44 protein-coding genes (2 of these 44 cut by a window edge) are annotated in these 57671 nt (G+C 66.1%); 35 read left to right on the top strand and 9 right to left on the bottom strand.

What is annotated here, in order from left to right:
* The 12 genes from speA to AB1A62_RS15735 all read left to right on the top strand — a co-directional run.
* Positions 1 to 1667: the 3' portion of a biosynthetic arginine decarboxylase gene (gene speA, locus AB1A62_RS15680; protein ID WP_366662395.1), read on the top strand. The gene continues 223 nt to the left of window position 1, outside the view; 1667 of the gene's 1890 nt are visible here — the last part of the coding sequence; the start codon falls outside the window, past its left edge; its stop codon occupies positions 1665 to 1667.
* Positions 1668 to 1743: 76 nt separating this feature from the next.
* A complete protein-coding gene (locus AB1A62_RS15685) occupies positions 1744 to 2955 on the top strand; it encodes a saccharopine dehydrogenase family protein (RefSeq protein ID WP_366662396.1) in 1212 nt (403 codons plus the stop codon).
* 108 nt (positions 2956 to 3063) lie between these two features.
* On the top strand, positions 3064 to 4236 hold the full coding sequence (locus AB1A62_RS15690) for a carboxynorspermidine decarboxylase (protein WP_366662397.1): 1173 nt from the start codon (positions 3064 to 3066) through the stop codon (positions 4234 to 4236).
* Complete coding sequence (gene speB, locus AB1A62_RS15695) at positions 4233 to 5093, top strand: agmatinase (protein WP_366662399.1); 861 nt, start codon at positions 4233 to 4235, stop codon at positions 5091 to 5093. Before AB1A62_RS15690 ends, speB begins: the two co-directional genes overlap by 4 nt.
* A gap of 190 nt (positions 5094 to 5283) precedes the next feature.
* Positions 5284 to 7266 (top strand): TonB-dependent receptor, encoded by a 1983-nt coding sequence (locus AB1A62_RS15700; protein ID WP_366662400.1) that lies wholly within the window; start codon positions 5284 to 5286, stop codon positions 7264 to 7266.
* A gap of 309 nt (positions 7267 to 7575) precedes the next feature.
* On the top strand, positions 7576 to 9345 hold the full coding sequence (locus tag AB1A62_RS15705; RefSeq protein ID WP_366662401.1) for an IucA/IucC family protein: 1770 nt from the start codon (positions 7576 to 7578) through the stop codon (positions 9343 to 9345).
* Entirely contained in the window at positions 9332 to 11044 is a 1713-nt protein-coding gene (locus AB1A62_RS15710) for an IucA/IucC family protein (RefSeq protein ID WP_366662402.1), read from the top strand. The genes AB1A62_RS15705 and AB1A62_RS15710 overlap by 14 nt, the downstream gene beginning before the upstream one ends.
* Positions 11045 to 11049: 5 nt before the next feature.
* Positions 11050 to 12282 carry an AMP-binding protein gene (locus tag AB1A62_RS15715; RefSeq protein WP_366662403.1) on the top strand — a complete coding sequence of 411 codons (1233 nt, stop codon included), beginning with the start codon at positions 11050 to 11052 and terminating at the stop codon, positions 12280 to 12282.
* A complete protein-coding gene (locus tag AB1A62_RS15720; RefSeq protein ID WP_366662404.1) occupies positions 12279 to 13580 on the top strand; it encodes a DUF6005 family protein in 1302 nt (433 codons plus the stop codon). Before AB1A62_RS15715 ends, AB1A62_RS15720 begins: the two co-directional genes overlap by 4 nt.
* Positions 13577 to 14416 carry a sugar phosphate isomerase/epimerase family protein gene (locus AB1A62_RS15725; protein ID WP_366662405.1) on the top strand — a complete coding sequence of 280 codons (840 nt, stop codon included), beginning with the start codon at positions 13577 to 13579 and terminating at the stop codon, positions 14414 to 14416. The genes AB1A62_RS15720 and AB1A62_RS15725 overlap by 4 nt, the downstream gene beginning before the upstream one ends.
* Positions 14417 to 14556: 140 nt before the next feature.
* The gene (locus AB1A62_RS15730) at positions 14557 to 14811 is read left to right on the top strand and encodes a type II toxin-antitoxin system CcdA family antitoxin (RefSeq protein ID WP_366662406.1); all 255 of its coding nucleotides are present in this window, start codon (positions 14557 to 14559) and stop codon (positions 14809 to 14811) included.
* On the top strand, positions 14799 to 15089 hold the full coding sequence (locus AB1A62_RS15735) for a CcdB family protein (protein ID WP_366662407.1): 291 nt from the start codon (positions 14799 to 14801) through the stop codon (positions 15087 to 15089). The genes AB1A62_RS15730 and AB1A62_RS15735 overlap by 13 nt, the downstream gene beginning before the upstream one ends.
* A gap of 17 nt (positions 15090 to 15106) precedes the next feature.
* Here the strand turns inward: AB1A62_RS15735 and AB1A62_RS15740 are convergent, their stop codons facing one another.
* A complete protein-coding gene (locus AB1A62_RS15740; RefSeq protein ID WP_366662408.1) occupies positions 15107 to 16945 on the bottom strand; it encodes an ABC transporter ATP-binding protein in 1839 nt (612 codons plus the stop codon).
* Positions 16946 to 17211: 266 nt separating this feature from the next.
* Between AB1A62_RS15740 and AB1A62_RS15745 the strand changes: the two genes are divergently transcribed.
* From AB1A62_RS15745 to AB1A62_RS15765, 5 genes are all read left to right on the top strand, one after another.
* Positions 17212 to 17505 (top strand): DUF2218 domain-containing protein, encoded by a 294-nt coding sequence (locus tag AB1A62_RS15745; RefSeq protein WP_174149756.1) that lies wholly within the window; start codon positions 17212 to 17214, stop codon positions 17503 to 17505.
* 162 nt (positions 17506 to 17667) lie between these two features.
* Complete coding sequence (locus AB1A62_RS15750; protein ID WP_366662409.1) at positions 17668 to 18579, top strand: MotA/TolQ/ExbB proton channel family protein; 912 nt, start codon at positions 17668 to 17670, stop codon at positions 18577 to 18579.
* A gap of 4 nt (positions 18580 to 18583) precedes the next feature.
* Positions 18584 to 18961, top strand: coding sequence for a biopolymer transporter ExbD (locus AB1A62_RS15755; RefSeq protein WP_366662410.1), 378 nt, complete (start codon positions 18584 to 18586; stop codon positions 18959 to 18961).
* Positions 18962 to 18970: 9 nt separating this feature from the next.
* Entirely contained in the window at positions 18971 to 19354 is a 384-nt protein-coding gene (locus AB1A62_RS15760; RefSeq protein ID WP_366662411.1) for a biopolymer transporter ExbD, read from the top strand.
* Positions 19351 to 20172 carry a TonB family protein gene (locus AB1A62_RS15765; protein ID WP_366662412.1) on the top strand — a complete coding sequence of 274 codons (822 nt, stop codon included), beginning with the start codon at positions 19351 to 19353 and terminating at the stop codon, positions 20170 to 20172. The genes AB1A62_RS15760 and AB1A62_RS15765 overlap by 4 nt, the downstream gene beginning before the upstream one ends.
* Positions 20173 to 20177: 5 nt before the next feature.
* Here AB1A62_RS15765 and AB1A62_RS15770 read toward each other — a convergent pair whose 3' ends face one another.
* Together AB1A62_RS15770 and AB1A62_RS15775 are read right to left on the bottom strand one after the other, a co-directional pair.
* On the bottom strand, positions 20178 to 20582 hold the full coding sequence (locus AB1A62_RS15770) for an OsmC family protein (protein ID WP_366662413.1): 405 nt from the start codon (positions 20580 to 20582) through the stop codon (positions 20178 to 20180).
* Between the two features lie 56 nt (positions 20583 to 20638).
* Positions 20639 to 21922 carry a replication initiation protein gene (locus AB1A62_RS15775; protein WP_366662414.1) on the bottom strand — a complete coding sequence of 428 codons (1284 nt, stop codon included), beginning with the start codon at positions 21920 to 21922 and terminating at the stop codon, positions 20639 to 20641.
* A gap of 591 nt (positions 21923 to 22513) precedes the next feature.
* On the opposite strand from AB1A62_RS15775, the gene AB1A62_RS15780 reads away from it, so the two are divergent.
* From AB1A62_RS15780 to AB1A62_RS15825, 10 genes are all read left to right on the top strand, one after another.
* The gene (locus AB1A62_RS15780) at positions 22514 to 23938 is read left to right on the top strand and encodes an AAA family ATPase (RefSeq protein WP_366662415.1); all 1425 of its coding nucleotides are present in this window, start codon (positions 22514 to 22516) and stop codon (positions 23936 to 23938) included.
* Entirely contained in the window at positions 23916 to 25010 is a 1095-nt protein-coding gene (locus AB1A62_RS15785) for a ParB/RepB/Spo0J family partition protein (protein WP_366662416.1), read from the top strand. Before AB1A62_RS15780 ends, AB1A62_RS15785 begins: the two co-directional genes overlap by 23 nt.
* Before the next feature lie 1153 nt (positions 25011 to 26163).
* Entirely contained in the window at positions 26164 to 26748 is a 585-nt protein-coding gene (locus AB1A62_RS15790) for an ANTAR domain-containing protein (RefSeq protein WP_366662417.1), read from the top strand.
* The gene (locus AB1A62_RS15795) at positions 26745 to 27923 is read left to right on the top strand and encodes a CmpA/NrtA family ABC transporter substrate-binding protein (RefSeq protein ID WP_366662418.1); all 1179 of its coding nucleotides are present in this window, start codon (positions 26745 to 26747) and stop codon (positions 27921 to 27923) included. The genes AB1A62_RS15790 and AB1A62_RS15795 overlap by 4 nt, the downstream gene beginning before the upstream one ends.
* Before the next feature lie 266 nt (positions 27924 to 28189).
* The gene (locus AB1A62_RS15800) at positions 28190 to 29557 is read left to right on the top strand and encodes a CmpA/NrtA family ABC transporter substrate-binding protein (RefSeq protein ID WP_366662419.1); all 1368 of its coding nucleotides are present in this window, start codon (positions 28190 to 28192) and stop codon (positions 29555 to 29557) included.
* Positions 29558 to 29635: 78 nt separating this feature from the next.
* The gene (locus AB1A62_RS15805) at positions 29636 to 30709 is read left to right on the top strand and encodes an ABC transporter permease (RefSeq protein WP_366662420.1); all 1074 of its coding nucleotides are present in this window, start codon (positions 29636 to 29638) and stop codon (positions 30707 to 30709) included.
* A 6-nt stretch (positions 30710 to 30715) separates the two neighbouring features.
* Positions 30716 to 32398 carry a nitrate ABC transporter ATP-binding protein gene (locus tag AB1A62_RS15810; RefSeq protein WP_366662421.1) on the top strand — a complete coding sequence of 561 codons (1683 nt, stop codon included), beginning with the start codon at positions 30716 to 30718 and terminating at the stop codon, positions 32396 to 32398.
* Positions 32399 to 32402: 4 nt separating this feature from the next.
* Entirely contained in the window at positions 32403 to 34844 is a 2442-nt protein-coding gene (gene nirB / locus AB1A62_RS15815; RefSeq protein WP_366662422.1) for a nitrite reductase large subunit NirB, read from the top strand.
* The gene (nirD, locus tag AB1A62_RS15820; protein WP_222509859.1) at positions 34841 to 35173 is read left to right on the top strand and encodes a nitrite reductase small subunit NirD; all 333 of its coding nucleotides are present in this window, start codon (positions 34841 to 34843) and stop codon (positions 35171 to 35173) included. The genes nirB and nirD overlap by 4 nt, the downstream gene beginning before the upstream one ends.
* Positions 35173 to 37803, top strand: coding sequence for a molybdopterin-dependent oxidoreductase (locus AB1A62_RS15825; RefSeq protein WP_366662447.1), 2631 nt, complete (start codon positions 35173 to 35175; stop codon positions 37801 to 37803). Before nirD ends, AB1A62_RS15825 begins: the two co-directional genes overlap by 1 nt.
* A gap of 48 nt (positions 37804 to 37851) precedes the next feature.
* Here AB1A62_RS15825 and AB1A62_RS15830 read toward each other — a convergent pair whose 3' ends face one another.
* The 3 genes from AB1A62_RS15830 to AB1A62_RS15840 form a co-directional block, all read right to left on the bottom strand.
* Positions 37852 to 39402, bottom strand: coding sequence for a TRAP transporter large permease subunit (locus tag AB1A62_RS15830; protein ID WP_366662423.1), 1551 nt, complete (start codon positions 39400 to 39402; stop codon positions 37852 to 37854).
* Positions 39399 to 39896 (bottom strand): TRAP transporter small permease subunit, encoded by a 498-nt coding sequence (locus AB1A62_RS15835; RefSeq protein ID WP_366662424.1) that lies wholly within the window; start codon positions 39894 to 39896, stop codon positions 39399 to 39401. Before AB1A62_RS15835 ends, AB1A62_RS15830 begins: the two co-directional genes overlap by 4 nt.
* A gap of 66 nt (positions 39897 to 39962) precedes the next feature.
* Entirely contained in the window at positions 39963 to 41048 is a 1086-nt protein-coding gene (locus AB1A62_RS15840; RefSeq protein ID WP_366662425.1) for a TRAP transporter substrate-binding protein, read from the bottom strand.
* A gap of 204 nt (positions 41049 to 41252) precedes the next feature.
* Between AB1A62_RS15840 and AB1A62_RS15845 the strand changes: the two genes are divergently transcribed.
* Complete coding sequence (locus AB1A62_RS15845) at positions 41253 to 41954, top strand: GntR family transcriptional regulator (protein ID WP_366662426.1); 702 nt, start codon at positions 41253 to 41255, stop codon at positions 41952 to 41954.
* A 227-nt stretch (positions 41955 to 42181) separates the two neighbouring features.
* On the opposite strand, the gene AB1A62_RS15850 is transcribed toward AB1A62_RS15845, so the two are convergent.
* Positions 42182 to 43072, bottom strand: a complete 891-nt coding sequence (locus AB1A62_RS15850; RefSeq protein ID WP_366662427.1) for a LysR substrate-binding domain-containing protein — start codon at positions 43070 to 43072, stop codon at positions 42182 to 42184.
* A gap of 105 nt (positions 43073 to 43177) precedes the next feature.
* On the opposite strand from AB1A62_RS15850, the gene AB1A62_RS15855 reads away from it, so the two are divergent.
* The 6 genes from AB1A62_RS15855 to tcuA are packed head-to-tail and all read left to right on the top strand — an operon-like array spanning position 43178 to position 53985.
* Positions 43178 to 44725: a trimethylamine methyltransferase family protein gene (locus AB1A62_RS15855; RefSeq protein WP_366662428.1), complete on the top strand. Its 1548-nt coding sequence runs from the start codon at positions 43178 to 43180 to the stop codon at positions 44723 to 44725.
* Positions 44722 to 46011, top strand: coding sequence for an aminotransferase class III-fold pyridoxal phosphate-dependent enzyme (locus AB1A62_RS15860; protein WP_366662429.1), 1290 nt, complete (start codon positions 44722 to 44724; stop codon positions 46009 to 46011). Before AB1A62_RS15855 ends, AB1A62_RS15860 begins: the two co-directional genes overlap by 4 nt.
* The gene (locus AB1A62_RS15865) at positions 46008 to 48413 is read left to right on the top strand and encodes an FAD-dependent oxidoreductase (RefSeq protein ID WP_366662430.1); all 2406 of its coding nucleotides are present in this window, start codon (positions 46008 to 46010) and stop codon (positions 48411 to 48413) included. The genes AB1A62_RS15860 and AB1A62_RS15865 overlap by 4 nt, the downstream gene beginning before the upstream one ends.
* On the top strand, positions 48406 to 50817 hold the full coding sequence (locus tag AB1A62_RS15870; protein ID WP_366662431.1) for an FAD-dependent oxidoreductase: 2412 nt from the start codon (positions 48406 to 48408) through the stop codon (positions 50815 to 50817). Before AB1A62_RS15865 ends, AB1A62_RS15870 begins: the two co-directional genes overlap by 8 nt.
* Before the next feature lie 4 nt (positions 50818 to 50821).
* Positions 50822 to 52504 carry a thiamine pyrophosphate-binding protein gene (locus AB1A62_RS15875; RefSeq protein ID WP_366662432.1) on the top strand — a complete coding sequence of 561 codons (1683 nt, stop codon included), beginning with the start codon at positions 50822 to 50824 and terminating at the stop codon, positions 52502 to 52504.
* 5 nt (positions 52505 to 52509) lie between these two features.
* Entirely contained in the window at positions 52510 to 53985 is a 1476-nt protein-coding gene (gene tcuA, locus AB1A62_RS15880; protein WP_366662433.1) for an FAD-dependent tricarballylate dehydrogenase TcuA, read from the top strand.
* A gap of 438 nt (positions 53986 to 54423) precedes the next feature.
* Here the strand turns inward: tcuA and AB1A62_RS15885 are convergent, their stop codons facing one another.
* Positions 54424 to 55515 carry an aminomethyltransferase family protein gene (locus tag AB1A62_RS15885; protein ID WP_366662434.1) on the bottom strand — a complete coding sequence of 364 codons (1092 nt, stop codon included), beginning with the start codon at positions 55513 to 55515 and terminating at the stop codon, positions 54424 to 54426.
* A gap of 16 nt (positions 55516 to 55531) precedes the next feature.
* Positions 55532 to 57073 carry a trimethylamine methyltransferase family protein gene (locus AB1A62_RS15890; RefSeq protein ID WP_366662435.1) on the bottom strand — a complete coding sequence of 514 codons (1542 nt, stop codon included), beginning with the start codon at positions 57071 to 57073 and terminating at the stop codon, positions 55532 to 55534.
* A gap of 116 nt (positions 57074 to 57189) precedes the next feature.
* Here AB1A62_RS15890 and AB1A62_RS15895 point away from each other — a divergent pair, with 116 nt between their 5' ends.
* A protein-coding gene (locus AB1A62_RS15895) for a LysR substrate-binding domain-containing protein (protein WP_366662436.1) crosses the window boundary here: on the top strand, positions 57190 to 57671 show its 5' portion. It continues 391 nt past the right edge of the window; only the first 482 of its 873 coding nucleotides appear in the window; its start codon is at positions 57190 to 57192; its stop codon lies off the right edge, out of view.

The following is a 57671-nucleotide window of genomic DNA, read 5'->3' on the forward strand; positions in this document are numbered from 1 at the left end:
AGCTGCACGACGCCTTCAACGGCGCGATTGAGGCTGCGGGCTACAAGGGCCAGTACCGCGGCGTGTTCCCGATCAAGGTGAATCAGCAGGCCGAGGTGATCGGCCACCTGATGGCTGCGGGCCAGAAATTCAACTACGGGCTGGAGGCCGGCTCCAAGCCGGAGCTGATGATTGCCCTGTCGCAGCCCCTGCCCGAGGACGCGCTGCTGATCTGCAACGGCTCCAAGGACGAGGCCTTCATCCGGCTGGCGATCCTGTCGCGCAAGCTGGGCCACAACACCGTCATCGTGATCGAAACGCTGGACGAGTTCGACATCGTCCGCCGGGTGGCAGAGGATCTGGACATCCGCCCGCTGCTGGGCGTGCGGGTCAAGCTGACCGAGCGCGTCACCGGCAAATGGCAGGAAAGCTCCGGCGACCGCTCCACCTTCGGCCTTGGCGCCCATGACCTGGTGACGCTGATGGACCGCCTGCGCGACAGCGGCTTCCTCGACTGCCTGGTGCTGCAGCACAGCCACCTCGGCAGCCAGGTGCCCAATATCTTCGACATCCGCCGCGCCGCGGATGAGGCCTGCCGCTTCTTTGTGGAACTGACCCGCATGGGCGCGCCGCTGACCCACATGGATCTCGGCGGCGGCCTGGGCGTCGACTACACCGGCGCGCGCCGCCCGGACGACAACTCGGTCAACTACACCGTCAACGAATACTGCACCAATATCGTCGAAACCATCCGCTACGCGCTGGATGAGGCGGGCCTGCCCCACCCCACCATCGTCACCGAAAGCGGCCGCTTCGTGGTGGCGCATTCCTCGATCTTCATCTTCGAGGTGCTGGGCGCCACGCTGTACGATGCACCGCAGAAGCCGGAGGTGCAGCCGGACGACCACCACCTGGTTTCGGACCTGATGGCGGTGGAGGCCTACATCGGCGCGCCGCGCTTCCAGGAGGCGCTGAACGACGCGATCTATTACCGGGACGAGCTGCGGGCGCTGTTCCGCCGCGGCCAGATCGGGCTGGAGCAGCTGTCGCGCGCCGAACAGGCATTTCTGTATCTGGCGGGCCTGTTCAAATCCGCCGCGCGCGGCGATGACAGCCTGACAGAGGCCGCCAGCGCCCTTGGTGCCTTCACCGATCACTATCAGGGCAACTTCTCGCTGTTCCAGTCGCTGCCGGATGTCTGGGCCATCGACCAGCTGCACCCGATGATGCCGCTGCAGCGCCTGAACGAGATGCCCGCCCGCAACGCGATGATCACCGACATCACCTGCGACAGCGACGGCAAGCTGGATCACTTCATCCTCGCCGACGGCACCTCCAATGCGCTGCCGGTCCACGACCTGCGCGAGGATGAGCACTACCTGATCGGCGTGTTCTTTGTCGGCGCCTATCAGGAAACCCTCGGCGACTTGCACAACCTGTTTGGCGATGCCAACGTGGTCACCATCTCTCTGGACGGCCAGGGCGGCTTTGATATCGAGCACGAGACCGAGGCCGATACCATCGCCGAGGTGCTGTCCTATGTCGAATACGACCCGCGCCAGTGCCTGGAAACCTTCCGCAAGCGGGTGGAACGCGCCGTGAAATCCGGCAAGGTCAACGCCGCGGAGCGCCGCCAGATGATTGCCGCCTACAAGGACAGCCTGGCCGGCAGCACCTATTTCGACTGAAGCCGCCCCCCGGAAGACGACCCAGGGGCACATCGGAACACCGGGGCCTTGGCCCCTTCTGCAAAGGAACAAACATATGGAAAAGGTTCTGGTTGTTGGCGCCGGCGGCGTCGGATCCGTCACTGTCACAAAAATGGCCATGCACCCGGAGATCTTTAAGGAGATCACCCTGGCCAGCCGCACGGTCTCCAAATGCGAAGACATCGCCGCCAACGTCAAGGAACGCACCGGCGTCACCATCCGCACCGCGCAGCTGGACGCGATGAAGGTCGCCGACACCGTGGCGCTGATCAAGGAAACCGGCGCCGAGCTGCTGGTCAACCTGGCCCTGCCCTATCAGGACCTGGTGCTGATGGACGCCTGCCTTGAGGCCGGCATTCACTACCTCGACACCGCCAACTACGAGCCCGAGGACGAGGCCAAGTTCGAATACAAATGGCAGTGGGCCTATCAGGAGCGCTTCAAGGAAGCGGGCCTCACCGCGATCCTGGGCGCCGGTTTCGATCCGGGCGTCACCTCGATCATGGCGACCTGGGTGCGCAAGCACAAACTGGAGGGCATCCGCCTGATCGACGTGCTGGACTGCAACGGCGGCGACAACAGCAAGCCGTTCGCCACCAACTTCAACCCGGAAATCAACATCCGCGAAGTGACCGCCCCGGCCCGCCACTGGGAAAACGGCGCCTGGATCGAATCCCCGGCGATGACCCACAAGTACGAGTTCGACTTCCCCGCCGTCGGCAAGAAGAACATGTACCTGATGTACCACGAGGAGCTGGAGTCTCTGTCGACCCACTTCCCGGAGATCGAGCGCGCCCGCTTCTGGATGACTTTCGGCGATGCCTACATCAACCACGTCACCGTGCTGCAGAACATCGGCATGACCAGCATCGAGCCGGTGATCCACAACGGCCAGGAAATCATCCCGCTGCAGTTCCTGAAAACCGTGCTGCCGGATCCCTCTGAACTGGGTGAACTGACCAAGGGCAAGACCTGCATCGGCGACATCATCACCGGCCCGGCCAAGGACGGCGGCGCAGAGAAGACCTATTACATCTACAACATCTGCGACCACGAGGAATGCTACGCCGAGGTCGGCAGCCAGGCGGTGGCCTATACCACCGGCGTGCCTGCCATGATCGGTGCCGCGATGGTGATGAACGGCACCTGGCGCGAGCCGGGCGTGTGGAACACCGAACAGCTGGACCCGGATGCCTTCATGGACATGCTGAACACCGACGGCCTGCCCTGGCAGGTGGTCGAACTGGACGGCCACCCGGAGTTCTAAGCACTCAAAGAAACCGGCTGCCGGCATCCTCTGCCCGCGGCTGACAAAACGGGCTGGTTTCATCAGAAGCCGGCCCTTTCCGTTCCCGCCGCAACGAAAGACCCCGCCATGGACATCAAAGCGCTCTCCACCGAAAGCTTTGCCCGCTTCGACCTGCACCGTGTGCCCTCCCCCTGTTTTGTCGTGGATGAGGTCGCGGTCGAGCGCAACCTGACGATCCTGAAACAGGTCGCGGATGCCTCCGGCGCCAACGTCCTCCTGGCACTCAAGGCGTTTTCGATGTTTGCCGTCGCCCCCCTGGTACGGCGCTACCTGTCCGGCACCTGCGCCTCCGGCCTTTACGAGGCGCGGCTGGCGCGCGAGGAATTCGGCGGCGAGGTCACCACCTATTCCGCGGGCTTCAAGGCCGAGGATCTGCCGGAGATCATCCGCCTGTCGGATCATCTGATTTTCAACTCCCCGGCCCAGCACCGCCGTTTTGCGCCGCTGATCGCCGAAGCCCGCTCAAGCGGCGAAACCATCTCCATCGGCCTGCGCGTGAACCCGGAGCATTCCGAAGGCTGGAACGAGAAATACGACCCCACCGCCCCCTGCTCGCGCCTCGGCACGCCGGTATCCCAGTTGACAGAACAGGACTGGGAGGGCGTCGAGGGCCTGCATATGCACACGCTCTGCGAACAGCTGTTCGAACCGCTGCAGCGCACCTTTGCCGCACTGGAAGAGAAGATGGGCGACCGCCTCAAGCAGCTCAAATGGATCAACCTCGGCGGCGGCCACCACATCACCATGCCGGACTACAACCGCGACGGGCTGATCGCCCTGATCCGCCACATCCGCGAAACCTACGATGTTGAGGTCTTCATCGAACCGGGCGAGGCCGTGGCGCTGCATTCCGGCATTCTGGTGGGCGAGATCCTGGACGTAGCCGAAAACGCCATGCCGCTGGCGATCACCGATATCTCCGCCACATGCCACATGCCCGACGTGATTGAGGCCCCCTACCGCCCGGACCTTCTGGGCGAAGTCTCAGACGTGCCGCCGCACCGCCTGGGCGGCCCGTCCTGCCTGGCGGGCGACGTGATCGGCGATTACGGCTTTGCCACCCCGCCGCAGCCCGGCGACCGCATCGCCTTCCTCGACCAGTCGCATTACTCGATGGTCAAGACCAACACCTTCAACGGCGTTCCCCTGCCCGCGATTGCGCTGTGGAATTCCGAAAGCGACGCGCTGAAACTCCTGCGCACCCCCTCCTATGACGATTTCAAGGACCGCCTGTCATGACCTACTTCCTCGAAGGCGAACTGAGCGACGCCGAACGCGATCCCGCCACCGCCCGCTTCCGGGTGATCCTGGTGCCGCTGGAGCGCACCGTCTCCTACGGCGGCGGCACAGAGGGCGGCCCGGAGGCCATTCTTGAGGCCAGCGTTGAGCTGGAACGCCTCTACCGCGACGCAGAACCCTGCGCTGCCGGCATCGTGACCGAAGAAGCCGTCGACTGCACCGGCCCCCTGCCCCAGGTGATGGAGCGCATCGCCGCCCGCACCGAGGCCGCTGTGGCCGCAGGCGCAGTGCCGGTGACACTAGGCGGCGAACACGCGCTCAGCTACGGCGCTGTGCGCGGTGTGGCGCGCGCATTGGGCCGCCCCGTCGGCATCGTCCAGATCGACGCCCACGCCGACCTGCGCAAGGCCTATCAGAATGAGCGCCACTCCCACGCCTCTGTCATGCAGCTGCTGGCCGAGGAGGATGGCATCCGCATCGCCCAATACGGCGTCCGCGCCATGAGCCAGGAGGAGGTCGACCGCCGCGCCGCCTGCAACGTGATCTCCATCGACGCAGAGGATCTGGTCACCGGCAACATCCAGTCCGTCACCCTGCCCGAGGATTTCCCGCAGGACGTTTACGTCAGCTTTGACGTCGACGGGCTGGACCCGGCGATCCTGCCCGCCACCGGCACCCCGGTGCCCGGCGGCCTCGGCTATTATCAGGCGCTCAACATCGTGCGCTCCGCGCTGGCAGGCCGTAACCTCGCGGGCTGCGACGTGGTGGAGCTGGCCCCCACCGAGGACAGCCGGGTGTCGGAGTTCACCACCGCCCAGATCACCTATGCGCTGATGTCCTTCGCAGCGGCCAAGTAACGCTCCCGCGGCCGGGGAAATCTGCACCCGGCCGCCCCAAGCGCGGCAAAACTGCAACAGCGCATAACAAACTAATTTACTCAACAATACCCCCTTGCGCCCGGCGTGAACCCTCCCTATCAGGCCCAAGCCTTTGAAAAGGCAAGCCAGGATGACCCCAAGCTAACAGCTCCAAGAACACGGGTTTATCATGGCACGAACTTCCAGCATCCGCCTGTCCGGGCTGCTTTGCAGCACCGCGCTTTCACTCGTCACCGCCTCCGCTGCCCTGGCAGAGGAAGACGAGGTCCTGTCGCTCGACCCGATCGTGGTCAAACAGCGCGACCCCATCGGCAACGCCGCCGACCGCGCAACCTCGATCTATGTGGCCGACGCCGAGATCGAACGCGCCGCAATGGGCGACCTCAAGGACCTGTTTGCGGGCATCGCCTCGGTCTCCGTCGGCGGCGGCATTCCGATCGCGCAGAAGATCTTCGTCAACGGCGTCGATATGCTGAACCTAGCGGTGCAGGTGGACGGCGTCAGCCAGAACAACCGCACCTTCCACCACGTCAGCGCCAACGCCTTCGACCCCGGCCTGATGAAGTCGGTGCGCGTCGACCCTGGCGTTGCCCCCGCCGATGCCGGCCCCCGCGCGCTGGCCGGCCGGGTGGTGATGGAAACCATCGACGCCGAGGACATCATCGAAGACGGCGAAACCTTCGGCGGCCAGTCGCGTCTGTCCTATTCCAGCAACGGCAACACCGCCCAGGGCTCGCTGACGCTTGCGGGTCGCAGCGGCGGCTTTGAAATCCTCGGCTATGCCAAGCGCTCCACCGGCGACAATTTCGAGGACGGCGACGGCGTCGAGGTTACCGGCTCCGGCGCGAACCTGACCGCGGGCCTGTTGAAATTCGCTTATGAAGGCGACGAGGGCGACCGGATCGAACTGTCGCTGCAGGAAGTACAGGACAATGAAATCCGCAACTTCCAGCCCAACTTCGGTGCCAGCAGCCGCGGCTTTGCACCCTATTACACCAAACGCCGCATCGCCTCGCTGCGCTATGAAAGCGGCAATGAGACCGGCCTGTGGGATCCGTCCGCGACCCTCGGCTTCTCGGAAATCAACGTCGACCGCCCCAGCGACCCGTTCGGCGATTCCACCGCGACCAGCTCCAACACCTACTCGCTGACTCTGCAGAACGACTTCCATCTGTCCGACAGCAACACCATCACCGCCGGTGTCGACTACCAGGTCCGCGAAAGCACGGTTAACGCAACCTGGACCAACGGCACAACCGGCGAGGAAAGTAAGAACCTCGGCATCTTCGCCCAGGCCCGGCTGGAACCCACCGACCGTCTCAGCCTCTCGGGCGGCCTGCGCTATGACTGGCAGGACTTTACCGGCCAGGATTTCGCCCAGTCCGGCACCGCCTTCACCGGCTCAACCTCCGGCGCAAGCGGCAACCTATCGGTGGTTTATGATCTGACCGCCTCCCTGTCGCTGCGGGCCGGCTACTCCAACGTCTTCGGCGGCTACGACCTGGAGGACAACTTCCTGTTCTACCAGACCTGGGATTATTCGAACCTGCAGTCCTCCCGCGCCAGGAACATCGTCGTCGGCGCCGACTGGCAGCGCGGCAACTGGACCCTGGGCGGCGAGCTGTTCAAGACCAGCATCGACAACGTCCGCGGCGTCTCAGGCAGCAGCGTCGTCACCAATGACTTCGAGAGCAAAGGCTTCAACATCGCCGCCACCTACGGCTGGGACAGCGGCTTCGCCCGCTTCACCATGAACAACAGCGATGTCTCCTTCAACGGCGGCCCGGCGGAAAGCTTCTTCCTGGTCGATTCCGGCACTCCGATCGGCAAGGTGCTGGCGTTCGAGGTGCAGCAGGAAATCCCCACCATGAACCTGCTGGTCGGCGGCAGCGTCGAGGCGGCGCTGTCAAACGACAACAATGTCTATGAGAGCTACACTCAGGAGCAGCCGGGCTACGGGGTGCTGAACCTCTTTGCCGAATACAGCCCGCCGTCGCTCGGCAACCTGACCATCCGGGCCGCAATCGACAACGTGTTCGACAAGACCTACGCCGACCGCGCCACCTATGGCACCGAATACACGTCCGACACGATCACCGCCTTCAACGAACCGGGCCGCAACATCTCGGTTGTTGCCACGCTCAAGTTCTGAACCCGTCTTTGGCGCCCGCGGTATCCGGCGGTTCTCCGCCGGGCACCGCAAATCAAAGTAAAACAGTAAGAAATCCCTTTCCCCGCCCCGCCGCACAGGCTAAGTACGGGGCGTGAAATCACTTTCACAGCCGGCGCCCAGCCTTTTGCCCGCGCCGCTCCGCAGCCAGCTATCCCGCTAGTTCTTGTCGAAAACTGACCCGGCCCGACGGCCCGGCACCGCCGGGGTCCGTGTGTGCCGCGGCACGGCTACGGGAAGACCAAAACCCATGCACCCCGCCCCTGCCCCCTCCCCGACGGGAGGCCCGCGATGAGCCTTCAGCAGACCCTTCATCCTGCCCCCTGCGCCGCCACTGCAGCGCAGGCCGCCTCCCTGCAGGCGCTCCTCAACACCTATCTGCGTGAAATGGCCCCCAACAGCGCCGTGCTGGCTGCCGCGCGCGATGCAGTGGAAATCCCGCTCAGCCACATCCCCGCCCGGCTGCGGGTACGGATCACCTATTTCTCCGACACCGGCCCGCACCGTTTCGGCCCGGCGCAGATCCAGTTTGACACGTCCAGCACCTGGCACTCCGCGCCCCCCGTTCAGGTCCTGACCCTGATCGCGCAGGAATGTTTTGCGCGGCTCAACAGCCGCGATGCGGGCCAGCTGCCGGAATTCCTGCGCGGCCTCTTCAACAGCAACGCCGGGGTTGAGCAGAACCTGCGGCACCATGCGGACGTTCCGGACCCGGACAGCTTCCTGGCTGCCGAACAGGCACTCGCCTTCGGCCACTGGCTGCACCCCACGCCAAAAAGCCGCGACGGCCTGACCGACTGGCAACAAATGGCCTATGCCCCTGAATACGCGGGGCAATTCCGCCTCATCTTCTTTGCCGCGGACAGCAGTATCGTCACCCAAGGCTCCGCCCATCAGCCCGCCGCAGAGATGCTCCGCCAGATCCCCGGCATTGAAGGCGCCTTCGGTCTGAACCCCGGCGAAGTGCTGATCCCCGCCCACCCGCTGCAGGCGCAGATGCTGCGGCTCGACCCGGAGGTGCAGGCCCTGCTGGCCACGGGCCGGTTGCGCGATCTCGGTGAAGCAGGGTGCCCTTTCGCCGCCACCTCCTCGCTGCGCACGCTTTATGCGCCGGATAGCCCCTGGATGCTGAAATTCTCGGTTCCGGTGCGGCTGACCAACTCCCTGCGCGTGACCAAGCACAATGAGCTGGAAACCGGCGTTTCCATGGCCCGGCTGCTGCACCATCTGGACGCCGGCAGCCCCCGTTTCCGCATCCTCAACGACCCGGCCTATCTGACCCTGACCCTGCCCGGCCAAAGCGAAAGCGGGTTTGAGGTGATCTTCCGCGACAACCCCTTCATGGGTGCGGCGGGCCAGGGCATCTACAACCTCGCCGCCCTCACCGCCGACCCGCTGCCGGGCCGCACCGCGCTGCTCGCCAGCCTGATCCAGCGGCTCGCCGCAGAGCGCGGCGGGACACCGGCGGATGCCGCCCTTCTCTGGTTCGAGGCTTATCTCACCTGCATGCTCGATCCGGTGCTGCACCTTTACGACCGCCACGGCATCGCGCTGGAGGCGCATCAGCAGAACAGCCTTCTGGACCTCAGCACCGGCCTGCCGTCACGCGGCTATTACCGCGACAACCAGGGCTATTTCATCGCCGAGGACGCCCTGCCCCGCCTCAGCGCGCTGGAACCGTCGCTGGCCGATCAGCCCGCGCTGGTCTACCCGCGCGCCCACATCAATGAGCGGATGGCCTATTACCTGGTGATCAATCAGATCTTCGCGGTGATCCGCCGCCTCGGCTGCGACGGGCTGGTGCCGGAGCCCGCGCTGCTGCTGCAGCTGCGCCGCCGCTTGACCTTGGCCGCCAGCCGTCTCAGCGGCGCCGGGGCAGGTTTCGCCCAGTATCTTTTGACCGCGCCCGCGCTCAGCGCCAAGGCCAACCTGCTGACCCGCGCCTGCAACGTAGATGAGCTGGAGACCGCAGGCCAGGAGGGGCTGTTCCTGCAAATGCCGAACCCAATTTCCGCGGTGCAGCCGCAGCCCGTGCCGGAGCGCGCCGATGTCCCTGCATGAGACCCTGAGCCGCGCCACATCCGCCCCCCGCGTGCTGCGCCAGCTGTGTGAGGCGCTTCTGTGCGAAGGCTGGGCCGCATCGCTGCAACTGGACCGCAGCCAGACTGTCAGCTGGATGCTGCGCCAGACCCAGTTCCGCGCCCGCGGCCGCCGCGGCGCCTTTGGCCGCTACCGGCTGCAGGAGGGCAGCATCGAGGTCCGGATGGGCCGCACATGGCGCTCCGCCACCACCGAAGACTTGCTGGCTGCGGTGGGAGAACCTTCGCCCGCGCTGGACATCCTGCGCGCCGACCTTCGGCACACTGAGCACCTCAGCGACCTGACCGCGCTGCACATCCCCGCCGCAACCCGGCGGCACCGCATGGGCATCTCCGCCCTGGAAACCGCCCTCCACGAGGGCCACCCCTACCACCCCTGCTACAAGGCCCGCAGCGGATTTTCCGACGCCGACCACCTCGCCTACGGGCCGGAGGGCGGCAAAACCTTCCGCCTGACCGGCGTGCTGTTCCACCAGTCTCTGGTGCAGCAGGAACTGCCGCGCGCAGACTTCTGGGCACAGGAGCTGGGCCAGGAAGAGTGGCAGCGCATCACCGGATTGGCAGAGGCGAATAGCGCCCCGCCCGGCGCCTTCCACCTGCTGCCCCTGCACCCGTGGCAGCACGCCAAACTGCAATCCGACTCGCTCTACAAACAATGGCGCGACACAGGCCAGCTGGCAGAGATCGGCCCCATCGGCGCCCCCTACCGCGCCACCCAGTCGGTCCGCACCCTGATGAACGCCTCGGACCCCACCCGCGCCCATGTGAAAACCGCGATGGCGATGCGCAACACCTCCTCGCTGCGCACCCTCGCGCCGGAATCGGTCGCCGTCGCCCCCGCCATCTCCAAATGGCTGGCCGAAGTGCTGGACAGCGACCCGCTGTTCACGAGCCGCTACCCGCTGACCATCCTGCCGGAATACGCCGCCATCACCGCCGGCCGCGGCACCGCGCTGGACGGGCATCTGGCCGCGATCTGGCGGCAAAGCCCGGAATCCCTCGGCCTGCCCGCCGACAGCATGATGCCGTTCAACGGCCTCGCCCTGACCGAGCCCGACGGCACCCCCCTGATCGCCCCTTGGATAGAAACCCACGGCTTGGAAGCCTGGCTCGCCCGGCTGATCGAGGTCGCGGTGCTGCCCGTCTGGCACCTGATGGTCGCGCACGGCATCGGGCTGGAGGCGCATGGCCAAAACCTGATCCTGCGCCATGAAAACGGCTGGCCAACCGGCCTGATTGCCCGCGATTTCCACGAAAGCCTGGAATACGTGCCGGAGCTGCTGTCGCATCCGGATCTCTGCCCGGACCTCTCGCGCATAGATCCGGCCTACAGGAACGCACCGCCGGACAAATTCCACCGCATGTCCGGGCCTGAGGAGCTGCGCTGGCTGGTGATGGACACGCTGTTTGTCTTCAACCTCGCCGACCTCTCGGACCTTTTGCAGCGCCATTACGGCTTGGCAGAGGCCACCTTCTGGCGCCGCGTCCGTACCCGTCTGGAGCGCTATGCCGCCGAACACGGGATGCAGGACCGGCAGGCGGCCTTTGCCCCCTTCACCCCGCAGATCCGCGCCGAAAGCCTGATCACCCGCAAGATCGACCCCGACAGGCCGCAGCACGGCCACCTGATCGCCAACGCCCTGGCCACCGGAAAAGGATGACAGACATGTTTGTTCTGAACGACACAACTATCGACCCCTCGGACCTCGCCGCGCGGCTTGACCGCGTGCTGACGGACCCCGCAACCCACCGCTACGGCCTGCACATGCAGAACGCAGGCACCGCGCTCTCGGCGTTGCTGTACCTGCGCGCGCAAGGCGCCGGCGTCTTCCCGATCCACCCGGGCATCCCGCCGGAAACCGCCCGCGAAATGGCGCAGGCCGCGGGCTGCGACGTGATGCTCACCGACGGGCTGAAACAGACCGCCCTGCCGCAAGCCGGCACCGCCCCGCGCGGCGACGTGCTGGTGCAGATGAGCTCCGGCACCACCGGCGCCGCCAAGGTGATCACCCGCACCTGGGCTGAAATCGCAGCCGAGGTCGAAAGCTACGCCGCCTTCTTCACCGCCAGCGCCGCGATGACGCCGGTGATCGCCTGCCCCGTCACCCATTCCTACGGGCTGATTGCCGGCGTTTTCGTGGCGCTGCACCGCGGCCATGTGCCAGTGGTGCTCGACAGCCTGAACCCCAAGTACATCCTGCGCCGCCTGCGCGAGACCGATCAGCCGCTGCTTTACACCTCGCCCGCGATGCTGCACACGCTGGCCCGCCTCCTGCCCGCGGACCAGCGGCTCTACGCCGCCAACACCTCCGGCACCGTCCTGCCGGATGCCTGGTTCCAAGCGATCCGCGCCCGCACCACCCATCTGTTCCAGCAATACGGCTGTTCGGAGGCCGGCTGCGTCGCGATCAATCAGGACCTGCAAAACCCCTATGACGTCGGCAAGCCGCTGCCGCATGTGACCCTGACCGCAGGCCGGACCGGCACCCCGCACGCAGTCCGCATCACCATCGCCGGGCAGACAATCGACACCGGCGACCTCGGCTGCCTGAGTGATACCGGCATGCTGGTCTTCACCGCCCGCGCCGATGACCTGATCAATGTCGCAGGCCTCAACGTCTATCCGCAGGACATCGAGAAAACCGTCATGGCCCTGCCCGGCGTGACGGATGCCGTCGCTTTCCGCCTGCCCGACCCGCATTCTGGCGCCCGCGCGGGCCTCTTGTATGCCGGCACCGCCAGTGAAGACACCATCCGCCAGGCCTGCCGCGCAGCGCTTGCGGACTACCAGCAGCCCGCCCTGATCCGGCAGCTGCCCGCCCTGCCCCGCCAGGCCAACGGCAAGATCAGCCGCCGCGAGATCTCGGCCCAGTACACACCGGAGACTGCAGACGCATGACCTACGACCATATCCTCGAGGCCATCCGCCAGACCCTCGCCGGACCGCTCGCCAACCCGCATATGCAGAATTTCAGCGCCCAGGCCGTGCTGAACGACGACCTGCACATCGACTCGGTGATCCTCATCAACCTGATGCTGCACCTGGAGACGGATCATGGCATCGAGATGCCCGAACGCGAGCTTTCCAAGAGCGATTTCGCTACCGTCGACGGGCTGATCCGGATGCTGCTGAGCGAAGACCCCGCGCCGCAGGCAGACACCGCTCCCGCCCCCAGCGAGATCACCGTGCATTGCTTTGTCAGCTGCCTCTGCGCCGCGATCCGCCGCCATGAGCACCTGAACTTCCGCCCGTTCTACTTCGGCACCTGGGACAGCAGCTTTGCGGTGACGCCGTCGATGCAGCTCGCCTACCACAGCGAGGAGATCACCCAGGACCACTTCGCGGCTTGGGTCGAGCGGCTCTACAGCATTCCGGTGCGCGAATGGTACGACCACGGCCAGAGCAAGGAGCAGAACCTGATCCGCTTCGAACAGCTGCTCTCAACCAAATCCGACGACGAGCAGCTGGTGGTCTTCCTCGATATGTTCCACCTGCCGGAGCGCGAGAACAAGTACAACCAGAACCCCTTCCCGCATTACGTCATCATTGAGCTGACGGAGGACCCGGACCTCTGGCATCTATACGATCCGGACTACCGCTGGCGCGGCGACCTGCCGCGCGAAACCATCCTCAATGCGATGGCGCAGCCCACCGTGGCGGGCGGATACATCCTGAACAGCGGCAATGCGCAGGCACCGCAAGCGCAGGATCTGGCCGACTACTTCACCGAAACCTTCCGCGCGGAGGACAACCTGCTGACCTCCGCCCTGCGGCGGATTTTTGAGTACCACTGCAACCCCGCCCGGCCGCTAGCGCTGGCCGACCTCGGCCGCGCGGTGCGGGAAATGCCGGTGCTTTCCTTGCGCAAATACGCCTATGAGCACGCCTTTGCCTTCTTCTGGCAGGAGCTCGGCACCGCGTTTGAACCCTTCGACGCCGAATGCGACCGTGTGGAGGCGCTCTGCGAGGGCTTCCGCAGCCTGCATTTCCTGGCCGCCCGCATCGCACACACCACTGACCGCAGCATGATCCCCGACCTGTTCGCGGCGCTGGATGCGCTGGACCAGCTCGAATTCACCATCAAATTGGCGCTCAAGGCCCAGTTTGACACTTGGTGCGCCACCAACCTGCCAGCGCAGGCCATTCTTCAGGCCAGTCCCCCAGCCAGCTCCCAGCCGCAGGAGGTTCCAGCATGAAGATATCCCTATGCACCATCTCGTTCCGCCACCAGTTGATCGGGCTCAAGGACATCGCCTTCTGGGCCCGCGACAATGGGTTTCAGGGGATTGAGCTGTGGGGCGTGCACGCCCGCAACCAGTCGCCGCTGGCCATTCACAACGCCCAGTGGATGGCCGCCCAAGGCCTGTCGGTGCCGATGATCAGCGACTACCTGCCGCTGCATGACCCGGATCTTCTGCGCGACCGCACACTAGCGCTCTGCGCACAGGCCCGGACCTGGGGCGCCGCGAAGATGCGCACCTTCGCAGGCCAGCAGTCCAGCGCCGAGGCCACCCCGGACGAGCGCCGCCAGACCACCCGCGCCCTGCGCGAGGCCTGCGTCATCGCCGCGGATCACGGGCTGCGCCTGCTGGTGGAGACCCACCCCGGCACCCTGGCCGACACGCTGGCCGCCACCTGCGATCTGATCGACGCCACCGCCCACGACGCGCTCGCCATCAACTTCGACGCGCTGCACGTCTGGGAAGGCGGCGACGACCCGGTGGAGGCCCGCCGCATCCTCCTGCCCCGCATCGCCCATTACCACCTGAAAAACGTCTCCGCCCGCGACCGGCTCGGGGTCTTCGCCCCCGGCAACGTCTACAGCGCCGCAGGCAGCCGCGACGGCATGGTGCCGCTGTTCGAAGGCGCCTATGACTACTCCCGGCTGCTGGCCGCCATGTCCGCAGATCCAGGGTGCGAAGCCTCGCTGGAGTGGTTCGGCGACGCGGTTTTCCAGACCCTGAAAAGCGATATTGCCCGGATCCGCGCCCGAACCCGGAAGGAAACGCCCAAGACCGCAGAAGCGGTCTGAACAGCCTCCCCTGTCCCGGAAAGACACCCGGAGCGCCTGCCAGCGCGCCGGGTTTTCCTTTGCCAGCCGCTGCCAGGGCAGAATTTGCGCAATATCCGGGAACGGTATATATTGCCGGTACCTTTCCGGAGCATACGCCCATGACCGCCGCCTTCAAACGCAAGACCTCGCTGACCCTGGACGCCGACGCGCTGGCCCAGGCCAAACGCCTCGGGATCAACGTCTCTGCAGTGGCAGAGGCGGCGCTGCTTCAGGCCGTCGCCGACGCACGCCGCAAACAATGGCTGACAGAGAACGCCGAAGCCTTTGCCGCGCAATTCAGCTGGCACGAGGCAAACGGCCACCCGCTGGCGGATATCATGACCGCGCCGGGGGCGCCTTCGTGGAAAGACTGACCCGCTTCGACGTCGCGGAATACAACGGCGTCTCCATGGTCGTTATCGAAAGCGATCTGCTGCCGCCCGACCCTTCGGTGGTCGTCATCCCGCTGCTGCCAGACTACCCGGCCGTGACGCACCTGAACCCGGAGATCCTGCACAACACCCAGCGCCTGGTGCTGGCAACACGGCTGATCGCGGCGGTGCGCCGCGCCAGCCTGCGCCGCACCGGCAATGTTGCGGATCAGGGCGACCTGATCACCCGCGCGGTGGATGTGCTGATGGCGGGAGTCTAGACACCCCGCCTCCCGCGTCACGCCTCCTCCGGCACCCGCTCCGATGCGCCGGCCTGGCGCTGCCACAGCCCGGCATAGACCCCCTGCTGCGCCAGCAGCGCCGCGTGGCTGCCATCCTCGGCAATTGCGCCCTCCTGCAGCACCACGATCCGGTCCATCTGGGCAATCGTCGACAGCCGGTGGGCAATCGCAATCACCGTCTTGCCCTGCATCACATCCAAGAGCGTCTTCTGGATCGCTGCCTCCACCGCGCTGTCCAGCGCCGAGGTCGCCTCGTCCAAAATCAGGACCGGCGCGTTCTTCAGCACCACCCGCGCAATCGCGATCCGCTGCCGCTGGCCGCCCGACAGCGCCACGCCGCGCTCGCCCACATGGGCGTCATAGCCGGTCCGCCCCGCGTGGTCGCGCAGACCCATGATGAAGTCATGCGCCTCCGCCCGCTTGGCGGCGGCAATCATCTCCTCTTCCGTCGCGCCGGGATTGCCGTACAGGATATTGGCCCGCACCGAACGGTGGATCAGCGAGGTGTTCTGCGTCACCACCCCGATCCGGCTGCGCAGGCTCTCCTGCGTCACTTCGCGGATGTCCTGCCCGTCGATCAGGATGCGCCCGCCCTCCGGGTCGCGGAACCGCAACAGCAGGTTGATCAGGGTCGATTTCCCCGCCCCCGACGGCCCGGCTATACCCACCCGCTGGCCCGCCGGGATGTGCAGATCAATCCCGTTCACCCCGCCTGCCGTATTGCCGTAATGGTGCCGCAACCCCTCGATCCGCACCTCGGCATGGGCCACCTCCAGCGGCTTCGCCCCGGGCGCATCCGTCACCTCATGCGCCGCCGACAAGGACCGCAGCCCCTCGCGGATTACCCCCATGTTCTCAAACAGCCGGATCGTCACCCACAGGATCCAGCCGCTCATCCCGTTCAGCCGGATCGTCAGGGCCGAGGCCGCCGCCACCTCGCCGACGCTCACAGCCCCATGCATCCACAGCCAAATCGCAGGCGCCACCACGATCAGGATCAGCACCCCGTTGATCGCGATGCTGCCGAACGCCAGCCGCGTCATCATCCGCAGAAACCGCTGGTACCGCGTCCGCAGCCGCCGCAGCGCCGACAGCGCATAGGCCTGCTCCTGCCCGTCGCGGGCAAACAGCTTCACGGTCTCGATATTGCCATAGGCATCGACAATCCGCCCGGTCGCGGCAGAGCGCGCGTCGGACCATTTCTCTGCCGTCGCCGCCACATTCAGCGCGGTATGGCGCACATAAAGCGCATAAAGCCCGACCCAGGCCACCAGCGGCACTGCCAGCCGCCAGTCGATCTGCGTCAGCACCACCACCGCGCCGATCATGTATGTGACGGCAAACAGCACCGCCTCGAACAGCATATGCACACTGTCCTGCACCGCAGGCCCCATCTGCATCACCCGGTTGCTCAGCCGCCCGGCGAAATCGTTCTGAAAGAACCCCGCCGACTGCCCCAAGAGATGCCGGTGCGCCTGCCAGCGCACCTGCTCCTGCAGGTTCGACGACAGCGTCTGCTCCAGCAGCAGATGATTGAGCCCCACCAGCGACGGCCGCAGGATCAGCACGCAGAACAGCGCCAGCAGCATCTCGCGGCCATGCTGGGTCCAGAACGCCCCGGCGCCGGTTTCCGCCATCAGGTCAACCACCCGGCCGGAATAGAAAATCAGCCCGCTCTCCATCAGCGCGGTCAGGACGCCGGTGGCAAACATCAAGGGCAGCCATTTGCGGTAGGGCGCCAGCTGCTGCGCCAGGTAGGCCCTTAAGGTGGCCCGCGGCGGCGCCTGATGGGGTGGCGCAAAAGGATCGACAAGATTTTCAAAAGCCCGGAACATGGGGAGCCTCTCAAGGATTTTCATGGAACCGCTTGAGATGTGGGTCGCCGTATCCGCCCGGCCCCTAGCCCCAAAATCTGAGACTAACAAGGGCAAGGGCACGGATCCTGCCTGCACCGCAGCCCGGCCCTTCTACGCATCCCGGCCCCGTTTGTCAGCAGCGAAAATTACGCAGCGCTGGCAAATTGCGCGCCAGTTTTTCGCTTGCGGCAGGCCCGCGGCGCGCTATTGTGCTGCAATCCGAGTAAAACACTAAGGATTACATCATGCTCACCGACCAGGGCCGTTTTGAGACCCCGAACGCCTCCAGATACCTGCAGCAGCTGTGCAAGCATTTCGCCCACAAGGTTGCCGTGGACCACGACGACACCCGCGGCACCGTGGCGCTGGGAATGGGGCCTGCAACTCTGCACGCCGCCGATGGCGTGCTGACTGCCGAAGTCACCGCGCCGGATGCGGCTGATCTGGCCGAGGCGCGCGACATCATCGACCGCCACCTCGCCCGCTTCGCCTTCCGCGAGGAGTTCGAGGCCATGACCTGGCAATCAGAAGCCGCCTGATCCCGAAATCTTGACAAAACGGGTTGGTTTTCCTACCCGTGGCCTCGCGTTTCAACACGAACGTCCCCAGCAAGGCACTCCCCCGCTCCCTCAGGGGCCGCCCAGCCATTTCCGATAAACTGACGCCGCCCCCTTGCGGCACCTCTGGCTGGAGACCGGTCCATGACCCTTCGTTTGCCCGCAGCCGCGGCTGCCCTTCTGCTCATGGCCCCCTTTGCCTCGGCTCAGGACACGCCTGCTGCGCCGGTGCCCGCAATCAGTGCCGACGCGCCCGCCACGGCAGAAACCGCGCCAGTGCTCCCGTCTCCTGTGCCCGCAGCCCCGGAGCTGCCGTCAGACACAGAGAACCCCGCAGCAGAGGCCTCCTCTGCCCCGCAGCCCGAGGCTGAACCGCTCGCCGCCCAGCCCGAACTGGCGCAGATGGCGGGCGATGCCTCCGCCAAGGCGCTGAAATTCCTGCGCGACGGCGGCCCCTCGATCTGGGCGATTGCCGCGCTCTCGGTCATTACCCTGGCGCTGATCCTGTGGAAGATCTGGCGGCTGGCCCTGATCGGCGCCTGGTCCCGCGGCAAGGCCGCCGATGCCGTCGCCGCCTTTGAACGCGGCGACCGCGCCGCCGCGCTCGCCATCGTGCAGAACCGCATCGGCGTGCGCTCCAAGGTGGTGACCGCCGCCCTCACCGCCACTGCCAGCCTGCCGGAGGACCGCGCCCGCGAGGAAACCGCCCGGGTCGCCAAGCTGCATCTGGCCGGCGCCGCCACCGGCCTCGGCGCGCTGGAGCTGATTGCCACCATCGCGCCCCTGCTGGGCCTCCTCGGCACTGTTCTGGGCATGATCGCCGCCTTCCAGGCGCTGCAGGCCGCAGGCTCCAAGGCCGACCCCGCCCTGCTGGCCGGCGGCATCTGGGAGGCGCTGCTGACCACCGCCGCCGGCATGGGTGTGGCCATTCCCGCATCCGCCGCGCTGACCTGGTTTGAGGCCGTAATCTCCCGCATCCGCCGCGACCTGGAGGACAGCGCCACCCGCATTTTCGTCGCCCGCCAGCCCGATCAGCTGGCACTGGCCGCCGAGTAAACCGATGCAGCTCGCCCCCGCCCCGCGCCCCCGGCGCAAGCCCAGCCTGACGCCGATGATCGACGTGGTGTTCCTGCTCCTGGTGTTCTTCATGCTGGCCTCGCGCTTTGGCATGGACACGGTGCTGCAGCTGCCGCTTGCGGGCCAGGGCGGCACCTACGACGGCCCGCCGCGCCTGATCGGCGTCGGCCCCGGCAACCTGGATGTAAACGGCGTGCCGGTGGCCGATGCGAACCTGGCCCAGGCGCTGGCGCCGCTGATGAAATCCCCCGCCGACATGCTGATCCTGCGCGGCCGCGACGGCGCCAGCCTGCAGCGCATCACTGACGTGACCGCCCTGTTGCAGCAGGCGGGTCTCAGCAACGTCGTGCTGGTGGAGTGAGGGAACACCATGGACCTGAGCGATCCCCCGAAACGCCCCCGCGCCGAATCCATCGTGCCGATGATCAACGTGGTGTTCCTGCTGCTGATCTTCTTCCTGATGACCTCGCGCCTGGCCCAGCCCGACCCGTTTGACGTCACCCCGCCCGATGCCGCCTCCGAGGCCGCGCCGGAAGCCGAACCGGTGCTCTACATCAGCGCCGAGGGCCGGATGTTTTTCGACGGGGCCGAGGATGAGGCCGCTCTCACCCGCCTCGCCGCCGCCAGCGCGGGCCACCCCAATGTCCAGCTGCGCGCTGACGCGCGGCTGGAGGCCAAGACGCTGGCCCGCATCCTGCGCCAGCTGGCAGAGGCGGGCCTTTCCAGCGCCGAACTGGTGGTGCAACGCCCATGAGACGCACCGCCGAATTCACCGTCTTTGCGGGCCTCGCGGGCCTCATCCACATCGCGCTCTTTGCCTGCGCGCCGGACACGGGGGCGCAGTCCAGCGGCGCGGGTGGCGAGGCGCTGGTCTCGCTGCAGCCCGCCAGCGCCGAGGTCGCCCGCATGGCCGAGGCCTGGCAGAAACCGCCCGAAACGCCGCAGCCCGCACCTCCCAGTGCGGAACCGCTGCCGCAGGTCCAGGCCCCGGTGCTGCCGCAGATCGAGCTGGCCCGGGCGCCGCGCGCCGCGGTGCTGGCCCCGCTCGCGCAACCCGCGGCGGCCCAGCAGGTGCAAGCAGACACCGCCCCGCCGCCGCCGCCAAAGCCGCGCAGATCAGAGTCTAAACAAGAGCCTCAGGCCAAACCGCAAGCGACTCCGCCACCCAAGGCCAACTCCACCCGCAACGCGGCCGGACAGGCTGGCCAGCGCGCCGCGGGCGCAGGCGGCGGTGCCGAGGCCGGCCAATCCAGCGGCGCCCGGACCGCCACCGCAAATCCGGGCCGCGAGGCCAAACTGCGCAATGTCTGGGGAAACAAGATCCGCGCCCGCATCGAGCGGCGCAAGCGCTACCCTTCCGGCGCCCGCGGCCAGGCCCAGGTGATCCTGCGCCTCACCGTCGCGCGGGACGGCCGCCTGCTGGACCACCGGATTGCAAAATCCTCCGGCATCGCCGCCTTCGATCAGGCCGCCCTTGCCGCCGTCGCCCGCGCCGGAAACTTCCCGCCCGCCCCGAAAAAGCTGCAAGCCAGCCAGATCCGCCTCAGCCTGCCGATCAGCTTCACCAGATAGCGCTGTCAGCGCTCCTCCAGCCTCACCGTCACCGCGCTGTTCATCGAGTTGCTGACGGTGCAGGAGGACTTGGCCTGCGTCGCGATCTGCCGGGCCAGCGCCGCGTCTTCGGCAAGCCTGCCGATCACGGTAACCTCAGCTGTTTCCAGCCGCCCCGGCAGTTCCGGCGCACCGACGCCCGCCACCCGCACCTGAAACGGCGGCAGCTGTACCTTGTTTCGGCTGGCCGTCCACTCCACCGAGCGCACGATGCAGGCGCCAAGCGCGGCCAGCATCGTCTCCACCGGCGAGCCGGCTGGCGGACAGGGGCCGCTGTCCGCCCCCTCGCCGCTGGCATAGCGCAGCTCAGCGCCGCCATCAAAGATCACGAACACAGGGCCGTAGCGCTTGGGTTTCACTTTCAGGACCACGCTCGCCTCCCTTTCCCTACAACAGGCCGCACCCGGGCAAACCCGGAAAACAGGCTCTAAACAGGCAAATCCTCGAAGGCGCCGGGTACCAGCTCCTCCCAGAACGCGGCCATTTCCGCCGCCAGCAGGGCCGCCGCCCAGCCGCGGTTGCGGAATTCCTCGCGGTCGATCTCATCCTCCAGGCGGCTCAGGAACAGCCGCTTGTCGGCATCCCTTTGCGTCGGCGAACGCCCCGCCGCCAGCTCGCGGATCCGCTCCAGCTTCTGCGCCCTGAGGGAGCGCTCCCGCGCCTTGGCCGCATCCTCAGCCGCCGCCATCCGCGCCGCCTCGGCCTCTGCCGCCTTGCGCGCCTCCGCCGCCGCCAGCACCTCCGGCGAAACCTCCCGGGCAGCCTCGGCAGGCGCGGATTTGTAATCGTCGCGCAGGGCCGCGCTCAGATAGCGCACCGGGCTGTCCACGCCTTTCTGACCCTTCAGATAGCCGACCTTCTCCGCCACATACTCCTCGCCATGCTCGGCAATCCACTGCCGCGCCAGACGGTCGCTCACGCCCAGCTCCATCAGCTGGGTGTAAACAGCCCCCTGCCGCACCCCTGCCCCGTCGTCGATATCCAGCATCGCCAGCTGCGGATTCTCCTTGATCCGGAACCGCACCTCCGCCACCTGCCGGCCCATCTTCTTGAACTCCGGCGTCAGGAGGATGTTGGAGGTCTTGTTCACCTCCGCCACCGCAGGCTTGATGATCTTGGCATTGAGATGCTTGAAGCTCTCGTAATAGGCGCTGCCATCCACCCCCATCAGGCGGCGGAACAGCGCAATGTCCCACCAGCCGGTCGAGCCGGTCCGCACAAAGCGGTAGCAGTTTTCATACAGCGCCAGCGCATGGCCGCTGGTGAACCGCCGCTGGATGTTCAGGTTGATCAGGGCAAAGACCTTGGGGTCATGCAGCTTCTCTGCCAGCGCCGGAGAGTAGGCATATTCGCAGACACCGCCCGACAGCTTGGCATAAGAGAGCAGCGAACTGACCCCCCATTCCTGCCGCCCCTGCTCATCCAGCATGTCCCATTCCGCCACCGTCTCCGCCAGCGAGCGCAGCGACTGCTTCAGCGTCTCCATGTCGTTGGAGTTGTAGCCCACCATCAGGCACAGCGTCTGCGCGTCGATCTGGTGCTTGGGCTTGGTGACCAGCGCGTCATAGGCATTGAGCAAGAGCACATTCGACAGCTTCCGCTGCAACAGCGTCAGCTTGCCCGAGACATGGATGGCGGCCACGTTCTTCTTCACCGACCCCCGGCGCAGGGGGCCTGTCAGCTTGTTGTGCGGGATACTTTCGGTGTCCATCGCCCTGCCCTTCTGCCCCGTCTTTTGGCCTTTGCGACTCTGCGGGGTCTGCTCCCGGACACTATGGCGGAAAAGGCACCCGCGCTCAATCCTGCTTTGGGCACCCATTTACGGGAGACCGCCATCCCGGAAACGGGTACCTTTGGAGGCTGCGCGCTCAGTTCCGGGAAAATCAGCCCCCAAAACCCCTCTTTCCCGGCTATTCTGGCCCCCGGAAATGCCCGTTTTGGCCTTCCTGAGTCGCGGGTGCCCGTCCTCCTGCGAATCGGGACCCTTGTTCCCGCAGACGGGTGCCTATGATCCCGGAAACGGGTACCCTTGATACCGGAACCAGGTACTCAATGCGCCGTAAGGATATGATAAGTAAGGGAATACCTGATCCAAAGATTCTAAACTGAATCAAAGATTCACAACATTTCAACCTGTTTGTGCGATAGTAGTTTTCGGGGAAAAGACTCATATATTCCGCGGGATACGGACGGCAGCGGAAAACAGATGCGCTGCCAGATAATGATTCACCTTCTGCCCAGGATGTGCGACAAAAACCGGGATAACACGCCAAACAGGCGATCTACCCGAGGCATAAGGCACATGGCAAAGAAACCTGATACCCCCCTGCCCCCCTATTTCAACCTGGATCCTGAGGCAGCGGCGGCCAAGCTCGGCGATCTCGTCGACACCGCCAGATTCGCCAAGGCAGCCGCGTTTGCAGGCCGCGGCCGCGATGATCTGGCCAAGCGCGGCTACGCCCCCGACGGGCGCAAGCGGCTGCGCAAGTTTTCCACCTGGGAAATCACCCGCTACCTGATCCCGGTCGCCCCGGCCCACCTGCGCCGGGTCCTGAACAAGAACCCCGACCTGCCCCAGGGCGAGGGCGCAAGCGGCTCCAAATGGTTCACCCTGGAGGAGGTGCTGAAGCTGCGCGACCATTTCGCCTCCGAAGGCATCTCCACCAAGGAATACCGCCCCTACCGGCCCGAGGGCCTGCCCGCCAAGGTGGTTGCGGTGGCGAACTTCAAGGGTGGCGTCGGCAAGACCTCCACCGCGGCGCATCTGGCGATGTCCGCGGCGCTCGACGGCTACAAGGTTCTGGTGGTCGATCTCGACTCCCAGGGCTCCATGACCTCGATCCTCGGCGGCCAGGTGGCGGATGAATGGCAGACCGTCTTCCCCCTGCTCGCCCGCGACTACGCCGAGGCGGTGGAGGCCGAGAACAAGGTCCGCGCCGCCTCCGGATTAGACTCTATTCCGCTGGATGAGACTCTGACCGAGGCCAAGGAGGTTTCGCTGCGAAACGTGGTCCAGAACACCCACTGGCCCAACATCGACCTCATCGGCGCCCAGCTGAACCTCTACTGGGCGGAGTTCCAGATCCCGGTCTGGCGCATGGGACTGCGCAACTGGGCGCTGTGGGACGCGCTAACCAACGCGCTGGACCAGGGCGGCGCGCTCGATGACTACGACATCGTGCTGCTGGATACCCCCCCTGCCCTCGGCTATCTGACGATCAACGCGCTGGCCGCCGCCGACATCCTGATGGTGCCGCTCGGCGCCTCCTTCCTGGAGTTCGACTCCACCGGCCGGTTCTTCGACATGCTCTATTCCACCTTCGCCTCGATCGAGGACGGGGAGAACGCCGCCCGCCGCCGCGCCGGGCTGCCGGAGATGAAGTTCGAATGGGACGTGGTCCGCGCCCTGATCACCCGCTTCGACGCCAGCCAGCAAAGCGACCTGGCCAATGTGATCCAGGCCTATTTCGGCGACATGATGAACGCCTACCGGCAGGATTACACCGCCCTGGTCGGCCAGGCCGGTGAAAGCGTGTCCGGCATCTACGAGGCCGACTACCGCAACTTCAACCGCGAGACCTATGTGCGCGGCCGCGAGGTGTTCGACCGCACCTACGCGGAATTCAAGGAGCTTCTGATCGGCAGCTGGTGGCGCGATCAGCAGATGGAGCAGGCACAACAGACCCAGCAAGAGGACAGAGCAGATGGCACGCCGCAGACAGCTTGAGACCCCCTCGCCCGAGGCGCTGAAGGAAATCGAGGCCGGCATCGACCGCGACCTGGCCCGCGGCCCCGGCGGGCTGCGGCCCCCGATCGCCGATGTGGTGGCGGATGCCGCCCGCCACGCAGACCCCCTGCCCCAGGCCGACCGCGAGGCCGCGGCGCGGGACAAATCGGACGCCGCCCGCCTGCGCGCAGCCGAGGAAAAGGGGCTGGTGGCGGTGGAGCTGCCGCTGGACGAGATCACCGCCGACGCCCTCAACCGCGACCGCATCGTGCTGGACGAGGAGGAGATGCAGGAGCTGATGGCCTCGATCTCCGCCAACGGGCTGCGGCTGCCGATCGAGGTGTTCGAGCCGCTGAACCCGGAGGATGCGGGCAAATACGCGCTGGTCTCCGGCTACCGACGCCTGACCGCGGTCCGCCGCCTCAATGCGATCAGCGGCGGTGAGCAGTTCCAGACCATCCCGGCCTTCATCCGCGAGCCCGGCAGCATCGCCAATGCGCTGGTCTCTATGATCGAGGAGAACGAGATCCGCTCCGGCCTCAGCCAGTACGAGCGGGGCCGGGCGGCGGCCTCGGCGGTGCATGACGGGATCTTCCAGAACGTCGACGATGCGGTGGCGGTGCTGTTCCAGCATGCCTCCAAGGCCAAGCGCTCCAAGATCCGCTCCTTTGCGCTGATCCACGAGGAGCTGGGCGACATGCTGGCCTATGCCACCGGCCTCAATGAGCGCCAGTGCCTGCGTTTGGCGGCAGCGCTGCGGGCGGGGTCGGCGGAGGTGATGCGCGCGGCGCTGGAGCAGGCGGGCGCGCGCTCCGCGGCTGAGGAATGGGACGCGGTGTTGCAGTTCGTCGAACAGGCCGAAGGCGCCCCCCAGGACCCAGCCCGCGGCGGCCGCCCCAAGACCGCGCAGAAGGTCGAGAAGAGCCGCCGGACCCAGGTGGCCAACGGCATCTCGATCGAACGGGAATTCGGCCCCGGCGGCTATGCGATCCGCTTTCACGGCGCCAATGTCACCTCTGACCTGGTCGATGCGGTGATGGAAAACGTGCGGCATCTGCTGGAGCAGGGCTGAGCCGGGCAGGGGCCTCGGAACAGGTTTCGCTGCGAAACCCCGGCTGGCACAGCCGGGGTTTTTTCGTATCCGGGCCCGTCCGGTGCAGCCGGAGGGCAGCCCCGGCGCCGGGGGTTTCGCTGCGAAACCTCTGTCCAGACCAGAATTCAGGGCCGGGTGAAGAGACGATGCGCCATCGTTTCAGCGCTGTTTCCAAGCCTGCCCTCGGTGCTGGTTCAGGCCCGGTTTCGCAGCGAAACCTCCCGCGCCGGACAGAAGGGATTGTGCGGCAGGGAGACCGCGGTCTGCCGGGCAGCCCGCAGCCGTGCGGGGCCGAGTTCATGCCGGTGCTGATGAGCCAAACAGGCGGCGGCGGGGAGTTGCAGGAGCGGCTGCACCGCCGGTTGCTGAAACCGGCAGGGCAGGGCGGTGCCGTGCCGGGCATGCGGAAGTGCATGTCAGGCCCGAGCGGTTGCGGTCCAGGTTTCGCTGCGAAACCTCCTGACCGGGGCACGGGGATACCTTGGTTGAGAAACGCGCCGCCTGCCAGACGGCCCGGGGCCGGGAGCGGATACCGCCGGTTTCCGGGCCGGCGCACCCGGCCCGCACCGGGTCACCGGCGCAGGCTCTGCCGTTCCTCTCTGGCCAGTGGCGGAGAGCGGTCCTGGCAGGAGAGGGGCCGGCAGGCGTGGCGGCCGCTGCGCGCAGGCCGTCCGCTGCGGGGCAGGGCAGGGGAGGTCCCGCATCCGGCAGGCGGTGCTGAACGCCGCAGGCTGAACGGGGGCAGGTTTCGCTGCGAAACCTCTTCAGCCAGGGCAGGCGGGGGCGTCAGGCCGGCGTTTCATGGGCCACAGGGGCCGCCGTTTAGCGGTTTTGGTGCCCTCATGGAACTTACGCCTTGCAAGCGGTTGAAAATAAACAATGTTGGCTGAAATTCCGTGCTATGGCCGTTTTCGCAGGGGGCTGCCTGTGATTAATCTCAGCCCGCAGCAGGGTTTCAGCGGTTTTCGCGGGTTTGCAGCCCGGGCGCGCTGTCCGGGCTGCTGCCCGGCGCTCCTTTTCCAGCCAAAAGATTGGACAGTTTGCCCAAAAAAACGGCGCCGAGGGGGTCCGGCAGCGCGCCGGGCGCTGCGGGCCTTTACAGCCTTTTGCGGCTTGAAACATGCTCTGGCGCATGCCCGATGCCCTGTCCATTGTTGTTGTCGAAACCGACCGCGAACGCGCGTTCATGATTGTGGACGGGCTGCGGGACGCCGGGGAATTCGACATTCAGGTGATCTCGGAACCCTCGGGCCTGGCACGTCAGATACAGATGCGCGACCCGGATGTGGTGCTGATCGATATCGCCAACCCCTCCCGCGATGTGCTGGAGGAACTGACGCTGGCCTCCGGCCCCAAGGACCGGCCGGTGGCGATGTTCGTCGACCGCAGCGCGGACGGGCTGTCCGCCGCCGCGGTGGAGGCGGGGGTGTCGGCCTATGTGGTCGACGGGCTGCAGCCCGCCCGGCTGAAGCCGGTTCTGGATGCCGCCATCGCCCGGTTCCGGCTGTTCCAGCGGATGCGGACAGAGCTTGCCGAGGCCAAGCGCGCCCTGGAAGAGCGCAAGGTCATCGACCGCGCCAAGGGGATGGTGATGAAGGCCCGGGGCCTTGGCGAGGACGAGGCCTATGCGCTGCTGCGCAAGGCTGCGATGGACCAGAACAAGCGCGTCGCCGAGGTGGCGCAGGCGCTGGTCACGGCGGCGGGGCTGCTGGCATGAGCGTGACCCGGATCCCCGCCGGCTATGTCCCGCTGACCGATGCGGCGCCGCTGATTGCGGCGCAGGAAATGGGCTTTGCCGCCGAAGAGAAACTGACGCTGGAGCTGCACCGCGCGCCCTCCTGGTCGTCGCTGCGGGACATGCTGGCCTTTGGCCAGGTGGACGCCGCCCAGATGCTGGCGCCGGTGCCGGTTGCCGCGGCGCTTGGCCTTGGCGGCGCCAGCGCGCCCCTGTCGGTGCTGTCGGTGCTGTCCGTCAACGGCACGGTGATCGGGGTCAGCAGCGGCCTGGCCCGCAGGCTGGCCGGCGCCGGGCACAGCTTCGCCTTTGATGATGCCGTGTCCGCGGGCAGGGCGCTGCTTGCCGCCGCCGGTCCGGAGCTGCGGATCGGCGTCCCGTTTCCCTTCTCCATGCATGCCGAATTGCTGACCTACTGGCTGAAAGGGCTGGGGGCGGGCACGCCCCGGGACATCGGCATCCGCACGGTGCCGCCGCCGCTGATGGCTGAGGCCATCCGCAGCGGCGAGATCGATGCCTTCTGCGTAGGCGAACCCTGGGGGTCGATGGCGGTGGAGCAGGGGGCCGGCGCGCTGCTGCTGCCGGGGCGGGCGATCTGGTCCTTTGCACCGGAAAAGGTGCTGGCGGTCCGCAGCGCCTGGGCAGACACGGAACCCGGCCTGGCGGGCCGCCTGATCCGGGCGCTGTGGCGCGCAGGCCGCTGGCTGGCCGATCCGGCCTCGCGCGGGCTGGCGGCGGAAATCCTGTCCGCCCGGCGGTATCTTGATCTGCCCGCCGAAATCATCGAGCGCGCGCTGTCGGGAAAGTTCACGGTGACGCCGCAGGGGCTGCAGCGCGAAGCCCCCGGATTTATCGGCTTCCATGAAGGCGCCGCGGGCTTTCCCTGGCGCAGCCAGGCGCAATGGATTGCCCTGCAGCTGGCCCGGCGGAACGGCCTGGACCGGCAGACGGCGCTGGAAACAGCCGGGTCGGTATTCCGCAGCGATCTGTACCGTGCCGCCCTGCGCGGGACCGGTGCGGAACTGCCGGGCGCCTCCTCGAAACTGGAGGGCGCGATCGGCGCCCCGCTGCTGGCCGCCGGAGAATCGGAAGCTGTCAGCCTGATGCGGAACCGGTTTTTCGACGGCCGCGTTTTTGATCCCCTGACCGCAGACTGATGAAAAAACGGGCAGCTTGCCGCGCCTTTACGCTGCAATGCAGAATTTCTTGCTGCGGGAGCAAAGAAACCTTTGGCGCAGGGCGGGTCTTCGGGCAGTCTGAGGTCAGACAGGCAACGGAGCCTGACTGAGATTTTTCCCGAAGACCGGGTTTCACTGAGCAAAGCCGCTCGACCCACCGCCACTCCTCCCGGCGGTGCGTGTCAGCGGCTTTTTTCTGTTCCGGCGCCCGCCGCCGGACGCAGCTAGGAAAAGGAACCAACCCGATGAAGACACTCATCATGGCGCTTGCGGCCTCGACTGCACTGACCGGACCGGCCCTGGCCGGCACCCTGGAGCTGGAAAAGGACGTGCTGACCTTCGGCTTTATCAAGCTGACCGATATGGCGCCGCTGGCGGTGGCCTATGAGCAGGGATTTTTCGATGACGAGGGGCTGTTTGTCACGCTGGAAGCGCAGGCGAACTGGAAGGTTCTGCTGGACGGCGTCATCGGCGGCACGCTGGACGGCGCCCATATGCTGGCAGGCCAGCCGCTGGCCGCGACCATCGGGTACGGCACCGAGGCGCATATCGTCACGCCGTTTTCCATGGATCTGAACGGCAACGGCATCACCCTGTCCAACGAGGTCTGGGAGATGATGAAGCCGAACCTGCCCACGGATGCGGACGGCAAGATCGCGCATCCGATCTCCGCCTCCTACCTGAAGCCGGTGATCGAGGACTTCAACGCCAAGGGCAAGCCGTTCAACATGGGCATGGTGTTCCCGGTCTCCACTCACAACTATGAGTTGCGCTACTGGCTGGCGGCAGGCGGCATCAATCCCGGCTACTACTCGCCCGAGAACGTGACCGGCCAGATCGGCGCCGAGGCGTTCCTGTCGGTGACGCCGCCGCCGCAGATGCCCGCCACGCTGGAGGCCGGCACGATCTCCGGCTACTGCGTGGGCGAACCGTGGAACCAGCAGGCGGTGTTCAAGGGCATCGGCGTGCCGGTGATCACCGACTACGAACTGTGGAAGAACAACCCGGAAAAGGTGTTCGGCATCACCGCGGAATTTGCCGAGGAAAACCCGAACACCACTCTGGCGGTGGTCAAGGCGCTGATCCGCGCCGCCCAGTGGCTGGATGAAAACGAAAACGCCAACCGCCCGGAAGCGGTGGAGATCCTGTCGCGCCCCGAGTACGTCGGCGCCGATTACGAGGTGATCGCCAATTCGATGACCGGCACCTTCGAATACGAGAAGGGCGACAAACGCGACGTCCCGGATTTCAACGTGTTCTTCCGCTACAACGCCACCTATCCGTTCTATTCGGACGCGGTCTGGTACCTGACCCAGATGCGCCGCTGGGGGCAGATTGCCGAGCCCAAGCCGGACAGCTGGTATGACGAGGTCGCCCGCTCGGTCTATAAGCCGGAGATCTATCTGGAAGCCGCAAAAATGCTTGTGGATGAGGGACTTGCCAGCCCCGAGGACTTTCCCTGGGACAGCGATGGCTACAAGGCCCCGACCCCGGCGGAAGATATCATCGACGGCATCCCCTTCGATGGCAAAACGCCCAACGCCTATATCGACAGCCTGCCGATCGGACTGAAGTCCGGCCAGACCGTCGTTGGCAGCGCCATTCAGGGCTGATCCCGGACGGGAGGGCAGTGTCCCGGCAAGGGCCGGCGCCGCTCTCCTCCCTCCCCGCAATACCCAGAGGACGACACCATGACGATCGCCGACCCCGACACGCTGAGCACCGAGGCCCGCCGCGCCCGGCTGTTCACCCGCATCAACAAGATGGACGCCTGGTTCCAGGTCTTTGGCCTGGCCTGGGTGACCCCGGTTCTGAAAGCCGCCGCCGGGGACAATCCCAAGGCGCAGATCAAGGAAATCTGGCGGCTGCTGGCGGTTCCCGTCATCGCCATTGCCGCGTTCCTGATGCTGTGGGCCGTGCTGGCGCCCAAGGTGCAGACTTCGCTGGGCGCCATCCCCGGCCCGGGTGCGGTGTGGACCGAAGCGGTGAACCTGCATCAGGATGCGCAGGCCAAGGCCGCCAAGGAGCGGGCCCATTACGAGAAAGTGGAGGCCCGCAACCAGCGGTTCATCGACCGCGGCCAGCCGGAGCGGGTGAAGGATATCCCCTATACCGGCGCGCCGTCCTATTACCAGCAGATCCGGACCTCGATCCTGACCGTCTTCTTCGGCTTCCTGATCGCCGCCGCCGTGGCGATCCCGCTGGGCATTCTGGCGGGCCTGTCGCCGGCCGCGAACGCGGCCATCAACCCGCTGGTGCAGATCTTCAAGCCGGTGTCGCCGCTGGCCTGGCTGCCGATCGTGACCATGGTGGTCTCGGCGCTATATGCCACCAACGACGGGCTGTTCTCAAAGTCGTTCCTGGTCTCGGCCATCACCGTCACGCTGTGTTCGCTGTGGCCGGCGCTGATCAATACCGCGCTGGGAGTGGCCTCCATCGACAAGGACCTGGTGAATGTCTCCAAGGTTCTGAAAATGAACACCTATACCAAGATCACCAAGCTGGTGCTGCCGTCGGCGCTGCCGCTGATCTTTACCGGGCTGCGGCTGTCGCTGGGGGTCGGCTGGATGGTGCTGATCGCGGCTGAGATGCTGGCGCAGAACCCGGGCCTCGGCAAATTCGTCTGGGACGAATTCCAGAACGGCTCCAGCCAGTCGCTGGCCCGGATCATCGTTGCGGTGCTGACCATCGGCGTCATCGGCTTCCTCTTGGACCGGGTGATGTACGCGCTGCAGTCGCTGTTTACCTTCACGAACAACCGGTGAGCCGTCATGAGCATTCTTGAATTCAGCAATGTCTCCAAGAGCTTTGGCGAGGGCACCGGCCGCACCGACGTTCTGAACAACATCAGCCTGCAGGTTCAGGAGGGCGAGTTCCTGGTGCTTTTGGGCTTTTCCGGCACCGGCAAGACAACCCTGATCAACCTGATGGCCGGGCTGGAGAGACCGGCGGAGGGGGCGGTCACGTACCGGGGCAGGGAGGTCACCGGCCCCGGTCCCGAGCGCGGGGTGATCTTCCAGAGCTATTCGCTGATGCCGTGGCTGACGGTGAACGGCAATGTCGCGCTTGCGGTGGACACGGTCTTTCCCGGCCTGTCCAGGGCGGAGAAACAGGCGAAGGTGGACCATTATGTGAAAATGGTCGGACTCAGCCACGCTGCGCACCGCCGTCCGGCGGAGCTGTCGGGGGGGATGCGCCAGCGGGTCAACGTGGCGCGGGCGCTGGCAATGGATCCGGAGATGCTGCTGCTGGATGAGCCTCTGTCGGCGCTGGACGCGCTGACCCGCGCCAATCTGGCGGATGAGATCGAGGCGATCTGGGAGGCGGACAAGAAGACCTGCGTGCTGATCACTAACGACGTGGATGAGGCCATTCTGCTGGCCGACCGCATCCTCGTCCTGAACCCGGACGGCAGCCTGGGGGAGGAGTTCACCGTCGCCATTCCCCGCCCGCGCGACCGCTCCGCGATGAACACGGACGAGAGCTTCAAGCGCCTGCGGGCGTCGGTCACCTCCTGCCTGATGGATGTGGGCATCAAGGCGCGGGCCGAAGGCACGAAGACCCTGCCGGACGTGACCCCGATCCACGGGCTGCCGGCGGCTGTGGCGGAGGCCGCGAAGTCGATCACCGAGGAGCGGTTTCTGGATTTCTCGCAGCTGCACAAGATCTACCCGACGCCCAAGGGGCCGCTGACCGTGGTCGAGGATTTCAACCTCAAGATCAACAAGGGCGAGTTCATCTCGCTGATCGGCCACTCGGGCTGCGGCAAATCCACGGTGCTGACGATGGCCGCCGGGCTGAACCCGATCTCCAAGGGGGCGATCAAGCTGGACCGCCGCCACGTGGAGGGCGCCGACCCCGAGCGCGCGGTGGTGTTCCAGTCGCCGAACCTGTTTCCCTGGCTGACCGCGCGGGAGAACTGCGCCATCGGCGTCGACAAGGTCTATCCCAAGGCGTCGCAGGCGGAGCGGCAGGACGTGGTGGAATACTACCTGGAGCGCGTCGGCCTGGCGGACGCCATGGACAAGCCCGCAAACGCGATGTCGAACGGCATGCAGCAGCGGGTCGGCATCGCCCGCGCCTTTGCGCTGTCGCCCAAGCTTCTGCTGCTGGATGAACCCTTCGGCATGCTCGACAGCCTGACCCGCTGGGAGCTGCAGGAGGTGCTGATGGAGGTCTGGAGCCGCACCAAGGTGACCGCGATCTGCGTCACCCATGACGTCGATGAGGCGATCCTGCTGGCCGACCGGGTGGTGATGATGACCAACGGGCCGCAGGCCACCATCGGCAGGATCACCGAGGTGGACCTGCCGCGCCCGCGCACCCGCAAGGCGCTGCTGGAGCACCCGGATTACTACACCTACCGGCAGGAGGTGCTCGATTTCCTGGAGGAATACGAGCACGGGGCCAAGCCGGCCCCCAAACCGGCCGCAGACAAGATTGCAGCGGAGTGAGACCATGACCCAGAAACTCGTCATCATCGGGGCCGGCATGGCCTCTGGCCGGGTGATCGAGCATCTGCTCGACGCGGATCCCGGCGCCTATGACATCACCCTTTTCAACGCCGAGCCGCGCGGCAACTACAACCGCATCATGCTGAGCCCGGTGCTGTCGGGCGAGAAGACCTATGAGGAGATCGTCACCCACTCGGACGCGTGGTACGCGGAGCGCGGCATCACCTGCCGGTTCGGCGAGCATGTGGTGAAGATCGACCCCGAGATGAAGGTGGTGGAGGGCGAAAACGGCCATGTGCCGTATGACAAGCTGGTGATCGCCACCGGCTCCGCCCCCTTTATCATTCCGGTGCCGGGGCATGATCTGCCGGGAGTGATCTCCTACCGCGACCTGGATGACACCAACGCGATGATCGAGGCCGCTGCCAAGGGCGGCAAGGCGGTGGTGATCGGCGGCGGCCTGCTGGGGCTGGAAGCGGCCGCGGGGCTGAAGGAGCGCGGCATGGATGTGACCGTGCTGCACCTGACGGGCCATCTGATGGAGCGCCAGTTGGATGAGGCCGCGGGGTACCTGCTGCGCAAGGACCTGGAGGCGCGCGGCATCACCGTGAAAACCCAGGCCGCCACCAAGGCGATCCTGGGCGAGGACCGCGCCCGGGCGGTGCTGCTGGAGAGCGGCGAGACGCTGGGGGCCGATCTGGTGGTGATGGCGGTGGGCATCCGCCCGGAAACCCGGCTGGCCACTGACGCGCATCTGGATGTGGCGCGCGGAATCGAGGTGAACGCGCAGATGCAGACCTCGGCCCCGGATGTCTATGCGGTCGGCGAATGCGTGGAGTTCGACGGCCACCTGTTCGGCCTCGTCGCGCCGCTCTATGATCAGGCGAAGGTGCTGGCGGACAGCCTTCTGGGCCAGCCGAATGCCTTTGTGGTCAAGGAGCTGGCCACCAAGCTCAAGGTCACCGGCTGCGACCTGTTCAGCGCGGGCGACTTTGCCGAGGGCGAGACCCGCGAGGACATTGTCTTCCGCGATCCCTCCCGCGGCATCTACAAGCGATTGGTGATCGAGGACGACCGGCTGGTCGGCGCGGTGATGTACGGCGATACCGCCGACGGCAGCTGGTTCTTCGGGCTGATCAAAGACGGCACCGACATTGACGAGATGCGCGAGACGCTGATCTTCGGCCCGGCCTTCCAGGGGGGCGCCTCCGCGGACCCTCTGTCAGCCGTTGCAGCCTTGCCGCCTGAGGCGGAGATCTGCGGCTGCAACGGCGTCTGCAAGGGACAGATCACCAGCGCCATCGAAGGCGGCGCCACCGACCTCGGCGCCATCCGCGCCACGACCAAGGCCAGCGCCTCTTGCGGCACCTGCACAGGGCTGGTCGAACAGCTTTTGCAAGTGACGCTGGGCGACGACTTCAAGATGCCGCAGGCGCAGCCGGTCTGCGGCTGCACCGATCTCAGCCACGAGGACGTGCGCCGCCTGATCAAGTCGCAGGAGCTGAAGAGCCAGGCCGCGGTCTGGCAGGAACTGGGCTGGACCACCCCGAACGGCTGCCATGTCTGCCGCCCCGCGGTGAACTACTACCTGCTGGCGGACTGGCCGCTGGAATACCAGGACGATCCGCAAAGCCGTTTCGTGAACGAGCGCAAGCACGCCAACATCCAGAAGGACGGCACCTTTTCCGTGGTGCCGCGGATGTGGGGCGGCATCACCACCCCGGATGAGTTGCGCGCCATTGCCGATGCCGCGGACAAATACGACGTGCCGACGGTCAAAGTGACCGGCGGTCAGCGCATCGACCTGCTGGGCGTCAGGGGCGAGGACCTGCCTTCGATGTGGGCGGATTTGAACCGGGCCGGGCTGGTGTCGGGCCATGCCTATTCCAAGGGGCTGCGCACGGTGAAGACTTGTGTCGGCACCGATCACTGCCGTTTCGGCACCCAGGACTCGACCGGGCTGGGCATCAAGCTGGAAAAGCACCTGTGGGGGTCCTGGACTCCGCACAAGCTGAAGCTCGCGGTCTCCGGCTGCCCGCGCAACTGTGCCGAGGCGACCTGCAAGGACATCGGCGTGGTCTGCGTCGACAGCGGCTACGAGATCCACGTCGGCGGTGCTGCGGGCATGGAGATCAAGGGCACCGAGCTGCTGTGCAAGGTGGCAAGTGAGGAAGAAGCGATCGAGGTGATCTCGGCGATGACCCAGATCTACCGCGAAAACGCCAAGTACCTGGACCGGATCTACAAATGGCTCGCCAAGGTGGGGCTCGACTGGGTCAAGGAACAAATTGTCGACGACGTGGAGAACCGCAAAGCGCTCGCCGCCCGGTTCGAGCTGTCGCAATCCGTCTACCGCAAGGACCCCTGGGCGGAGCACGCGCAGGACAGCGCCACGCGGGCGCAATACGCGCCGCTTGCCAATCTCACACTGGAGGCCGCGGAATGAGCTGGATCGATATCGGACACATCGAAGACATCCCGCTGCATGGCGCGCGGGTGGTGAAAACCCCCGTGGGCTGCGTTGCGCTGTTCCGCACCGGCGCGGCGGAGGTGTTTGCCGCCGACGACCGCTGCCCGCACAAGGGGGGCCCGCTGTCCGAGGGGATCGTGCACGGCCAGAGTGTCACCTGCCCGCTGCACAACTGGGTGTTCGACCTGAACACCGGCCAGGCGCAGGGGGCGGATGAGGGCCGGATCGGCACCTACCCGGTGCGCGTCGAAAGCGGCCGCCTGCTGATTGATGGCGATGCCATCGGCAAGCGGAGTGCCGCATGATGACGGGGGACAGCTGCCAGGAAACCCGCTCCGCCTGCCCCTATTGCGGCACAGGCTGCGGCGTGCTCTTGCGCCAGGACGGGCAGGGCGGGCTGGCGGTGCGCGGCGACCCGGAGCATCCGGCCAACCGCGGGCGGCTCTGCTCCAAGGGGCTGGCGCTGGGGGAGACCCTGGGGCTGGAGGGCCGCCTGCTGGCGCCGCAGGTGAACGGGCAGGAGACCGATTGGGACAGCGCGCTGGACCTGGTCGCCGCCAGGTTCCGGCAGGCGGTGGAGAAGCACGGCCCGGACAGTGTCGGCTTCTACCTGTCGGGCCAGATGCTGACCGAGGACTATTACGTCGCCAACAAGCTGATGAAGGGCTTTCTCGGCTCGGCCAATATCGACACCAACTCGCGCCTGTGCATGGCCTCCACCGTGGCGGGGCATAAGCGCGCCTTCGGCACTGATACAGTGCCCGGCACCTATGATGATCTGGAAGAGGCCGATTTGATCGTCCTGGTCGGCTCCAACCTGGCCTGGTGCCACCCGGTTCTGTACCAGCGCATTCTGGCGGCGCGCGAGGCCCGCGGCACCCGGCTGGTGGTGATCGACCCGCGCCGCACTGCCAGTTGCGATCAGGCGGACATGCATCTGAAGCTGCGCGCGGGCAGCGACGCGGCGCTGTTCAACCGGCTGCTGGCGGCGCTCTACGAGGGCGGCGCGCTGGATGCGGAGTATCTGCGCCAAGTGAACGGGCTGGGCGCGGCGCTGGAAGCCGCCTTTGCCGCCGATGCCGCGGTGACCGGTCTGGAGGAGGCTGAAATCGCAGCCTTCTGCGATCTGTGGATGCGCAACGAAAAGGTGGTGACGATCTTCAGCCAGGGGGTGAACCAGTCCACCTCCGGCGCCGACAAGGTGAACGCCATCCTCAACTGCCATCTGGCCACAGGGCGCATCGGCAAGCCCGGCTGCGGGCCGTTTTCGGTGACCGGCCAGCCCAACGCCATGGGCGGGCGCGAGGTTGGCGGGCTGGCCAATATGCTGGCCTGCCACATGGATCTGGAAAACAGCCGCCACCGCACCGCCGTGCAGGAGTTCTGGGGCGCCCCGGCGATGCCGGAGCGGGCGGGCCTGAAGGCGGTCGACCTGTTCCGCGCGGCAGGGGAGGGGCGGCTGAAGGCGCTCTGGATCATCCACACCAACCCGGCCGTCACCATGCCGGAGGCCGATGCCGTCTCTGCCGCCATCAAGGCCTGCGAGTTCAGCGTGGTCAGCGACATCACCGCCGCCACCGACACCGCGCGGCTGGCGGATGTGCTGCTGCCCGCTGCCGCCTGGGCGGAAAAGGACGGGACCGTCACCAATTCGGACCGCACCATCAGCCGCCAGCGCGCGGTTCTGCCGCCGCCCGGCCAGGCCCGCGCCGATTGGGACATTCTGGCCGATGCGGGCCGGCGCATGGGCTGGGGCCCGGCGTTCGATTATCAGTCTCCGGCACAGATATTCCGCGAGCATGCTGCGCTGTCGGGGATTGCCGGCAGTTTCGGGCTGGACTTTGACATCTCCGGCCTCAGCACCCTGTCCGATACTGACTACGAAGGGTTGCGCCCGGTGCGCTGGCCGGTCAGCCGCAGCCGCCAGGGCGGGCGTTTCTTCGCAGACGGGCAATTCTATCACCCGGACGGCAAGGCCCGCATGCTGCCGGTCCGCTGGCGCCCGCCGGCTGCTGCGCAGGACCGCCGCCACCCGTTCCGCCTGAACACAGGCCGCATCCGGGACCAGTGGCACACGATGACCCGCACCGCGCGGGCGGCGCGGCTGTCGGGGCATCTGGCGGAACCCTTTGCCGATATCCACCCGGAAGACGCGCGGCGGCTGGGTGTGCGGCCCGCGGAGCTGCTGCGCCTCAGCAGTCCGCAGGGGCAGGCGATCCTGCGCGCCCGGATCACCGCGGATGTGCAGCCCGGCGACCTGTTCGTGCCGATCCACTGGACCGGGGAAACCGCCCCCTCGGCGCGCATCGACACCCTCGTCGCCGCCGCCACCGACCCCGTTTCGGGGCAGCCCGAAAGCAAGGGGGCCGTTGTTGCGGCGGAACGCTGGCAGCCTGCCTGGTACGGGTTTGCCGTCTCGTGCCGCCCGATGGCGCCGCGGACGGAGTACTGGGCGGTGGCACGGACCGGCGCCGGGTACCGGGCGGAACTGGCCGGGCTGGCCCCGCTGGCGGACCTTGAGGCGGTTGCGCGGGAGCTGTTCGCCCTGCCGGCGGCCGAAGCGCAGGTGATGACGGACCGCCGCAAGGGCATTGCCCGGCTGGCGCTGTTTCAGGACGGCAGGGTCATGGCGGCGCTGTTCACCGCGCCGGAGCCGGTGGCGGTCAGCCGGGATTACCTGGCGGGGCTGCCGGGCAGCTGCGCGGCGGAGGCTCTGACCGGCGTTCCGGCGGCGGGCCGGCCCGACCCCGGCCCGGTGGTCTGCGCCTGTTTCAGCGTCGGCGCCAACACCATTCTGCAGGCCATCGAAAGCGGCGGGCTGATGAGCGTTGCAGAGGTCGGCGCCGCGTTGCAGGCGGGCACAAACTGCGGCTCCTGCCGTTCCGATATCGCAGCTCTGCTGGCCCGGACCGCCGTCCCGCATGCCGCGGAATAGAAGGCCGCGGCATGCGGGACGGCAGTTTCAAAAGAAGGGCGCCCGCTGTCAGAAAATCGCGGCGGGCAGCCAGGTCGCAAGGCTTGGGACCAGCCAGACCAGCAGAACACCAAGCGCCTGCAGCCCGATGAACGGCACGACTCCCTGATAGATGTGGCGGGTGGTCACTTCCTTCGGCGCGGCGCCGCGCAGGTAGAACAGCGAGAAGCCGAACGGCGGGGTCAGGAAGCTGGTCTGCAGGTTGATCGCGATCAGGATGCCCAGCCAGACCGGGTCATGCCCCATCAGGATCAGCGTCGGCGTGACCAGCGGCAGCACGATCACCGAGATCTCGACGAAATCGAGGAAGAAGCCCAGCACGAAGATGAACAGCATGCAGAACAGCAGCGCCCCGGACGGCCCGCCCGGCATGTTGCCGAGGATATGCGCCACCCGCTCCTCGCCGCCCAGGCCGATGAACACCAGCGAGAACATGCCCGCGGCCAGGATGGTGGCAAAGATCATCGCCGTCATTGTCGTGGTCGAGGTCACGGCCTCGTGCAGGATGCGCTGTTTCAGCCCGCTGCGCAGGGCGGCGATCACCGCGACGGCTCCGGCTGCGGCCAGCAGCGCATAAAACAGCCCCGCCGCAAAGTCGCCGCTGCTGAGGTCGCTGCGCTGCAGCCGGATGGGATGCAGGCCCGACAGGACGCCCAGCAGGATCAGTGCAGCCGCACCGAACAGGATCAGCCGGGCCGGGCCGCCGGCGCGGACGCCGGCCATCAGCAGGGCGCCGATGGCGCCGACAGAGGCGGCTTCGGTGGGGGTGGCAACGCCGCCGAGGATGGCGCCGAGCACGGCAAAGATCAGCAGGATCGGCGGCACCACGGCGCGCACGACCTGACCGCGGCCGGGACGCGCCAGCCCGGACGGGGCAGAGGGCATATCCTGCGGGCGCAGGAACCCCCGGATCAGGATATAGAGCAGGTACAGGGCCACCAGCACCAGCCCGGGCACCAGCGCCGCGGCAAAGAACTGGCCCACGGACAGCGCCTCGACCGAGAATTTGCCCTGTTCGTACTGCGCCTGCTGGTAGGCGTTGGACATCACGTCGGCAAGGATGATCAGCAGCGTCGAAGGCGGGATGATCTGCCCCAGCGTGCCGGCCGTGCAGACGATGCCCGACGCCACCCGCGGGTCGTAGCCCGCGCGCAGCATGGCGGGCAGGGCGATCATGCCCATCGCCACCACCGTGGCGCCAACAATACCGGTCGACGCCGCCAGCAGCGCCCCCACCAGCACCACCGAGATGCCCAAACCGCCCTTCAGCTGGCCGAACAGCCGCCCCATGGTGTCCAGCAGCTCTTCGGCGATGCGGCTCTTTTCCAGGATCGCCCCCATCAGCACGAACAGCGGGATGGCGATCAGCACCTGGTTGCTCAGCAGCCCGAAGGCGCGCTGGCCCAGTGCCCCCAGCAGCGAGATATCCATCACCCCCAGCGCCCAGCCGAGATAGGCAAACAGGATCGCAATGCCCGCAATGGAGAAGGCCACCGGGAACCCCATGAGGATCGCTGCCATCAGGGCCGCGAACATGACCAGGTCGAGATATTCCGTCATTGGGGGGCTCTTTCGGAGAACAGGCGGATCAGCAGGGCGATGGATTGCAGCATGACCAGCACGCAGAAGGCGGGGATCAGCGATTTCAGCAGGAACACGGCCTCAAGGCCGCCGACGGCGATCGGGCCTTCGAGGATGGCCCAGGAATTGCGCACCGAGGGCCAGGACCAGTAGAGCAGCGCCGCCATCGACGGCAGCAGCAGCACCAGATGGCCGAAGATGTCGATGCGGCGCTGGGTGCGGGGGCTGAGGCCCGCATAGAACACATCCACGCGCACATGCTTGTCGACCAGCAGCGTGTAGCCCGCCGCCAGCATGAACAGGGCGGAATGCATGTAGAGGACGCTTTCCTGCGCGGCGATGGAGTTCACCCCGAACACGTAGCGCCCGACCACAATGGCAAACTGCGCCAGCACCATCAGCAGCGCCAGCCAGCGTATCCCCAGCGTCAGCCCCCGGTTGAGGCCGTCCAGCGCCTCCGCAACCCGTAGCATCCTGCGTTTCTCCCCCGTCAAAAAGCCGGCGCCCGGTCACCCGGATGCCGGCGGTCTTTGTAAAGATCAGTAGCCCATCACCGAGGCACGGGCGTTCATCTGGCCGTTGTCGGCATAGGTCATGTAGCCGCCGACGCTGTCGCGGTAGGAGAGGAAGCTTTCAGTGATGCGGCGCACCAGCTCGTCCTCGTCCTCCTGCAGCTCGGCGATCACTTCCTTGGCGGCTGCGCCCATGGCGGCGATCACGTCCTCGGGGAACATCTTCACCTGCACGCCGTCCTCATCCACCATCTTCTTCAGCGCCAGCGCGTGTTTGGTGGTGTATTCGGTCCAGACCGGGTTGTAGAGGCTCTCGCAGGCCAGCGACACCACCTGCTGCAGGTCTTCCGGCAATTCCGCGAAGACGCTGGCGTTGACGCCGCATTCTTCGGCCGACGACGGCTCGCCCACGCCCGGCCAGTAGTAGTTCTTGGCGACCTGGTAATAGCCGAGCGCGCTGTCGGTCCAGGGGCCGATGAATTCGCCGGCATCCAGCGCACCGGTCTGCAGGCCCTGGAACATCGCCGGGCCGCTGGTGGCCTCCGCGGCCATGCCCAGTTTCGACGCCATTTCCGAGGCCAGGCCGGTGGTGCGGAACTTGAGGCCCTTCAGGTCTTCGGCAGAGTTGATCTCGGTCTTGAACCAGCCGCCCCACTGCGGGCCGGAGTTGCCGCAAAGGAACGGCTTGATGCCGAAGCGGCCGTACATCTCGTCATAAAGCGCCTGGCCGCCGCCGTGGTACAGCCAGCCGAACTGCTCATCCGCGCGCAGGCCGAAAGGCTGCGAGCCGAACAGCAGGATGCCCTTGGACTTGGAGCCCCAGTAGGCCGGCACCGCATGGTACAGCTCAGCCGTGCCTTCGGACACCGCGTCGAACACGCCGCGGCCCGGCACCAGCTCGCCTGCGGCAAACAGCTTCACTTCGATCCGGCCGCCGGACAGGGTGGTGATCCGGTCGGCCAGCATCTGCGCCGCGACACCGGGCCCGGGCAGGTTCTTGGGCCAGGCGGTGACCATCTTCCACTGCATCTTGCCCTGGGCAATGGCCGGGCTGGCCAGCGCCGCGGCTGCGGTGCCAAGCGCACCCGCTTTCAGAAACTCACGTCTTTCCATGTCTCCATTCCTCCGTCTGTCGGTGGACCTGCGGTGACCGGGCGCGGGCAGCGCAGAATCAGCCTTGTTTTGTACGTGCTTTACATTAATATGTAGCTACATATTAATGTCAATCACGGTTGCGCGGTTCGCGTTCGCCTTACTGCGCTGAATGAAATATGGAGCGGCAGTAAGCATTTTCCCGTTTGATCTGGGGGATATTAGATGGCGGAAAAGCAGCGGCATTCCTGGGTGGCAATCCGGGACAGCATCCGGGAGATGATCCTGAACTCCACCTACGGGCCGGGAGACAAGCTGCCGCGGGACGAGGAATTCGCTGCCCGGTTCGGCTGCGCCCGCTCCACCGTTCACCGGGCCATGCGCGACCTCGCCCAAAGCGGGCTGGTGGAACGGCGCCGCAAGGGCGGCACCATGGTGCGGCGCGATCCGGTGACGCGAGCGACTCTCAACATCCCGATCACCCGGCTGGAGGTCGAACAGAAAGGCAGCGTCTACCGCTACCAGCTGATCCGGCAGTCCATGCAGCCGTCCCCCCCGGCCATCATGGCCAACTTCGGCCTGCCAGAGGCCCGCCCGATGCTGCGCGTGGAGGCTTTGCATCTCGCTGACAGCCGCCCCTATATCTTCGAAGACCGCTGGATCTGCCTGGAAACCGTGCCGGAGATAGCGTCGGTGGACCTGAGCCGTGAAAGTGCAAACGAATGGCTGGTCCGCAACCGCCCCTACAGCAGATGCGATTTGCGGCTGTACGCCCGCCCCGGCACCGGCAGCGACAGTGAAATCCTCCAGAGCAAGGTCGGGGATGCGCTGTTCGTCATGGAGCGCACCACCTGGATCGGAGATGCCCCGATCACCAGCCTGTGCGCCGTCGCCCACCCGGGCTATCAGCTGTTCACCCAGGGCTGACGGAAACGGCGCGGCCCCGGTGGCGGCCGGCCGGATTTCCGCGCCGGGGGTTTCCGGCAGACAGAACGGCACAAGCAAGGCGGGAAGCAGCCTTTCTCCGACAGGGGGCTAATGCCTGCAATCCGACTGTTTGGTTTCGTCTATCAGGGAAGATACCGGCCGCCGGAGGTTCGCCAGACAGTTCCCGGCAAGCCGGTTCCGCCGGGCCAAATCAGTCCGGCCGAAGGTCAGTGGTGTCCAATGCCGGCCCGGCCGCTTTGGTCCGTCAGCCACTTCAGCACCACCTGCGTTTCGCGGCGCGTCCGGCTGCCATGGCGGTCTTCAAGGTAATAGCCATGGGTCGGGGCGATCTGCTCATCAAAGAGCCGGACGACCCGGTGGTCTGCCAGATCCTGGTCAATCAGCGGCAGCCATCCGACAATGACCCCCTGGCCTTCGGCCGCACCCCGTAAAAGCACATTGGCGTCTTCAAATACCGGACCGCGCAGAGAACCGGGAACCCGCACGTTCATTGCCGTGAACCAGTCCAGCCATCCCCAGTGATTTCTCTGGTGCAACAGAGGCAGCTGCAACAGGTCTTCGGGCGATTTCACAGGGCCGAACCGGGTGAGGAATTCATTTGACGCAATTGCCACCGGGCTGAGTTCAAGCAGTTTGACAGCCCCTTCGGGCATCTCCGACATGCGCTCCCAGCGGATCACGATATCGACGTTTTCCCGGTTCAGCGTGCCGGGCTGATAAGACGGCACCACTTCCAGCTCGATCTCGGGATGCTTCTCCCAGAGGTCGCTGATCCGGGGCATCAGCCAGCGGGCAGTGAAGATCGGCCCGGTGGCAACGCGCACGGTCTTGCGGGACGTGCGCCTCAGGGCGCGGACGGCATCTTCCAGCATGCCGAAGGCCTGAACCGCCGTTTCAGCCAGCCGCTGCCCGTCTTCCGTCAGCACCACATCGCGCCCGGAGCGTTTGAACAGCTTGGTGCCAAGCTGCTCCTCGAGGCCGCGGATATGGTGGCTGATTGCGGTGGGGGTCACGGACAGATGCTCAGCCGCAGCGCGAAAGCTGCCCGTTCTGGCGGCGGCTTCGAAGGCGCGTAATGCGGAGAGAGACGGCAGCATGCTGTTTCCATAGATGAGCAAAGCTCATTATTTGCTGAGGAAAGACCATTTGTAAACGTGGGTTTTTGGCATCACCGTCCGGGAGAAATTAGCTGGACTCATGATATGGCGGTATCCGGAAATCGAAGGCGCGGGCGCAAGGAGCGGCTTAATGCGGCCAGCGAGGCTGGCAGCGTCAGGCCGGTGTGGCCCGGGGTCGAAGGCGGACGGCTGAAACCGCTTGCGCCTGAGGAGGTTGCGCTGGTGGAGGAGGCGGGGCTGTCGCTTCTGGAAACGCTGGGGCTGAGCCAGGCCGTACCGTCCATGATCGACAAGGTCTGCACCGCCGGCGGGCAGCTGACCGAAGACTGCAGGCTGCTGTTCCCGCGTGCCTTGGTGCGATGGGCCGTGGAGGGCGCGCAGAAGGAGTTCACGCTGTGCGGCCAGGAGCCGGAAAACGATCTGCTGATCGGCGGCGCGCGAGTCCACATGTCGACCGGCGGCGCGGCGCCGGGGGTGTTCGACCTCGACACCGGGGCCTACCGCGACTCGACGCTGGCGGACCTCTATGACGCGGCCCGGATTGTCGACCGGATGGAGAACATCCACCATTTCAGCCGCTCGGTGGTGGCGCGCGACATCGAGGACAACGCGGTGATGGATTTGAACACCGCCTACGCCTGCCTGATGGGCACCTCCAAGCATGTCTCGATCTCGATCAGCGCGCCGGAGAACGTGCGGCCGATCGCGGATCTCTGCTACCGCATCGCCGGCGGCGAGGCCGCGTTCCGGGCGCGGCCCTTCCTGACGGTGATGGTCTGCCATGTGGTGCCGCCGATGCGCTTTGCCGAGGAGGCCTGCGAAGTGCTGGAGGCCGCGATCAAGGCGGGCTTCCCGGTGCAGCTGATCAGCGCTGGCCAGGCGGGGGCGACCAGCCCCGCCACAATCGCCGGGTCGCTGGTGCAGGCGGTTGCCGAAACGCTGGCCGGGCTGGTCTTTGCCAGGCTGGTGGACCCGGAGGCCAAGGCAATTTTTGCCCCCAAGCCGCTGGTGGCCGATCTGCGCACCGGGTCAATGTGCGGCGGCGGCGGCGAGCAGGCGATCCTGATGGCGGGCGCGGCCCAGATGGGGCGGCACTTCGGCCTGCCGGTTTCTTCTATCGCGGGGATCACCGATTCCAAATGCCTGGACGCGCAATACGGCGCCGAGAAATCGCTGGCCGTGGCGATGGCCGCCCATGCAGGGTCCAATATCGTCACCCAGGCGGCCGGAATGCAGGCGAGCCTGCTGGGGGTCAGCCATGCGGCCTATGTCAGCGACAATGATCTGCTGGGCAACATCCTGCGCACAATCCGCGGGGTCGAGGCGACGCCGGAAAACATTGCCGCTGATGTGATCGCCCAGGTGTGCCGCGGCGAAGGCCACTATCTGGGGGAGCAGCACACGTTTGAGCGGATGAAATCAGACTACTTCTATCCGCATATCGGCGACCGCCGGTCCCCGCGCGAATGGCAGGAGGCTGGCGCCCGGCCGGTGGGCGACGCGGCGCGGGACACGGCCCGTGAAATTCTGGGTGCGCATTTTCCGCAGCATGTCAGCGATGAGACCGACCGCGCGCTGCGCGCGGCATTCGACATCCGGCTCACCCGCGAACAGATCGGCAGGCCCGCATGAACACCTTTGAACTCAGCACCCGAGCCCGTGCGGCGCTGCCGGGCGGGGTCAGCCACGAGCTGCGCTACCGCGCGCCGCACCCCATTTATATCGAACGCGCTGCTGGCGCCGAGAAATGGGATGCGGAGGGGCGCCGCTATATCGATTTCAAGATGGGGTCGGCCAGCCAGATGCTGGGTCACGGCCACCCCGCCATTGTAGCAGCGCTGCAGGAGCAGGCGGAGCGCGCAGTGTTCAGCGCCGATTGCCACGAGGCCGAGATTGAATGGGCGGAATGGGTCAACCGGCTGTTTCCCTGCGCCGAACGCACCCGTTTCACCGCCTCGGGAAGCGAGGCGACGATGCTGGCGATGCGGCTGGGCCGCGCCTGGTCCGGCAGGGACAAGGTTCTGCGGGTCGACGGCCACTATCACGGCTGGCACGATCATGCCCTGAAAGGCGCCAAGGCGGGCAGTTTGCAGGCCGCGTCCCTGGGAGTGCCGGACGCGGTGAACGGCCTGATCGAGGTCTGCGCCGCCGATCCGCAGGCGATGCAGGCGGCCCTGCAGGACAACAGCATCGGCACGGTGATTATCGAGGCCTCCGGGGCGAATTACGGTTCGGTGCCGCTGCCTTCGGCAACTTTGCGTGCCCTGCATGACGCGGCCCGGGCTGCCGGGGCGGTGCTGATCTTTGACGAGATCATCACCGGCCTGCGCTGGTCACCCGGCGGACGGCAGGCACGCGACGGAATCGTGCCGGACCTGACGGCGCTGGCCAAGGTCGTGACCGGCGGCCTGCCGGGCGGGGCCGTTTGCGGGCGTGCGGACATCATGGAGCTGATGAACAACGCCGCCGCGCGGGACGGGCTGCCGCCGCCGGTCAGCCACAAGGGGACCTTCAACGGCTCCCCCCTGGTTGCCGCCGCGGCCTGCGCGGCGATGCCGTTGCTGGCCACCGGAGAGGCGCAGGCGCAGGCCGATGCCATGGCAGAGCACCTGCGCGGCGGCCTTAATGCGCTGATGGCACAGCATGGCATCACGGGGTGCGCCTATGGCGAAAGCTCAACCTGCCATCTGCTGTTCGGCGCAACAGACCCGGCGGGGCTGAGCCCGGCTGAAATCCGCAGCGTGCCGCCTGCCTTGGTGGCTGGCCTGCGCGGCGGCCTGCTGGTGCGCGGCGTGGATCTGATGAGCCATACCTCCTGCGTGACCTCTGCGGCGCATACCCCGGAGCTGATCGGCGAGGCGCTGGACGCCTTCGATGCGGTGTTTGCCGAGCTTGTTCAGGACGGAGTGCTGCAATGACCCTGCCTTCCCGCGCCCGCACCGTCATAATCGGCGGCGGCGTCATCGGCTGTTCCATCGCCTACCACCTCGCCCGAGAGGGGCGGACGGATATCGTGGTGCTGGAGCGCTCCAAACTGACCAGCGGCACCACTTGGCACGCGGCCGGGCTGGTACGCCGGCTGCGGCCCTCGGCGACGCTGACCAGGCTGATCAACTATTCGATCGACCTTTATGGGGATTTGGAGGTTGAGACCGGCCAGGCCACCGGCTGGACTCAGACCGGTTCGCTGACGCTGGCGACCAACCCGGACCGGCTGACCAATATCAAGCGGCAGGTGTCGCTGGGCCGCGCATTCGGGCTGGAGGCCGAAGTGGTGGATGCCGCCCGCGCCAAGGAGCTATGGCCGCTGATCGAGACAAGCGATGTAATCGGCGCGGTCTGGTCGCCTGCGGATGGCCGCGTGAACCCTTCGGATGTGGCGCTGGCGCTGTCCAAGGGGGCGCGGGCACGGGGTGTGCAGATTTTTGAGGACACTGCCGTCACCGGGCTGCAGAAGACGGGCGGGCGGATCTCCGGTGTCGCAGCGGGTGAGCATGTGATCGAAGCGGAGGAAGTGGTGATCGCCTGCGGCCTGTGGTCCCGCGAGGTGGCCGCGATGGCAGGGGCCCATATGCCGCTGTACGCCTGCGAGCATTTCTACATCCTGACCAAGCCGCTGCAAGAGGTGCAGGCCTTGGGCAAAGGCGCGCATCTGCCGACGCTCAATGATCAGGACGCCTTCCTATACGCCCGTGACGATGTGGAGGGCCTTCTGGTCGGCTGTTTTGAGCCGCACGCCAAGGGGCTGCCCCTGGACCGGCTGCCCAGGGATTTCTCCTTTGACCTGCTGGACGAGGACTGGGACCACTTCATGCCGATGATGGAAAACGCCCTGCGCCGCATCCCGGCCGTGGAGAAGGCCGAGGTGCGGATGCTGCTGAACGGGCCGGAAAGCTTCACCCTCGACAGCCAGTTCATGCTGGGCGAAAGCCCCGAGGTGCCGGGGTTGTTCCTGATGGGCGGCATGAACTCCACCGGCATCGCGCTGGCTGGCGGCGCAGGGCGCGCGATGGCCGAGTGGATCATCGCGGGCGAGCCAACGATGGACCTGAACGAGGCCGACATCCGCCGCTTCAGCCCGGAAATGAACGTGCTGGGCGCGCTAGAGGCCCGCATCCCGGAGGTGCTGGGCCGCCATTACGTCAATCCCTATCCGGGCCGGTCCATGGAGACCGCCCGCGGCCAGCGCCGCTCCCCAATCCACGCAGGTCTGGCTGCAGCCGGGGCAAGGTTTGAAAGCCGCGGCGGCTGGGAGCGGGCGGTGCATTTCGGCGGCGAGGCCGCGCATCTGCCGCTGACCTTCGGGGTGCCTGCCTGGCGCGATCAGGTGGGCCGCGAGGTGGAGGCCTGCCGCAACGGCGCCGCCATCCTGGATCAGAGCGCCTTTGGCAAGATTTGGGTGCAGGGGCCGGATGCCTGCGCTTTCCTCAACCATCTGTGCGCCGCGCAGATGGATATTGCCGAAGGCCGTATCGCCTATAGCCAGATCCTGAACCGCAAGGGCGGCATCGAAAGCGATGTCACGGTGCAGCGGCACGGGCCGCAGACCTATTTGATGATCGTGGGTGCAGGCGAGGTGGTGCGCGATTTGAAGCGTATGCGCGAAACCAAGGGCGCCTTCCAGGTCGAGTTCACCGATGTGACCAGCGGCTATGCAATCCTTGGCCTGGCAGGTGCTCAGGCCCGCGCAGTGCTGCAAGCCACTTCAAACAGCCCGGTGCCGGATCTGAAACGCTTCCAGTTTGCTCCCGCGGAGATCGGCCTGGCGCGCGGCTGGGCCGGGCGGCTGAGCTTCACCGGCGAGGAGGGCTATGAGCTCTATATCCCCGCCGACATGGCGATGGCGGCCCATGAGGCGCTGGTCGCAGCGGGGGCGAGCCACGCCGGGCTTTTTGCCAGCGGCTCGCTGCGGATCGAAAGCGGTTTCCGGGCCTTCGGCCATGAACTGGGCCCCGGCACCACGCCGCAGGAGGCCGGGCTGGGGGCCTTTTGCGCTTTTGGCACCGGGTTTGTGGGTGAGGACGTGCTGCAGCACCTTATCCCGGATCGCCGGATCGTCTCGATCCTGTTCGACAACCCGGAGGCGATCCCAATCCATGATGAGCCGGTTTACTACGGCGGCAAAGTTGTGGGCCAGATCACCTCGGCCGCCTGGAGCTACCGCTATGGCCGTTCGGTTGCGCTGGCGATGATAGATGCGCCGCCGGATCAGCTTGCCAGCGAAACAGTTGTTTCCGGCTTCGAGGTCGAAATCGCCTGCATCCGCTATGGGGCCAAGGCGTCGCTGAAGCCCGCCAAAGAGGCGTTTGCCCATGACTGATACCATACGCACCACACAGGTTGCCATTATCGGCGGCGGTATCATGGGCGTGGCGGCCCAGTTTCAGCTGGCCGAGAACGGCTGGACCGACACGATCCTGTTCGAGAAGGCGGAGCTCACCTCAGGCTCCACCTGGCACGCGGCGGGACAGATCGCCCATGCGGTGGGCAGCCGGTTGATGGGCTGGATCAACAAGACCTCGATCGAGACCTACAAGCGGGTCGAGCAGGAGACCGGCCAGAGCATCGGCTGGCATGAGGTCGGCGGCTTTCGCATTGCCACAACCGACGATGAGGCCGACTGGATGAAGTCGATCATGGGGGTCGGCAAGCTGCTGTACCTGCCGATGGAGCTGGTCGGTCCGGAAGAGGTCGCCCGGGTGAACCCGTTTTACAAAGTGGACGATGTCAAGGCGGCGGTGCGCACATTCGAGGACGGGCATATCGACCCTTCGTCCGTCACCATGGCACTGGCCGCCGCCACCCGCGCGCGCGGCGCCAGGATCGAGCGGCGCAATCAGGTGCTGGGCGCCTCCCGCAAGGGGGACATGTGGCTGCTGCGCACGGAAAAAGGCGACGTGCTGGCCGAGCATGTGGTGATCGCGGCGGGCTCCTATGCCAATCAGGTAGGCGAGTGGTTCGGGCTGAAAATTCCGTCTGTCAGCTGCCTGCATCATTATCTGGTGACAGATACCGTGCCGGAGTTTCTGGACCGGCCCGAGCTGCCGGTGATGCGCGACAACGCCTATGGCGGCTATATCCGGCAGGAGCAGAAATCGGGCCTCATTGGCATTTACGAGGGTCATGTCTGCCCCACCGTCTGGGAGATGCCGCAGGGCGCGCCCTGGGCCGCGGAGAATGAGCTGTTTGAGGCGGATTACGACAGCATCGGGGATTTTCTGATGGTGGCGTTTGAGAAGATGCCGGTGCTGGCAGATCTCGGCATCAAACGCGTGGTGCGCGGCGCGATCACCCATACGCCGGACGGCGGTATGCTGGTGGGCCCCTCGGGTGCGCCCAATGTCTGGCTGTCCTGCGGCTCCTCCATCGGGCTTGCCTGGGGCGGCGGCGCGGGCAAGGTGCTGGCCGACTGGATGGTGCATGGCGAAACTCCGATCAGCACCCGTGGCATGGACCCGCGCCGCTATGGCAACTTCTCGACCGACCATTTCATTGTCGAGCGCACCAAGGATGAGTTCATGCGGCGGCATGATACCCCGTGCCCAGGCAAGCAGTTCGAAGGCCTTCGGCCCCTCAACCGCCATGTGCTCTATGACCGGCTGGCCGCCAAGGGCGCGGTCTTCGGTGAGGTCGCAGGCTGGGAGCGCCCGCGCTACTTCGGCGCGATTGGCGAGAAGGAAAAGATCGGCTGGGGCCATCAGCCCTGGCATGCCAATGCGATGGCGGAGGCCAAGGCAACCCGCGAGGCAGCGGGTGTCATCGACCTCTGCGCCTTTGCCCAGTTTGAGATTACCGGCCGGGATGCAGGCGCATTGCTGGACCGGCTGTCGGCCAACAGGATCCCGTCCCGCGATGGGCGGATGAGCCTGAACCACCTGCTGACAGAGAAAGGCCGGTTCGAGACCGAGATCACCATCTGGCGCATCGCGGAGGACCGTTATTTCACCGGCTCGCCCATTGCCCGTGCCAACCCGGACTTCGACTGGATCAAGTCGCATATCCGCGACGGTGAAGACGTGCGGATGGTCAACCGCAGCCAGAATTGGGGCATGCTGGCGCTCTCCGGCCCGGCCTCGCGCCGGATCCTGGCGGAGCTGACGGATGCGGACCTTTCGAACCGGGCGTTCCCCTGGCTGTCCGGGCAGGAGATCACCGTGGCGGGTATTCCGTGTTACGCCCTGCGGGTCTCTTTCGTCGGCGAGCTCGGCTGGGAGCTGCACGCGCGGCTGGATCATATCGGCGAGCTTTACGACGCGCTGTTTTCCGCCGGAGAGAAACACGGGCTGGGCGATCTGGGGTCTTATGCTTTCAACGGGATGCGGATGGAGAAAGCCTACCGCGCCTCCGGCGAGCTGACCACCGACGCGGGACCGCTGGATGTGGGACTGGAGCGGTTTGTGGCGGCGGAGGGCCGGGAGTTTCTGGGCAAGGAGGCCTTGCTGGCGCGTGATCCGGGCTGGGCGCTGTACTACGGCGAACTCCACGCAGACGGGATCGATATCCACGGCGGCGAGCCGGTGCTGCGGGAGGGAAAGCCCGTCGGCCTGACCACCTCCGGCGGCTATGGCTACACGGTCGGCAAATCGCTGGGCTGGCTATTTGTCCGCAAGGGCACGCCGCGCGAAGGCCTGGCCGTGCAGATCCTGAACCAGGAATTTCCCGTCACCATCCATGATGAAGCAGTTTTTGACCCGCAGAACCTGCGGCTCCGATCCGAGGATTGAGACCATGACCACAATGAACACCAAGATCACCGGAGGCGAGGCCGTCTACCGCGTTTTGAAGGCCAATGGCATCGGCACCGTGTTCGGCCTGCTGGGAGGGTCGATGCTGGAACTCTATGACGCGATGTACCAGGGCGGGGAGATCGCCTATGTCGGCGCCCGGGATGAGCGTGCGGCGGGCCATATGGCCGACGCCTGGGCACGGATGACCGGCAAGCCCGGTGTGGTGCTGGGTGCCCAGGCCGGGCCAGGCGTGGTCAACATCGTGACCGCCGTGGCAGAGGCGCAGCTGGCCTATTCGCCGCTGGTGGTGATCGCAGGCGCCATCACCCGGGCCGATCAGGCCAAGGACACCTTTCAGGAGGTGGATCAGGTGGCGCTGTTTGCACCGATCTCGAAACGCTCTGTCATGGTCACCGATCCGTCGCGCCTGGCGCCGATGCTGGAGGACGCGATCCGGCTGGCCAACTCGGGCCGCCGCGGGCCGGTGGTGCTGCATGTGCCGCGCGACCTGTTTGCTGCCGAAGTTGCGGCCATTGATCCCAAGCCGGTCAACATCGCCCGCCCGGGGCCAGCGGCGCCGGAAGACATCAACGCCATCGGGGCTATGCTCTCCACGGCAAAACGCCCGGTGATCTTTGCGGGCGGCGGGTTCAAATGGGGCAGGGGGCGCGCAGCGCTGACTGCACTGGCCGAAACGCTGGAGGTGCCGGTGGTCGCCTCGACCGGCCATGCCGACGTGATGCGCCATGGCCATCCGTGGTTTGCAGGCCAGGCGGGGCCGCGGGGCAACCGGGTGGCCAGCCGCCTCACCAGGGAAGCCGACGTGATGGTGGTGCTGGGCGCGCGGCTGGGTTTCAACTCCACCTTCCACAGCAATGACTATGTCGGCGCAAAGACCCGCATCGCCCATGTGGACATCGACGGCTCTGCCGTGGGCCGCTACTTCCCGGCCGAGATCGCGGTGCAGGCCGATGCCCGGCTGACGGCGGAGGCACTGGCCGCAGCGGCCTCCAAACCTGCTGCGGACGAATGGCGGGCAGCTTTCAAGGCGGATATGGAAAGCCTTGCTGCCGAGCGCGCGGAAGAAGCGCAGATCTTGATTTTGCCGATGCACCCGCGCCGGGCGCTGGGTGAGATCCGCGCCGCGTTGCCGGAAAACGCCATCGTCACGCTCGACACCGGCAACACCTGCCTGCAGGCCGCCGACCGGCTGGCGCATTACGAGCCCCTGAGCCTGATCACGCCGCTGGACTTCGGCCTGGTCGGCTTTGGCCTGGCCGCGGCCATCGGCGCCAAGGCGGCCAGCCCGGACCGCCCGGTGGTGGCGGTGATGGGCGATGGTGCCGTCGGCTACACCATGATCGAAATACAGACCGCCATTCAGCATAAGCTGCCGGTTGTGGTGGTGGTTCTGGATAACCAGGCCTGGGGGGCCGAGAAGGCTTATCAGCAGGAATTTTACGGCGGGCGCCTGCTGGGCGCGGAGATCACCTCGCCGCGCTATGACAAGTTTGCGGAATTGTGCGGCGGCAGGGGCATCTGGGTGGATGGTCCCGGCGAAATGGGCCCGGCGCTGGAGGCGGCGATTGCCAGTGAGGAGACCACCATCATCCAGGCAAGGATCGACCCCGGCGCGCTGATGACGCTGCGCAAGGACCTGTTCACAGCGCCGGCAAAGGAGTGAGCGCCATGCAAACCTGGGACACGATCATAATCGGCGCCGGCAATGCGGCCTTCTGCGCTGCCCATGCCGCACGGGAAAAGGGGGCAAGCGTGCTGATGCTGGAATGCGCGCCCGAGGCGGAAAACGGCGGCAACTCGCGCTATACCGCGGGTGCCATCCGCTTTGCCTATGACGGCGCGGACGATATCCGCGCGCTGTGCCCGGACCTGAGTGAAGAGCAGATCGCCATCACCGATTTCGGCACCTACACGCAAGAGCAGTTCTTTGACGACATGTTCCGTGTCACACGTTTCCGCACCGATCCGGCCTTGTGCGAACGGCTGGTGACCACCTCGCGCGAGACCATGCACTGGATGCGCGGCAAGGGAATTCGCTTCATGCCGATCTACGGGCGGCAGGCCTTCAAGGTCGATGGGCGGTTCAAGTTCTGGGGCGGGCTGACGCTTGAGGCCTGGGGCGGCGGTCCCGGCCTGGTGGATGCCCATACCGAAATCGCCAGGGCCAGCGGTGTGGAAATCCGCTATGAAACCCGCGCACTGGAGCTTCTGACTGACGGCCATGCTGTGACCGGCGTCAAGGTCCGCCACAGGGGCGAACTCCAGGACCTGCGGGCAAGATCCGTAGTGATTGCCTCGGGCGGCTTCCAGGCCAGCCCGGAAATGCGCACCCGCTACCTCGGCCCCGGCTGGGAGATGGCCCGGGTGCGCGGCTCCCGCTTCAACACCGGCGAGGGGATCAAGATGGCGATGGCGGCCGGCGCCTCCACCTATGGCAACTGGTCGGGCTGCCACGCGGTCGGCTGGGACTACAACGCGCCGGAGTTCGGCGACCTGGATGTGGGCGACGGCTTCCAGAAGCATTCCTACCCCTGGGGGGTGATGGTGAACGCCACGGGGCGCCGTTTTGTCGACGAGGGTGCGGATTTCCGCAATTACACCTATGCCAAATACGGCCGGGTGATCCTGAACCAGCCGGATCAGTTCGCCTGGCAGGTCTTTGATGCCAAGGTCACCCACCTCTTGCGCGACGAATACCGCATCAAGCGGGCGACCAAGGTGACAGCCCCGACGCTGGAGGAGCTTGCCCAGAAGCTGGAAGGCGTGGACCCGCAGGGCTTTCTCGATGAAATTCGCGCCTACAATGCCGCGGTGGACACCGGCACGCCGTTTGATCCGAACGTCAAGGACGGCCGCGGAACGCGGGGGCTCGCGGTGCCGAAATCCAACTGGGCCAACACCATCGGCGACGGCCCGTTCGAAGCCTATCAGGTGGGCTGCGGCATCACCTTCACCTTCGGCGGGCTCAGGATCGACCCGGACAGCGCGCAGGTCCTGGACAACGACCTCGCGCCGGTCCCCGGTCTGTTTGCTGCAGGCGAGCTGGTCGGCGGCATCTTCTATTTCAACTATCCGGGCGGAACAGGCCTGATCAGCGGATCGGTTTTCGGCCGGTTGGCCGGGGAGCATGTTTTGGGCGGATAGAGAGAGTCAGGTCCTTCCGGCTCTGTCCTAACAGGCCCATGGGATACGACGTGTTTCCCATGGCATACTTGGGCGCCGGACTTGAAGAGGCGCTGAGCGCTGCCGGGAAGATTGAAACCGAAAACTTTCGGATGGCACTGCCCGCCTTTGCGACGGCGGGCAGCATCTTGCGGCCTATCTTTTTGGGCGGAAGGGTTGGGCCAAAGAGACCGGGAAATCCAGCGCCATGGCCTGCCGGTTCCGCGAGATCAGCACGAGGACCGCGACTGTTGCCAAATAGGGCAGCGACGACAGCACTTCTGAAGGCACCGCAAGCCCGATTGCCTGTCCTTGCAGCTGCAAGACGGTCATCCCGCCGAACAGCCAGGCGCCCGGGATCACCCGTTTCGGGCATCAGGCGGCGAAGACCACCACGCCCGCTGCTCATTTCCCGCCGGATTATTGATGCGTCCGCTTCTTTTGCGGGTCGTAAACCGGGCTGCTGATCACCGTTGCGGCGGTTTGCAGCGTCTCGCTTTTGAGCTGCAGAACCGTTCCAGCGGCGGTCCCGGGGCGGACATGGGCCAGCGCCAGCGATTTGCCCATCCGGTGCGAAAAGCAGGGGCTGTTGACCACGCCGATCTCCTCGCCGTCGAGCAGCAGGGTTTCACCGCCCTCCACCATGTCCGCATGATCAATATCAAGGCAGACATTGCTGACCATTTCCCGGCCCTTGGCAGCCATTACCGCATCCTTGCCGCGAAATCCGCCCTTGGAGCTGCTGACGGTAAAGCCAAGGCCAACTTCCCAGGGGGTGTGTTTTTCGGTCATGTCGTAGCCGTAGAACAAAAGCCCCGCCTCAATCCGCACCTTGTCGAGCGCAGTGAAGGAGCAGGGCATGACGCCTGCCTCGGCCAGCCTGTCCCAGATATCCGTGATCACGGCAGCGGCAGCAAAGATTTCATAGCCGCGCTCGCCCGAGTAGCCGGTGCGCGAGATCCTGCAGGGATGGCCGAACAAGGCCGCAGGCGCGTGTTCGAAATAGCCCAGCCCGGCCAGATCAATGTCGCAATGGGCGTTTAATATCTCCAGTGCTGCGGGGCCTTGCACCGAGATGTCATGCAGGTCGTCGGTGAACTCCAGCCACACGTCGCGGCCTTCGGCGGAGGCTTCGAGCAGCGCCATGGTATCGCCAGAGCCATGCACGATCATCCATTCATCGCCGCCGTTGTTGGAGACGATGGCATCGTCGGCAATGCCGCCGGCCTCTGTCAGCACGCAAAGATAGGCCGCCTTGCCCGGCGCGAGTTTGGACAGGTCGCGGGTGGTCAGGTGATCCAGTGCGGCTTGCGCGTCCTTGCCGCGGACAAAGACCTTCTTCAGCGGCGACATATCGAACATGCCCGCGTGTTCGCGCACCGCGTCATGCTCGTCGTTCGGGTCGGTGCTGTAGGTCCAGGCGGTGCCCATGCCGTTCCAGTCCTCCAGCCCTGATCCCAGCGCCCTGTGGCGGGAGGCAAGCGCCGAGGTGCGGCTCAGTTCTTCGGTCATTTCTCTGTTTCCTTTCTCAGTACCATTCATCGGGCAGGGCGGCTTTGCGCTCCGCCACGAAATCATTCAGGGCCATGCGGGTGTGCTCCGGCATTTCCGGCGGCTGGTAGGCCTCCAGCATCTGCTTCCAGCGTGCCGCAGCGCGCTGATCCGCGGTCAGACAGCCGTTTTCCTCCCAGGTCTCATAGGGGCCGCCTTCGGGCACCTGCGGTTCGAAGTTGGCGGTGGTGTAATGGCGCAGGGTGTGGCTGGTGGAGAGGAAGTTCTCACCCGGCCCGGCCTCGGCATAGGCATCGCGGCCAAAGGCCTCGTCACCGGTTTCAAATCCCTGCAGCATCTTCAGCATCGCGCCGCAGTGGTCGAGGTCCATCACGAACTTCTCGTAGGACATCACCAGCCCGCCCTCGAGCCAGCCCGCCGCGTGCCAGACCTGATGGCCGCCGGACAGGAGTGTCGCCCACATGGCGCCGGTGCTGTCCTGCATCGCCTGGCCGTCCGCCGCGTTCGATGCCGTGACCTGGCCGCCGCCGGAGCGCACCGGCACCCCCAGCCGGCGGCCCAGCTGCGACAGCGCCATGGTTGTCAAATTGGCCTCGGGCGAACCGAAGGTCAGCGCGCCGGTGCGCAGGTTCATCGAAGAATGGAAGCTGCCGAACACCACCGGGCAGCCGCTGCGCACCAATTGGGTCAAGGCAATGCCCGCCATGGCTTCGGCCAGGGTCTGCGCGGCCACCGCGGCAGAGGAGAGCGGCCCCATGGCGCCGGCAAAGATTGCGGGAGAGACGCAGACGCATTGGTTCGCCGCTGCGTAGAGGCGAAGAGACGCGGACATCACCTCGTCAAAGATCAGCGGCGAGTTCACGTTGATATTGGCCTGCATGACCGCATGGCTGCCGATGAAACCGGCGCCAAAGGCCAGCCGGGCCATGTCGAGACTGTCCCGCGCGCCCTGTGCGGATGTGACTGCGCCCATGAAGGGTTTGTCCGACAGGGTCAGATGCGCCAGGATCATATCCAGATGCCGCTTGTTCACCGGCACATCCGTCGGCTCGACCACGGTGCCGCCCGAGTGATGGAGCGCAGGCGACAGTTGCGAAAGCTTCACGAAATTCCGGAAGTCTTCCAGCGTGGCATAGCGCCGGCCCTGGGTCAGGTCGGAGACAAAGGGCGACCCGTATCCCGGCATCAGCACCAGATTGTCCCCGCCCAAGGTGACCGTGCGGGCCGGGTCGCGGCCATGCAGCCGGAATTCGGCAGGTGCGGTTGAGCAGAGCTGGCGGGCATGACCTGGCTCGAACCGGACCCGAGCGCCTTCGATGCGCGCTCCGGCGCCGGCAAAGAGTGCCAGCGCGGTATCATCGCCGCGGAACTCGATGCCGATGTGCTCCAGAATCCAGTCTGCCTGGCTTTCGATCCGGGCCAGAGCAGCCTCATCCAGCAGATTATAGGCGGGGATTTTGCGGCACCGGATTACGGGCGCTGCTTGCGGTGCATTGTGCCGGGTCAGCCGCCCCCGGCGCGATCTGCCGCGCTGGGTGATATGCGTCTGAGCGTTCATATTTCCCAACGTGCCAACTCCCAAGAATTTTCCTTGGGCTAATATTTTAGGAAAGGAGGCTGCCAGCAATCGATTTTATTTGCTCTCATCGTTCAAAGAAATTAGACACCAGGAAGATGCTGAAAAAATTCCGCCACCATGACAGCCTGCGCCTGTTCGCTGAAATCGCCCGCTACCGCAGTTTTTCCGATGCGGCAGCGGCGCTGAACATGACCAAGGGGGCGGTCAGCTATCAGGTCAAAACGCTGGAGGCGGACTTGGGCTTTGCCCTTTTCCAGCGCAATGCCCGCGGGGTGGATCTGACGGCTGGCGGACAAAAGCTGCTGGATGCCTGCCGAAACCACTATGAGGCTATCGAGGCGGAAATCCTGGCAATGAAGGGGCTTTCTGCCAGAACCCTGACCGTCGGCGTATCCACTTACTTCGCGGCCCGCTGGCTGTCGCCCCGGCTGATGTCCTTCATGCAGGAGCATCCGGATATCCAGTTGCGCTTGCAGCCGATGATCCGGCTGTTTGATCTGGAAGCGCAGGGCGTTGATATCGCGATCCGCTGGGGCAATGGGCGGTGGGAGGACGGCGAAATCACCCCGTTTTTGCC

It is taken from the genome of Leisingera sp. JC11, assembly GCF_040704725.1.
Classification (GTDB): Bacteria; Pseudomonadota; Alphaproteobacteria; order Rhodobacterales; family Rhodobacteraceae; genus Leisingera.

What these genes read in the sequence shown, in the direction of transcription:
- AB1A62_RS15690 (WP_366662397.1), top strand. Translation starts at nt 3,064, where the DNA reads ATGGACATCAAAGCGCTCTCCACCGAAAGCTTTGCCCGCTTCGACCTG.
- speB (WP_366662399.1), top strand. Translation starts at nt 4,233, where the DNA reads ATGACCTACTTCCTCGAAGGCGAACTGAGCGACGCCGAACGCGATCCC.
- AB1A62_RS15790 (WP_366662417.1), top strand. Translation starts at nt 26,164, where the DNA reads ATGCCCGATGCCCTGTCCATTGTTGTTGTCGAAACCGACCGCGAACGC.
- AB1A62_RS15875 (WP_366662432.1), top strand. Translation starts at nt 50,822, where the DNA reads ATGACCACAATGAACACCAAGATCACCGGAGGCGAGGCCGTCTACCGC.
- AB1A62_RS15720 (WP_366662404.1), top strand. Translation starts at nt 12,279, where the DNA reads ATGACCTACGACCATATCCTCGAGGCCATCCGCCAGACCCTCGCCGGA.
- AB1A62_RS15705 (WP_366662401.1), top strand. Translation starts at nt 7,576, where the DNA reads ATGAGCCTTCAGCAGACCCTTCATCCTGCCCCCTGCGCCGCCACTGCA.
- AB1A62_RS15730 (WP_366662406.1), top strand. Translation starts at nt 14,557, where the DNA reads ATGACCGCCGCCTTCAAACGCAAGACCTCGCTGACCCTGGACGCCGAC.
- AB1A62_RS15785 (WP_366662416.1), top strand. Translation starts at nt 23,916, where the DNA reads ATGGCACGCCGCAGACAGCTTGAGACCCCCTCGCCCGAGGCGCTGAAG.
- AB1A62_RS15830 (WP_366662423.1), bottom strand. Translation starts at nt 39,402, where the DNA reads ATGACGGAATATCTCGACCTGGTCATGTTCGCGGCCCTGATGGCAGCG.
- nirD (WP_222509859.1), top strand. Translation starts at nt 34,841, where the DNA reads ATGAGCTGGATCGATATCGGACACATCGAAGACATCCCGCTGCATGGC.
- AB1A62_RS15795 (WP_366662418.1), top strand. Translation starts at nt 26,745, where the DNA reads ATGAGCGTGACCCGGATCCCCGCCGGCTATGTCCCGCTGACCGATGCG.
- AB1A62_RS15725 (WP_366662405.1), top strand. Translation starts at nt 13,577, where the DNA reads ATGAAGATATCCCTATGCACCATCTCGTTCCGCCACCAGTTGATCGGG.
- AB1A62_RS15840 (WP_366662425.1), bottom strand. Translation starts at nt 41,048, where the DNA reads ATGGAAAGACGTGAGTTTCTGAAAGCGGGTGCGCTTGGCACCGCAGCC.
- tcuA (WP_366662433.1), top strand. Translation starts at nt 52,510, where the DNA reads ATGCAAACCTGGGACACGATCATAATCGGCGCCGGCAATGCGGCCTTC.
- AB1A62_RS15845 (WP_366662426.1), top strand. Translation starts at nt 41,253, where the DNA reads ATGGCGGAAAAGCAGCGGCATTCCTGGGTGGCAATCCGGGACAGCATC.
- AB1A62_RS15835 (WP_366662424.1), bottom strand. Translation starts at nt 39,896, where the DNA reads ATGCTACGGGTTGCGGAGGCGCTGGACGGCCTCAACCGGGGGCTGACG.
- AB1A62_RS15700 (WP_366662400.1), top strand. Translation starts at nt 5,284, where the DNA reads ATGGCACGAACTTCCAGCATCCGCCTGTCCGGGCTGCTTTGCAGCACC.
- AB1A62_RS15890 (WP_366662435.1), bottom strand. Translation starts at nt 57,073, where the DNA reads ATGAACGCTCAGACGCATATCACCCAGCGCGGCAGATCGCGCCGGGGG.
- AB1A62_RS15710 (WP_366662402.1), top strand. Translation starts at nt 9,332, where the DNA reads ATGTCCCTGCATGAGACCCTGAGCCGCGCCACATCCGCCCCCCGCGTG.
- AB1A62_RS15860 (WP_366662429.1), top strand. Translation starts at nt 44,722, where the DNA reads ATGAACACCTTTGAACTCAGCACCCGAGCCCGTGCGGCGCTGCCGGGC.
- AB1A62_RS15810 (WP_366662421.1), top strand. Translation starts at nt 30,716, where the DNA reads ATGAGCATTCTTGAATTCAGCAATGTCTCCAAGAGCTTTGGCGAGGGC.
- AB1A62_RS15755 (WP_366662410.1), top strand. Translation starts at nt 18,584, where the DNA reads ATGCAGCTCGCCCCCGCCCCGCGCCCCCGGCGCAAGCCCAGCCTGACG.
- AB1A62_RS15685 (WP_366662396.1), top strand. Translation starts at nt 1,744, where the DNA reads ATGGAAAAGGTTCTGGTTGTTGGCGCCGGCGGCGTCGGATCCGTCACT.
- AB1A62_RS15855 (WP_366662428.1), top strand. Translation starts at nt 43,178, where the DNA reads ATGGCGGTATCCGGAAATCGAAGGCGCGGGCGCAAGGAGCGGCTTAAT.
- AB1A62_RS15740 (WP_366662408.1), bottom strand. Translation starts at nt 16,945, where the DNA reads ATGTTCCGGGCTTTTGAAAATCTTGTCGATCCTTTTGCGCCACCCCAT.
- AB1A62_RS15870 (WP_366662431.1), top strand. Translation starts at nt 48,406, where the DNA reads ATGACTGATACCATACGCACCACACAGGTTGCCATTATCGGCGGCGGT.
- AB1A62_RS15850 (WP_366662427.1), bottom strand. Translation starts at nt 43,072, where the DNA reads ATGCTGCCGTCTCTCTCCGCATTACGCGCCTTCGAAGCCGCCGCCAGA.
- AB1A62_RS15715 (WP_366662403.1), top strand. Translation starts at nt 11,050, where the DNA reads ATGTTTGTTCTGAACGACACAACTATCGACCCCTCGGACCTCGCCGCG.
- AB1A62_RS15805 (WP_366662420.1), top strand. Translation starts at nt 29,636, where the DNA reads ATGACGATCGCCGACCCCGACACGCTGAGCACCGAGGCCCGCCGCGCC.
- AB1A62_RS15760 (WP_366662411.1), top strand. Translation starts at nt 18,971, where the DNA reads ATGGACCTGAGCGATCCCCCGAAACGCCCCCGCGCCGAATCCATCGTG.
- AB1A62_RS15775 (WP_366662414.1), bottom strand. Translation starts at nt 21,922, where the DNA reads ATGGACACCGAAAGTATCCCGCACAACAAGCTGACAGGCCCCCTGCGC.
- AB1A62_RS15780 (WP_366662415.1), top strand. Translation starts at nt 22,514, where the DNA reads ATGGCAAAGAAACCTGATACCCCCCTGCCCCCCTATTTCAACCTGGAT.
- nirB (WP_366662422.1), top strand. Translation starts at nt 32,403, where the DNA reads ATGACCCAGAAACTCGTCATCATCGGGGCCGGCATGGCCTCTGGCCGG.
- AB1A62_RS15750 (WP_366662409.1), top strand. Translation starts at nt 17,668, where the DNA reads ATGACCCTTCGTTTGCCCGCAGCCGCGGCTGCCCTTCTGCTCATGGCC.
- AB1A62_RS15800 (WP_366662419.1), top strand. Translation starts at nt 28,190, where the DNA reads ATGAAGACACTCATCATGGCGCTTGCGGCCTCGACTGCACTGACCGGA.
- AB1A62_RS15825 (WP_366662447.1), top strand. Translation starts at nt 35,173, where the DNA reads ATGACGGGGGACAGCTGCCAGGAAACCCGCTCCGCCTGCCCCTATTGC.
- AB1A62_RS15745 (WP_174149756.1), top strand. Translation starts at nt 17,212, where the DNA reads ATGCTCACCGACCAGGGCCGTTTTGAGACCCCGAACGCCTCCAGATAC.
- AB1A62_RS15865 (WP_366662430.1), top strand. Translation starts at nt 46,008, where the DNA reads ATGACCCTGCCTTCCCGCGCCCGCACCGTCATAATCGGCGGCGGCGTC.
- AB1A62_RS15885 (WP_366662434.1), bottom strand. Translation starts at nt 55,515, where the DNA reads ATGACCGAAGAACTGAGCCGCACCTCGGCGCTTGCCTCCCGCCACAGG.
- AB1A62_RS15765 (WP_366662412.1), top strand. Translation starts at nt 19,351, where the DNA reads ATGAGACGCACCGCCGAATTCACCGTCTTTGCGGGCCTCGCGGGCCTC.